The organism is Delftia sp. WSY_16, assembly GCF_043104415.1.
Classification (GTDB): Bacteria; Pseudomonadota; Gammaproteobacteria; order Burkholderiales; family Burkholderiaceae_C; genus Comamonas; species Comamonas tsuruhatensis.
On sequence record NZ_JBICKS010000034.1, the window covers coordinates 1 to 45,990 of the forward strand.

A 45,990-nucleotide genomic window follows, 5' to 3' on the forward strand; every position below is an offset into this window, starting at 1 on the left:
TCCATCCCCTGGCGCTGCATCTCCTCCACGATCACCTGCATGTAGCTGGGCGTGACCATGATGATGTCGGGCCGGAAATCCTGGATCAGCTGCACCTGCTTTTCGGTCTGCCCGCCCGACATGGGCACCACGGTGCAGCCCGCGCGCTCGGCACCGTAGTGCGCGCCCAGGCCGCCCGTGAACAGGCCGTAGCCGTAGGCCACATGCACCATGTCGCCGGGCCGCCCGCCCGCCGCGCGGATGGAGCGCGCCACCAGGTTCGCCCAGTTGTCGATGTCATTCAACGTGTAGCCCACGACCGTGGGCTTGCCCGTGGTGCCCGAGGAGGCATGCACGCGCGCCACCTTCTGGCGCGGCACGGCGAACATGCCGAACGGATAGTTCTCGCGCAAGTCCTTCTTGGTGGTGAAGGGAAAGCGGGCCAGGTCGGACAGCGTGCGCAGATCGGAGGGGTGCACGCCCTTCTCGTCGAACGCGCGGCGGTAATGCGGCACATGGTCGTAGGCATGCTGCAGCGACCAGCGCAGGCGCAGCAGCTGCAGCGAGGCGATCTCGTCGCGGCTGGCGGTTTCGATGGGATCGAGTTCGCCGGGGGCGGGGCGCTGGACAGGCATGGCTGGGCCTTTTCAGACGGGCTGGTTCAGGCCGGGCACGGTGGGCCGGCCCTTGAAGCTGTGCGAGCGGCCACGGAACAGCGCGATCACTTCCTGGCGCTGGTTGGTGACCTGCACGTCATAGACGCCGGTGCGGCCTGCACGCGAGACTTCGCGGGCCTGCGCGGTGAGCACGTCGCCGGGCCGCCCGGGCGCGACGAAGTCCACGCTCAGGCCCGAGGCCACCGTCATCTCGTTGCGCGCATTGCAGGCATAGGCAAAGGCCGTGTCGGCCAGCGCCGTGATGAAGCCGCCGTGGCAGATGTCGAAGCCGTTGAGCATGTCGTCGCGCACGGCCATCTCCATGCGCGCCGTGCCGGGCGCGATCTCGGTGATGCGCAGGCCCAGTCCTTGCGCGGCGCGGTCGCGCGCCAGCATGCCGTCGCGCACCTGCTCGGCCAGTCGCTGGGCGGCCTCGTCCGGGGTGTGGTTGTCTTGCATGGCGCCGCTCCTCAGCGGTCCGAGAACACGGCAGCCCGCTTGCCCAGAAAGGCGGCCACGCCCTCCTGGTAGTCGTGGGCTGCGCCCAGCTGGCCCTGCTGGCGCGCCTCGCGCGTGAGCGCATGTTCGTAGTCCAGCAGCTGGGCCGAGTCCATGGCCTCCCGCGTGCGCGCCAGGGCCCGCACCGGCATGGCGGCCAGGCGCTGCGCCAGGGTCTGGGCCTCGCTGCGCAAATCGGCATCTTCCACGCAGCGCCAGATCAGGCCGATGCGTTCGGCCTCGGCCGCAGGCAGCTTGTCGCCCAGCAGGGCCAGCCCCAGGGCGCGCGCACGGCCCACCAGGCGCGGCAGCAGCCAGGTGCCGCCGCAGTCGGGCACCAGGCCGATCTTGGCAAAGGCCTGGATGAAGCTGGCCGAGCGTGCGGCCAGCACCAGGTCGCAGGCCAGCGCGATATTGGCGCCCGCGCCGGCAGCCACGCCGTTGACGGCAGCCACCACGGGCACGGGCATGGACTTGAGACGCAGGCACAGCGGCTGGTAGCGGCGCTCGATCAGGTCGCCCAGGTTCTGGTCGGGCGCGGCCTCGGGGTCGGAGAGATCCTGGCCCGCGCAAAAGCCGCGCCCCGCGCCCGTGAGCACCACGCAGCGCACCGAGGCATCGCCGGCAGCCTGTTCCAGGGCCGAAAGCAGCTGCTCGTGCAGCTGCGCGTTGAAGCTGTTGAGCGCGTCGGGGCGATTGAGCACCAGGGTGCGGACGGCGTCTTGCTGCTCAACCAGAACCAGCGATGGGGGCATGGAAGTCTCCGAGGCCTGTCTGCCGTCTTTATGCGGCAGATCAAACATAATTTACCGAATGGTCGGTAAATGTTAGTCGCCAGACCCTTTCCACGACAAGCGCCCAGGCACCGAGGAAACCCTAGGCCCCATGAAAAAAGGCCCTCACGGGCCGATTTGTCGAAGGTTCAGGGCTTGAAACCCGAGCGCTGCACCACCGGCGTCCACTGGGCGCGGTAGGCCTTGAGCATCTCGGCCGTCTGCGCGCTGCTGCTGGCGACCGGGGTCAGCCGGCTGGCCTCGAATTTCTGGCGCGTGTCGGGCTCCTTCATGATCTCCTGCACCATGCGCGACAGGCGCTCGGCAATGTCGGGCGCCATGCTCTGGGGCGCGAACAAGGTGTTCCAGCCCATGCCCGACAGGTTCAGGCCCGATTCCTTGAGCGTGGGGATGTCCGGCGCCATGGTGCTGCGGCGCTCGCCCGACACGGCCAGCACGCGGATCTTGCCGGCCTCATGCTGGGGCAGCAGCACGTCGAAGGTGTCGATGGCCAGCGGCACCTGGCCGCCCACCAGGTCGGTCAGCAGCGGGGCCGAGCCCTTGTAGCCCACGGTTTCGGTCCGGACCTTGGCGGCCTCGCCCAGCATCAGCGAGAAGAAGTGCGGCAGGCTGCCCGTGGCCGGCACGCCCACGTTGGCCTGCTGCGGATTGGCACGCAGCCAGGCCAGCAGGTGCGACAGCTGCCTGACGGGCACGGCACTGGCCACGGCCACGCCGAATTCATAGCGGTTGACCTCGCTGACCGGGCGGAAGTCCTTGTCGGGGTCGTAGCCCGAGTCGGGGAACACCAGGGGCGCCACCAGCATCACGGCCGGATTGGCCAGCAGCAGCGCAGGCTGGGAGGCCGGCGCGTTCTTCACATACTGGGCCGACAGGCGGCCGCCCGCGCCGGGCTTGTTCTCCACCACCACGGGCGAGCCCACGCGCGCCTGCAGCTTGTCGGCCACGATGCGCGCCACGCGGTCGGTGGCGCCACCGGGCGGGTAGCCCACGACGATGCGCAGCGGCGCCTTGCCCGGAAACAGCGGCTCGGCCGCCGTGGCACTTCCAGCCAGCCCGCTGGCAGCCCAAACGGCCGAGGCCGGTGCCAGGGCCAGGATCTGGGTCAGGGTTCTTCGCTGCATCGCAAACTCTCTCCTTGCATGGACGGATTCCCGTGCGGAACGCACGCCGCACAATGTAGCGGCCTCAAAAAGCCCGTTGCCGCCGATATTGACCAGGGTTAACCCGGGGCAAGACGCCCTGCGCTGCTCGGGCATCGCGGCAACCTGGCGAAGCCGACTCGGCGACAATCGCCCACCATGAGCTTCGCCCCCCTGACCAACGACACCTTCCTGCGCGCCTGCCGGCGCCAGGCCACCGACTACACGCCGCTGTGGCTGATGCGCCAGGCGGGCCGCTACCTTCCCGAATACAAGGCCACGCGCGCCCGGGCAGGCAGCTTCATGGGCCTGGCCACCAACGTGGACTACGCCACCGAGGTCACGCTGCAGCCTCTGGAGCGCTTCCCGCTGGACGCGGCCATCCTGTTCTCCGACATCCTGACCGTGCCCGACGCCATGGGCCTGGGCCTGTCCTTTGCCGAAGGCGAAGGCCCGCGCTTTGCCAAGGTGGTGCGCGACGAGGCCGCCGTGGCCGAGCTGGCCGTGCCCGACATGGACAAGCTGCGCTATGTGTTCGATGCCGTGACCAGCATCCGCCGCGCGCTCGATGGCCGCGTGCCGCTGATCGGTTTCTCGGGCAGTCCCTGGACCCTGGCCTGCTACATGGTCGAGGGCAAGGGCAGCGACGACTACCGCCTGGTCAAGAGCCTGATGTATGCGCGCCCCGACCTGATGCACCGCATCCTGGCCATCAACGCCGACAGCGTGGCCGCCTACCTCAACGCCCAGATCGATGCGGGCGCCCAGGCCGTGATGGTGTTCGACAGCTGGGGCGGCGTGCTGGCCGATGGCGCCTTCCAGGAATTCAGCCTGGCCTACACGAAGCGCGTGCTGGCCGGACTCAAGCGCACGGGCGTCGATGGGCAGGACGTGCCGCGCATCGTCTTCACCAAGGGCGGCGGCATCTGGCTGCCCGACATGAAGGACCTGGACTGCGAGGTGCTGGGCCTGGACTGGACGGCCAACCTGGCCCGCGCCCGCGCCATCGTCGGCGGCGAGGTGGGCGGACCCGGCAAGGCGCTGCAGGGCAACATCGACCCCAATGTGCTGTTCGCGCCGCCCGAGCGCGTGGCCGAGCAGGCGCGCGCCGTGCTCGACAGCTTCGGCGCCCCGCACACCGACAGGACCACCACGGGCCCCACGCACATCTTCAACCTGGGCCACGGCATCAGCCAGTTCACGCCGCCCGAGCATGTGGCCGCCCTGGTCGAGGCCGTCCACGGCCATTCGCGCGCCATGCGCCAGCGCTGAGCGCCCGCCCTGCTCCTCATCACACGCAGGACCGGATGCCAGCGCAGCGCCGGCCCCCTGCCGTGACAGCCACCGGCCCGGCTGGGCCGCGCTGTCCACAGTCCGCGCGCCCGGCCGGCGCTTGCTGCACAAGATGGCCACAGACCATCTTATGCACAGAAAAATCTGAGCGAGGTCTTAGGACTCACAGTTGTCACCCGCGCCTGCACGCGGGCGACATATCGATATAAGCCGTTGTTTTTGAAGATTTTTTTTGATAGCACCGTTTTCAGAATGCACCACTCGGAAAGGTCAGACAAATGGGGGGATGGCCATAGATCCGAATAATCCCCACAAAGTTATCCACAGAAATTGACGATATACCCAGAAACCCGTAGCCACCGCCCGGGATGTCTGGTGTAGAACGCCGCTTCCCACGCCTCGGACGCTGCCCAAGGCTTATGCTTGGCGGCTTTGTTGCCGCTGTTCGTGCCCTGCGGCGCCAGCGTTTTCAGGCCCCGCTTTCTTCCCATGCCCCTTCCCGCCCATACCGTCCATGTCGCCGTCCAGACGCCGGCGCACAGCGCCGTGGGTGATCTGCTGAGCTACACCTGCGAGCAGCCGCTGGAGCCGGGCACCCTGGTGCGCGTGCCGCTGGGACGCCGGGAACTGCTGGGCGTGGTCTGGGACGCGCCGGCCCAGCCGCCCGCCGTGCCCGAAGGCGTGGAGCTGCGCGCCATCTGCGCCGTGCTGGAGGGCATCGCGCCGCTGCCGGCGGCCTGGCGGCGGCTGGTGGCCTTCGCCGCCTACTACTACCAGCGCAGCGTGGGCGAGATCGCCGTGACGGCCCTGCCGCCGCAGCTGCGCGACATGACGGCCGAGCAACTGGCGCGCCGGCTCAGGCCGACCAAGGCCGCGGCGAAGAGAGCGGCCAAGGCTGCAAAGGCGGAACAGGCGCAACAGGCGCCTGGCGCTGCGCCTGCATCAGCGCTCGCACCGGCCGCCGCAGACATTCCCCCCATCGTCCTCAGCGCCGAGCAGGCCGACGTCTTCACGCAGATCGCCGCCCACCCCGGCCCCTTCCTGCTCTACGGCAGCACGGGCAGCGGCAAGACCGAGGTCTACCTGAGGACCACCCAGGCCGCGCTGGATGCCGACCCCGGCGCCCAGGTACTGGTGATGGTGCCCGAGATCAATCTCACGCCCCAGCTGGAGCAGCGCTTCCTGGCGCGCTTTGCGCCGCAGTATGGCGCGGCCTGCGTGGTCAGCATGCACAGCGGCATGACCAACCCGCAGCGGCTCAAGAGCTGGCTGGCGGCACACACGGGCACGGCGCGCATCGTGCTGGGCACGCGCATGTCGGTGTTCGCCAGCCTGCCGGGGCTGTCGCTGATCGTGGTGGACGAGGAGCACGACGCCAGCTACAAGCAGCAGGAAGGCGCGCGCTACTCGGCGCGCGACCTGGCCATCTGGCGCGGGCGCGATACCGGCGCCAAGGTCATCCTGGGCAGCGCCACGCCCTCGCTGGAGAGCTGGCACGCCAGCCGCCCGCCCAATGCCGACGAGCCGCAGGGCGGCCGCTACCTGCGCCTGCACATGCCCAGCCGCATCGGCGCGGCCGCCCTGCCGCGCGTGCGCCTGGTGGACATGGGCCAGCAGCCGCGCAAGGCCGTGTTCTCGCCGCCGCTGATCGATGCCATCACCGAGCGTGTGCAGCGCGGCGAGCAAAGTCTGGTGCTGCTCAACCGCCGCGGCTTCGCGCCCGTGCTGTTCTGCGCCGACTGCGGCTGGAAAAGCGACTGCCCGCACTGCAGTGCCCACCAGGTCTTCCACAAGGCCGACCGCACGCTGCGCTGCCACCACTGCGGCTACACCCAGCGCGTGCCCATGGCCTGCCCCGGCTGCGGCAATCCCGACATCCTGCCGCTGGGCAAGGGCACGGAGCAGTTGGAGGAAGAACTGGCCCGCCTGCTGCGCAATGTGCAGCGCCCCGACCGCGAGCCCGCCCGCGTGGCGCGCATCGACGCCGACACCACGCGCGCCAAGGGCGCGCTGGAGGAGCAGCTGGCCCAGGTGCATGCCGGCGACATCGACGTGCTGGTCGGCACCCAGATGGTGGCCAAGGGCCATGACTTCCGGCGTATCACCCTGGTGGCCGCCGTCCAGCCCGACAGCGCGCTGTTTTCCAGCGACTACCGCGCGCCCGAACGCCTGTTCAGCCTGCTGATGCAGGCGGCCGGCCGCGCAGGGCGCGACGCGCACTACGTGGCCGCCCAGGGCAGCCATCCGGAGATGTGGATACAGACGCACGACCCGTCCCATCCCGTCTACACCGCGCTGCGCTCGCACGACTACCCTGCCTTTGCGGCGCGCCAGCTGCGCGAGCGGCGCGATGCGGGCATGCCGCCGTTTGCCTTCCAGGCCATCGTGCGGGCCGATGCGCGCAGCCAGGAGGCCGCCCAGGCCTTTCTGGCCGCCGCCGCCCAAGCCGCGCGCCAGGCCGGCCTGCCCCATGTGGACGATGTGTTTCTCTACCCGCCCATTCCCATGTCCGTCCAGCGCGTGGCCAATGTGGAGCGGGCGCAGATGCTGATCGAGTCGGCCCAGCGGCCCGCCCTGCTGCGCTTTCTCTGGGCCTGGCAGGCGCATCTGCACTGGATCAGAGCACAGCCCGAGCACCGCGCCCTGGTGCGCTGGCTGGTAGACGTGGACCCGCTGGCCATCTGAGCGTGGTACGGCCTTTGGAACGGCCCCAAAAAACCCCAAGCCTTTCAGGCCTTGGGCGCAATCCCGCAAAGCGTTCACCGCTCCTTTTTCGGAAGCGCTTTTAGCGCATTCGCTGCGTGGCTCCCATCGGGATTTGCGCTGATGCAGGCGGGGCATGTTTATTGCATCGTGCCGCATTCAGCCCACAAGGCTGGATCATTCAATGCCTTTCCAGGAGCGATACATGCCGTTCACCCCCTTCCGTATGACCTTGATGGCCGTCGCGCTTGCGCTGGCAGGCTGCGCGTCCCAGCCCGGCGCCAGCCAGGCCCCCGCAGCCGCAGCGCCCGCCACGGCGACCGCCCCTGCACCCGCTCCCGCCGCACAGGTCGGCAAGCCCAACGTGGTCGTCCTGGCCACGGGCGGCACCATTGCCGGCGCGGGCGCCAGCGCCGTCAACAGCGCCACCTACACGGCCGCCAAGGTCCCCGTGGACAAGCTGCTTGCCGGCCTGCCCGAGCTGAGCAACATCGCCAACGTCTCTGGCGAGCAGGTCTTCCAGATCGCCTCCGAAAGCTTCACCAACAAGGAACTGCTGACGCTGGCACGCCGCGTCAACGAGCTGGCCAAGCAGCCCGGCGTGGACGGCATCGTCGTCACCCACGGCACGGACACGCTGGAGGAGACCGGCTACTTCCTGAACCTGGTGGTGCCCACCGACAAGCCCATCGTCATGGTCGGCTCCATGCGCCCCGGCACGGCCATCTCGGCCGACGGCGCGCTGAACCTGCTGGGCGCCGTGGCCACGGCCGCCTCCAAGGACTCGGCGGGCAAGGGCGTGCTGGTCAGCATGAACGACAACATCGACTCCGCGCGCGATGTGGCCAAGCTCACCAACATCAAGACCAATGCCTTCTCCAGCCAGTGGGGCCCGCTGGGCATGGTGGTCGAGGGCAAGACCTACTGGTTCCGCGCCCCCGTCAAGCGCCACACCAGGGGCAGCGAGTTCAACATCGAGCAGATCACCGACCTGCCCGCCGTGGACATCGTCTATGGCTACGGCAACGTGCCCGCCACGGCCATCGACGCGCTGGGCAAGGCCGGCGTCAAGGCCATCGTGCACGCCGGCACGGGCAACGGCTCGGTGGCCGACCGCATCGTGCCCAAGCTCAATGAACTGCGCCAAAAGGGCGTGATCGTGGTGCGCAGCTCGCGCGTGCCGGCCGGCTTCGTGCTGCGCAACGCCGAGCAGCCCGACGACAAGTACGACTGGGTCGTCGCCCATGACCTGAACCCGCAGAAGGCCCGCCTGCTGGCCGCCGTGGCCCTGACCAAGACGCAGGACACGAAGCAGCTGCAGCGCATCTTCTGGGAATATTGATAGGCACCCCCTGAGGCGCTGGCGCGCCTTCCCCCCGTGGCACGGCGCCTCTCTACCCGCTTCGCGGGGGAGGGGGACGACAGCCTCGCTGCGGGGCGGCCCTTGCTTGCTGTCCCTTGCTTTGGGCTTCGTCGGTTTTTTGCGCTGCGCCCACATGGCCCGGTCCATTTTTGGCCGGGCCTTTTCTATTGCCGCTTCTTAGTTCGTTGTGAACAGCGGGGTGAGGGGGCCTTGGGCGATGTGGCAGTGCGCTTGTTCGAGGGCCTGGGCGAAGGCGTCGGAGCGCAGGTAGGCGTATTCGACGGCGCGCTGGGCGCCTATGGCGTCGCCCTGGACGGGGGCGGTGGCGGGGTGGCACATCATGAGGCTGCCGGGCTGCAGCTGGGCCAGCCATTGGGCCATGTGGCGGCCATAGCCTTCGGGCGTGGGCTGGTCGAAGGCGTAGACGCCGCCGAAGCCGTGGTTGAGCGGCACGCCCTGGCGGCGCAGGCGGCGGGTGGTGGTCCAGCCGCCGAGCAGGGCGATGATGGCGGCCTTGGGGTCGCGCCAGAGCTGGCCGGCCGGGGTGGTGGAGCGGACCCAGGGCAGGTCGTCGGCGTTGTCGCCATAGCGCTGGCGCAATTCCTGCACCAGCGCGGCGCGCACGCCGGGGAGCTGGTGCACGTGCTGGTGGCCGTCGATGAAGTCGGGGGCCATGCCCAGCGCGTCCTCGAAGGCGTCGAGCTGGCGGCGCCAGGCGTCGCGCATGGCGGCGCTGCCCAGCCGTCCTGCGTAGGCGCGCGCAATCACCGCCCCTATGCCGGAGGAGGGCTGCAGGCCATGGCCTTCGGTCAGGTTGAAGTGCAGGCCCAGCGACAGGCGCGGGCGCAGCGCGGGCAGGCGCCTGGCCGCCTGCCTCCAGTGCGGCGAGGTGGTCATGCAGCTGGTGGCCGACAGCCGGCCCTGCAGCGTGAGCTGCTCCACGGCCTCGTCGACCAGGGGGTGCAGCGCATAGTCGTCGGCGCACAGGACGACGGTTCTGGCCGGGGACTTCTCCCCGTTTATGGCAGGCATGGTGTTCATGGGGATTCCTTGCGTCCGGGGGCCGCAAAGGCCCAGAACTTGGCCAGGACGAAGGTGCCCACCGCCACCAGCACCAGCACCAGGGCCAGGCTCCAGAAATAGTGCCAGTGCAGCCAGTGCAGGGCCGCCCAGTACAGCAGCTCATTGGCCACGAAGGAGACGCAGGCCACGGCGAAGTATTTGGCCACCACGGCCCGGCCACGCGCCTGGGTCTGCACGAAGGTGAACAGCGCATGGCCGTTGTAGCTGACCACGAAGGCCACGAGAAAGGCCAGCACATTCGCATGCAGCGGCGCCATGCCCGCCAGCTGCACCAGCAGGGCGACCACGGCCAGGTGCGTGGCGGCCGCGCAGCCGCCCACCAGCACGAACTGCAGCGCCTGCGGCAGGCGGCGCAGCTGCGCGATCACATCGTGCATGGCTACTCCCGCGGCGCCAGCGGGCTGCGGTCCTCGTCGCGCGCCAGCAGATAGGTGGGACGGCGCTTGACCTCGTCATAGATCCGGCCGATGTACTCGCCCAGGATGCCGATGGACATCAGCTGCACGCCCGAGAACAGCATGATGCTGGCCGCCAGCGTAGGCCAGCCGTCCAGCGGGTTGCCGAAGATCAGCGTCTCCATGGTGATCCACAGCCCGTAGAGCAGGGCCGCCAGCGAGATCATCCCGCCCACGATGCTCCACACGCGCAGCGGCAAGGTGGTGAACGAGGTCAGCCCCAGCAGGGCCAGCGAGCCCAGGCGCCGGAAATTGAAGCTGGACGCCCCGGCCGTGCGGTCGGCCGGCACGAACGGCAGTGCCGCCGCCTTGAAGCCCACCCAGGCGTACAGGCCCTTCATGAACCGGTGGCTCTCGGGCAGTGCCTTGAGCGCGTCGGCCACGCAGCGGTCCAGCCAGCGGAAGTCGCCGGCATTGGGCGGGATCTTCACCAGGTTGCCGGCATTCATGAGCCGGTAGAACAGATTGGTGCCCACGCGCTTGGCGCCGCTTTCGGCGCCCCGGTCGGCGATCACGCCATAGACCATGTCGTAGCCGGACTGCCACAGCTCGCACATCTGGGGCAGCATCTGCAGCGGATGCTGGAAGTCGGCGTCGATCAGCACCACGGCATTGCCGCGCGCATGGTCTATGCCGGCCGACAGGGCCGCCTCCTTGCCGAAGTTGCGAGACAGCGCCAGGTAGCGCACGGGCAGCTCCTGCGCCATGCGCAGCGCGATCTCGTGCGTGGCGTCGCGGCTGCCATCGTTGACGACGATCAGCTCGTAGTCGGGCGTCAGCGTGCGCACGGTCGCGTCCAGGGCGCGCAGGAACGCCTCCAGGTTGCCCTCTTCATTGTGGGCCGGCACCACGCAGCTCAGCCGCAGCGGCGCGCGCGGCAGCATTCCCTTGGGAGCGGCCGGAGCAATGTCAGCATGCAATTCGGTCATAGGCCAGCATTGTCAGCGGGCTGGCTGCCCGCGCGCGGCAACACATCAAAAACCGCATACGCATAAGGTGTGGGCACAGGAAAACGCCAGCCCGAGCGTTGCAGCGTGAGCACACGCGGCTCCTGCGGCAGGCCCAGCTTCGCCAGCCAGGCCTGCGCCTGCCGCTCGCAATCGCGCGATTTCGCGGTCGTCCCGGGCTCGCCGGCCACGGGGCCGCGCGGGCACAGCAGCAGGCCGGGCTGGCGGCGCCAGTCCGGCAGCGCCAGCACACGCGCATATTCGCTGTCGGGCAGGCCGGGGATGGTGCGCAGATGCGGCTGTGCATAGAAGGAGAGCATGGCGTTTTCCGCCCAGTCGCCGCCCACCCACTGCAGCGGCTGCTCCGGGTGGCGCTGGTTCCAGGACAGCACGATGGCCTGGGCCGCATCGGCCGCGGGCCGGTAGTAGTCGGAACTGCTCTTGCGCGCATTGCCCCAACCCGCGGCCACGCCAATCACCAGCACCACGGCCAGGCTCGGCCACCAGGCGCGGCGCAGCGCGGCCAGGGCGGCCTGCGTCGCGGCAGGCGCCTCGGCGTCCAGGTTGCGCAGCCACAGCAGCACGAAGGCATAGCCGATGGGAATGGCCCAGGGCGTGGACAGCTCCACCACGCCGGTGGCGCCAAAGCCCAGCGTCGCCAGCCAGGGCATGAGGGCCAGCCAGAACAAGGTGTCGCCCCGCCCCTGCCAGGCCCAGCTGCGGCGCAGAAAGCGCGCGCTCCAGCGCAGCCAGCCACCGCCTTGCTGGCGGGCCTGCATGAAGCCATACACCAGGCACACGGCCAGCCAGGCCGGCAGCCAGTAGAAGATGGGCGCCAGCGCAAAGCGCAGCACATAGCTCCACACCACCTGCCCGCCGCCCTGGTCCATGGCATAGCCCAGCGTCACCCACTGGTGGTGGGCAATCCAGGCCACATGCGGCGCCAGCGCCAGGCCAAAGGCTGCCAGCGCCACATAGGGCCTGGGAGTGAGCAGCCACTGGCGACCTTCGCGAACCAGGAGGATGGGCAGCAGAAAACCGGCCAGGAACACGCCGCTGTAGTACTTGCTGAGCATGCAGGCGGCCGAGACCACGCCCAGGGCCACGCTGAAGGCCAGGCCCCGCACACCCTTTTCCTGCCAGCTGGCCAGCAGCAGGGCCGCCGCCCAGGGCCACAGGGACAGCAGCTGGCTGTTGGCGTTGAACTTGCCGGCCAGCGTCGTATACGGGAAGCACCACAGCAGCAGCAGCGCCCCCAGCGGCGCCAGGCGCGCCAGCCCCAGGCGCCGGCCCAGCACATAGACACCCCACAGGCCCACGCCCACATTGGCATAGGACAGCAGGCGGTAGAAGGCGTCGTTCTGCGGAAACACCATGAACCACAGGCCGACCACCCAGGCGAAGAACGGCGGGTGCTTGTGCGTGCCCAGCTGCAGCGGCTGGGACCAGGCATAGTTCTCCAGCATGTCGTGGTAGCCGTCCAGGTTGCCATTGGCCAGCCAGGACACCAGGGCCCAGAGCAGGCAGGCCAGCGTCACCATCCAGAGCAGGCCCGCGCCCGTGGGGGCGCCGGCCGGGGCAGAGGGGGAGGGTTTCATGCAATCCCGTCGAGGTGGTGAAAAAACATGGGCGCGATTGTAGAGAGCGCCAGCCTGCCGACAGGCCTGGACTGACCGGGCCTGCCCAGGCCTGCCGCTCGGACCGGCTCAGGTCATCAACGCCACGGCACCCGAGAAACTCAGGAAGGCCAGCACCGTGGACACCAGGATGATGCGGGCCACCCGCCCGCCATGCGCACCGAAGCGCTCGGTCAGCAGCGAGACATTGCTGGCGCTGGGCAGTGCGGCCAGCAGCACCAGGGCCACGAAGGCCTCCTCACCCAGCGGCAGGCCCAGCGCCATGGCTGCGCGGGCCACGGCCCAGACCAGCAGCGGATGGACCAGCAGCTTGGCCAGCGCGATGGGCACGTAGTCGCGCGCGGCCACGCGCTCATGGCTGTTCATCTGCGAGCGCGCCAGCACGGCGCCTATGGTGAACAGCGCCACGGGCGAGGCCGCGCCCGCCAGCATGGCCACGGTGCGGTCGATGGGGCCGGGCAGCGTCCAGCCCGCCGCCGACGCCACTGCGCCCAGCACGATGGACCAGGGCATGGGGTTGGAGGCCATGCCCGCCAGCGCGCGGCGCAATGCCACCGTCACACCGTGCCCGCCCGGCATTCCAAGGCGCGACAGCGCAATACACAGCGAGGTGGTCACCACCATGTCGATGGCCATGGTGACGATGACCGGGCCCGCCGCACGCTCACCCAGCAGCGCCACCAGCATGGGCACGCCCATGAAGCCGGTATTGGGGAAGGCGGCCACCAGCGCGCCGAAGGCCGCATCGTTCCAGCCCACGCGCCGCAGCGTGAGCGCCACGGTGGCGCCCACCATCAGCAGCGCGCACAGCAGGTAGACCACGGAGACGCCCACATCCAGCAGTTGCGCGATCGGCGTCTGCGCGCCAAAGCGAAACAGCATGCAGGGCAGCGCGAAATACAGCACGAAGGCGTTGAGCCCCGGTATCGCCGCCTGCGGCAGCACGCCACGCCAGGTGGCTGCGAAGCCGCAGGCCACGAGAGCGAAGAAGGGGAAGGTGATCAGCAGGACGGACAGCACGCGGCGATTCTGGCAGCAAGCCGGCGCGTACGCTGCGCGCCCGTGGCGCACCGGTGACGGCGGGCGAAAAAAAACCTGCCGGAATCCGTCTCCGGCAGGTCTGGCGGCAAGAGCGCGGGCGCTCTCAGAGTGCCAGGTCCTTTTCGATCTCCTGCACCTTGCGGCGGGCCAGCGCCAGGTTGGAGCGGCTCTTGTCCAGCACCAGGTAGAAGAACACGCCTTCATGGGCGGCCACGGGCCGGATGACGTGGTACTGGTGGGTCAGGGTGATCAGGATGTCGTCGATGGCATCGTCCAGCTTGAGCATGCGCATGGTCTTGAGCTTGGCGCGCACCACCTCCGTGTTGCCGGCGGCGGCCAGCTCCATGTCGAGGCCGGAGCCCGCGCTGCCCATCAGCATGCCGCTGGTGCTGTCCACCAGGGCTGCGCACAGGGCGCCATCGATGCCCAGCAGGCCGTTCAGAGAATCATGTATCGAAGCCATATGCCACCTCTTTCAAATAGCAAGGGCAGGCGATGCGATGGACTCATCGCGCCCGCTCCTCGGGGGAGAAAACTCTTGAATCGGATACGGGGGTCAGAGACGGGACAGATCGCCGGCCACTTCGCCCGCGGCCCACAGCGCACGTCCCAGCAGGGCGCTTTGATCGACCACCATGCACAGGATGGCCGGGTGGCTGCCGCCGACGGCCTGGAAAAGGACGGTACCCAGTTCGGTCTCGAAGGTCAGGCGGTGGCAGGACTTGTGGCCTATTTCGGCGGCCACGGCCTTTGCCATGGCCATCAGCGAGCCCGCCATGGCAGACAGGCGCTCCGTCGGCAGCTCGCTCTTGACCCGCAGGGCCGTGATCTCGAAACCATCGGGCGTGCACAGCAAGGCGATATGCACGCCCTCGAGAGGCGCCACCACGCGATTGAGTGCAACTTGGCCAGCTTCGATCACGGTGGAGGAAATCTGGGGATGCGTTGGTGTCTTCATGCCTGACTTTGCAAGGAAAGCAAGGAAACGAGCACCCCCAGCGCATCCAGCAACTGCTGCCGGTCACGGGGGTCCGCCTGGATGACAGGCACTATACCGCGACCTCGATCGGCCAAGGCGGTGCTGAACGCCTCCTGCTGTTGTTCGCTGGCGTCACGGCAACTGAGCAGCAGCACCTGGGGTTCGACCTCCAGGGTGGCGATCTCGGACAGGAGCTGCGCGGCATAGTCCGGCGCCGAGGCATCGCCCACATCCACCATCAGCAGCACGCCCACCGAAGCATTGAGCACCCAGCGGCGCACGAAGTCGAAGCGGTCCTGGCCCGGGCTGCCCACCAGTTGCAACCGCATTCCCTCGCCCAGATCGATCTCGCCGAACTCCGCGCCCACGGTGGTGAACTCCTTGGAATGGGCGGCCCGGTCGAGATTGGGCACATCCGTTGCGGCCATCAGCGCTCCGCACAGGCTGCGCAGCGCCGTGGTCTTGCCGATGCCCATGGGTCCGATCAGGCTCACCCGCACCAATCCCGCACCGGGCTGGTCGCTCATCCACATGCTCATGCCTGCCCTCCGCGGCGTATCCAGCCGGTCAGCCGCTGCACCCACTGGCGCGACAGGCCTGGCGCCACGGCAGTGGCAGCCCCGTGCGCCTGCGCGCGGTGGCCGCCCAGCGGCGTCGGATCGTCCGCACGGGCCGGCCTCAGGCTGCAATCGAGCGTGCCGCGCAGCCGGGGGTGGCGCAGCAGCTCGGCCACGGCGGCAGGCGCCATGCCGCTGTGCTCGCACAGTGTGGCCACATCCATCGGGCCACGGCACAGCATGGCCAGGGCCCGCAGGGATTCGGCACTGTTCCAGGGCGCGGGCAGCGCCACCCAGGCCTTGAGCCGGAATTGGTAGCGGCAGCCCTCAGCCTGCTGCCGAAGATCATCCAGCGCGCGCACCAGGGTCTGCGAGGACGCCACCTGCTGGCGCACCGTCCAGTCCATGAGGAAGACGGCGGCCCGGTCCAGCATGTCGATCAGGTCGGAGAGCGTGAAATCCAGATCCAGATAGGTGGCCAGGCGCTGGGGCGTGCGTTCCAGGTGCTGCCCCTGGGGCACACCGCCCACATAGACCACGCAAGGCAGCCATCCGGCCGCCTCGGGCACGGGCAGGCTGCCGTCCACCACCAGCACCTGGGCGCTGACCAGGGGCACCTGCCGCCAGCCGCGCAGCGACTTGCGGGACGCCACGGCAAACAATGTCTCAAAACGCTGCTTGAGCAGCGGCGACCACAGCTCGGCAGCCAGGCCAATCTCATCGGTAGTGCGAGCCAACTTCAACGCCTCCCCGGATAGCAGCGGGAAATGAACAGATCGAGGTCGCCTGGAGCAAATATAGGCGAGCACTGATATTTTCGATAGTTTTCGCTCAACGATCACACCCATCAATGTGAACTTTTCTATCGGTGGCTGTACAGCCACAGACAGCTCCCAGCGGGTCGCGAGATTTGTCGCCGAATTCCAAGGGTGCTTACACCTGCCCGGACGGCCCCGACCCCCGAAGCGGTATGCTCCCGCTTCCCTCACTTTCACGCCTTTCCCCGCGCAACGCACCCATGTCCGCAGGACTCAATCTGGCCCAGCTCCAGGCCGTCCACTACACCGAAGGCCCCTGCCTGGTCCTGGCCGGCGCGGGCTCGGGCAAGACACGCGTGATCACGCACAAGATCGGACGCCTGATCGAGACGGGCATGGCGCCACGGCGCATCGCAGCCATCACCTTCACCAACAAGGCAGCGGCCGAAATGCGCGAGCGCGCGGCCGGCCTCATCGGCCGACAGGCCAAGGATGTGCTGGTCTGCACCTTCCACGCCCTGGGCGTGCGCATGGTGCGCGAGGACGGCCATGTGCTGGGCCTCAAGCCCCAGTTCAGCATCCTGGATGCCGACGACGTGACGGGCATCCTCAAGGACTGCTCGGGCGGCACCACCGACCTGGCCACGGCGCGCCAGTGGCAATGGACCATCAGCAACTGGAAGAACGCCGGCTGGGACAGCCGCAAGGCCCTGGCCATGGCCCAGGACGACAACGAACGCAGCACGGCGCTGATCATGCAGCGCTACGAAGAGCGCCTGACCGCCTACCAGAGCGTGGACTTCGACGACCTGATCGGCATGCCCATGCGCCTGCTCAAGAACCACGCCGAGGTGCGCGAGAAATGGCAGCGCCTGCTGGGCCATGTGCTGGTGGACGAATACCAGGACACCAACGCCACGCAGTACGAGCTGCTCAAGCTGCTGGTGGGCAGCCGGGCCCACTTCACGGCCGTGGGCGACGACGACCAGAGCATCTACGGCTGGCGCGGCGCCACGCTGGACAACCTCAAGAAGCTGCCGGTGGAGTTCCCGCAGCTCAAGGTGATCAAGCTGGAGCAGAACTACCGCTCCACCTCGGCCATCCTGCGTGCGGCCAACAACGTGATCCAGCCCAACCCCAAGCTCTATCCGAAGACGCTGTTCTCGGAGCTGGGCGAAGGCGAGCCCGTGCGCATCGTGGACTGCGACACCGAGGAGCACGAGGCCGAGCGCGCCGTGGCCCGCATCCAGAGCCTGCGCGCGGCCAGCAACCCGCCGCCGGACTGGAAGGATTTCGCCATCCTCTACCGCGCCAACCACCAGGCCAAGCCCTTCGAGAAGGCCTTGCGCAAGGCCAACATTCCCTACAAGGTCTCGGGCGGCACCAGCTTCTTCGACCGCGCCGAGATCAAGGACCTGTGCGCCTGGTTCCGGCTGTGGATCAACAACGACGACGACCCCGCCTTCCTGCGCGCCATCGGCACGCCCAGGCGCGGCATAGGCCACACCACGCTGGGCAAGCTGGGCGAGTTTTCCTCGCAGCACAAGCTCAGCATGTTCGGCGCCCTGTTCGCGCACATGCTGGAAGCGGCCCTGCCCAAGAAGGCGCATGACAGCCTGCTGGAGTTCGGCCGCTACATCAACGACCTCGAATACCGCGCCCGCCACACGCTGGGCGCCGAGCAGTCGCGCGGCTTCATGCTCGACTGGCTCAAGGAGATCGGCTACGAGCAGTACCTCTATGACAGCGAGGACAGCGAATCGGTGGCCGCCGCGCGCTGGAGCAACGTGCTGGAGTTCTGCGACTGGATGGCCCAGCGCGCCGGCGGCCAGATCGAGGATGCGGCGGGAACGACCACGCACACCGAGGTCAAGAGCCTGCTGGAGGTGGCGCGCAACATCGCCCTGCTGTCCACCATCAGCGAGCGCGAGAAGGAGCAGGACATGGTCATCCTGTCCACGCTGCACGCCTCCAAGGGCCTGGAGTGGCCGCATGTGATGCTGGTCGGCGTGACCGAGGGCATGCTGCCCTTCAAGCTCGACGACGACGATGGCCGCCAGCAAAAGGTCAGCGACGAGACCGCCCAGCGCCTGCAGGAAGAGCGCCGCCTCATGTACGTGGGCATCACGCGCGCCCGGCGATCGCTGGCCGTGAGCTGGACCAAGCGCCGCAAGAAGGGCCGCGAGATGGTCTCCACCCTGCCCAGCCGCTTCATCAAGGAAATGGGCCTGGACGCCGCCACCTCGCGCGAAGACCCGCGCGAGAAGCTGCGCCAGCTGCGCGCCGAGTTCGCGCTCAAGGCACAGCAGTCCACGCCCGCCGACTCCTGATTCCCCGAAAGACACCGCATGCGTTTTTACCGCCCCGTTCTCAGCCTGGCGCTGGTGGCCGTGACCGCCGCCTGCTCCAGCACCGCCTTGCAGCCCACCGCACAGTCCACCGCCCAGGCCAAGGCCGCACCCAAGGCCGCCCGCACAGCCTCCGCACAGCCCCCTCTCTCATGCCCCGAGGGCGAGGAAATGAAGGACAGCCAGCTGCAGGGCGAATGGACCGGCACGGTCGAAGGCCAGGCCCAGCCCGTGCGCCTGCAGCTGGGACCGCACCCCCAGTGGAAGGGCAACGTCAAGGGCACGATCGCGCGCGGCGCAGACACCCGGCCCATGGTCGGCGACGTGGCCGATGACCACATCACGCTGGAAGAAAGCGCCGACGGCAAGCGCATCACCGCCACCTGGCTGGGCGATGTCGTCGAAGGCAGCTGCGCCCGCGAGATCCGCGGCAACTACCTCGAAGGCGAGGATGCCGCGCCCCGGCCCTTCGTGCTGCGCAAGCTCGCGCCCTGACCGGCCCCCGAGCCTGCACACGAGCCCCCTGCTGCCTCTTCACTCATTACCCCTTACTCTTCGCTCCTTCCATCACCGGACCCCTGCCATGACGAATCCTCCACACCTGGATCGCCGCAAGCGCCCAAGCCGCACGCCGACACCCCTGCAGTGGGCCCTGGCCATGGGCCTGGGCGCCACGCCCTGGCTCGGCGCCCAGGCGCAGACAGCGCCCCGCCCCCTGTCCGAGGACGCCTGGCGCCAGTGCGCCGCCACCACGGACAACCAGTCTCGCCTGGCCTGCTTCGACACCTGGGCACAGCAGCAGCAACCGCTGACCGCGCCGCCAGCCACCGGCTGGAGTGCTCCGGCCGCCAGCGCCGCAGCCGATCCTGGCGCCCTGCCCACGCCCGCCCCCGTGGTGACGGCCGACAGCGGCCAGGGCCTGGCGCTGCCCACCACCCCCACCAACGGCGGCTGCCGCGACCCGCGCTACAGCGAGCTGTCGCGCTACTTCGAGCTGGAACCGGGCAGCGACTGCGGTACCTTCAGCTTCCGCGGCTACCGGCCCATGTCCGTGTCCGTGGTGACGGCCGACCATGTCAACCGGCAGCCCACCACGCCCGGCAAGGACCCTGCGCAGTCGCAGCCCTACAAGACCGAGGAAATGCGCGTGCAGCTGTCGGTGCGCACCAAGGTCGCCCAGGGCCTGCTGACCGGCAGCACCTCGGCGGGCAAGGACTCGCTGTGGGTCGGCTACACCCAGCAGTCGTACTGGCAGCTGTTCAGCCCCGCCATCTCGCGGCCCTTCCGCAACACGGACCACGAGCCCGAGATCTTCTACGTCTACCCCACCGATGCCCGGCTGCCCTTCGGCTGGCGCTGGCGCTACAGCGGCGTGGGACTGGTGCACCAGTCCAACGGCCAGAGCGATCCGCTGTCGCGCAGCTGGAACCGCTGGTATCTGATGACCGGCTTCGAGCTGGACAACCGCTGGCAGCTGCACGCCAAAGCCTGGCAGCGCATCCGCGAAAGCGCCGAGCACGACGACAACCCGCGCATCCAGGACTACATAGGCCGGGGCGAAGTGAAACTGGGCTGGAACGTCAATGCGCAGAACTATCTGGGCTTCACTGCGCGCGGCTCGCTGGGCCAGGGCCGCGGCTCCGGCCGCGTCGAATGGCTGCGCACCCTAGGCGAAGGATGGAACGGTGGCAAGAGCAATTTGCGCCTGCATGTCCAGCTTTTCAGCGGATACGGTGACAGCCTGATCGATTACAACTACAAGCGCACCGTGCTCAGCGTGGGTTTCAGTCTTCTGGACTTCTAGAAGACTGGCCCTCGCGGGCACGCTTTGCCGCTTGCCCTTCGCGGGGAAGCCCCGTCCCGCTGGCTGCATTGCCAGCGGCCGGGGCCATGCGTCAGAATGCGCCGATGCCCCGGGCCTTTGCAGGCAGGCCCGGAACCCGCCCCAGAACGAACCGCGGAGGTCCGCCATGGATTTGCAATACCAGCTCAAGGCCGGCAGTTACTGCCTGTACGACATGCGCGAGACGCCCAGTGCCATCACGGGCGAGCGCCGCTGCCGGCTCAGGACCGAGCTGGTGGCCATTGCCTTCGACCGGATCACGGGCCAGGTCCACGAGCATGGCTCGCCCACGCGCATCCATGCCTGGGCGCTGTGCACGCGCAGACGGCTGCGCGCGGCCGGTGACTGGGACCAGGCCGACAGCATCGTCGTGGTCTCCGGCCCCCTGCCTGTGGACGAGATCAACAAATGCCTGGGCATACGCGGCTACTGCCGCCGCATGTTCCAGCGCCTGGCCAGCCTGCCGCACGGCAAGCTGCAGCCCCACGCGCATTCGCACGCTCATGGTGCCCACGGCGCCTACGGAGCTTACGGCGCCCATGCAGGCCGGCACCAGAGCCATCAGGGCCAGCAGCGGCGGGCTGCCTGAAGGCCCGCGCGCCTGCCCGGCGCGGCCTCACTCGGGACTCAGGTCCTGCTCCTCATCTTCATCGCGCGGCTCGGCATGCTTGACGATGGTCACCGGCAGCCGGCTGTTGCGAGCCACCTCGCGCGAGACCGAGCCGATCAGCACGCGCCGCAGGCCGCCCTGGCCCAGCGCGCCGATGATGATCTGCTCGCAGCCCGTGCTCTCGGCAATGTCGGCCAGCGCGGCGGCGGGCTCGCCCAGGCCGATCTCCACCTCGTAGGAAATGCCGGCCGCCCGCACCAGGGCCACGGCCGGCGCCACCAGGTGCATGCCGGCGTCCACGCTGGCGGCGGCGATCATGTCCGAGTCCTGCGTGGCCAGCTCGAACAGCGAGGCCTCCTGCTGCACATGGGCCAGCACGAAATGCGCCTGAAGGCCCTGGCGCACCAGGGAGATGGCGTGGTGCACGGCATCCAGCGAGGGCTCGGACCCGTCGACGGCAATCATGATCTTCAGCATGCAGACCTCCTTTTTTGTAGCTGGCGAATCGCAACCACCCCAGTGTAGACGCGGGCCGGCTAAGCCGGACGGGCTCCGGGGACAGTCGCGGCGCGTCCGACACGCGCATGCGGCCATCTGGGACAATGGAGGGCTATGCTGCAATTCGACCTGCTCAAGACCGATCCCTCCAGCCACGCGCGCCGCGGCCAGCTCACGCTCAACCACGGCGTGGTGCAGACACCCATCTTCATGCCCGTGGGCACCTATGGCACCGTCAAGGGCGTGATGCCGCGCAGCCTGCAGGAGATGGGCGCGCAGATCATCCTGGGCAACACCTTCCACCTGTGGATGCGCCCGGGGCTGGACATCATGCAGAGCTTCGGCGGCCTGCACGGCTTCGAGAAGTGGGACAAGCCCATCCTCACCGACTCGGGGGGCTTTCAGGTCTGGAGCCTGGGCGCCATGCGCAAGATCACCGAGGAAGGCGTGCACTTCGCCAGCCCCGTCAATGGCGACAAGCTGTTCATGTCGCCCGAAGTCAGCATGCAGATCCAGACGATCCTGAACTCGGACATCGTCATGCAGCTGGACGAATGCACGCCCTACGAGACCAACGGCCACAAGACCACCGAGGCCGAGGCACGCAAGAGCATGGAGATGAGCCGCCGCTGGGCCAAGCGCTCCAGCGACGAATTCCAGCGCCTGGGCAACCCCAACGCGCTGTTCGGCATCGTGCAGGGCGGCATGTACGAGAACCTGCGCGAGGAATCGCTGCAGGCCCTGGTCGAGATGGACTTCCCCGGCTACGCCGTGGGCGGCGTCTCGGTGGGCGAGCCCAAGGACGAGATGCTGGCCATCATGGCCCACACGCCCCACCGCCTGCCGGCCCACAAGCCGCGCTACCTGATGGGCGTGGGCACGCCCGAGGACCTGGTGCAGGGCGTGGCCGACGGCGTGGACATGTTCGACTGCGTCATGCCCACGCGCAATGCGCGCAACGGCACCATCTTCACGCGCTATGGCGACCTGAAGATCCGCAATGCCCGCCACAAGACCGACCACCAGCCGCTGGACCCCAGCTGCACCTGCCACGCCTGCGCCGGTGCCAGCGGCGTGAGCTGGGAGCAAGGCGGACGCGACGGCTTCTCGCGCGCCTACCTGCACCATCTGGACCGCTGCGGCGAGATGCTGGGCCCCATGCTCACCACCATCCACAACCTGCACTACTACCTGAACCTGATGCAGGAAGTGCGCAATGCGCTGGAGGCGGGCAACTTCACTGAAATGCGCGCACGCTTCAAGGCCGAGCGCGCCCGGGGCGTCTGACGCCCCGCAGCCGATCGTTCAGGTCACTCAGGTGGTCAGGGTCGCTCAGGTCGCCATATCCTTGAGCGACCAGGACACGCCGGTCTCGAAGCCGGCACGCATCTCGTCGGCCACGCGCTCCAGCTCGTCCAGAAACAGGCGCATGGCGGCCGCCCTGGTGTAGCCGATGCGCTGGTACAGACAGCTTGGCAGCTGTGCTCCTGCATCGTGCAGGGGCCGCCAGAGCAGGCGGCCGGCCGCCACATCCTCGGCCACGTTGTCGGGCACCAGGAATCCCAGGGCCGTGCTGCCGGCCACAAGGCGCCGCACCATGGGCACGGAGCTGGTCTCCACCAGCGGCCGCTGCTGGTGCAGGGCTGCGCTGTCCATCTGCTCCAGCATGCTGCGCAGCTCCATGCCCGGCGCCATCAGGATCAGCGGATAGGCCACGCAATCGCGCAGGCGCAGCAGGCGCGGCTCGGTGGCCAGCGGATGGCCGGGGGCCATCACCGCGCCCAGCGGCTGGGGCCAGGCCCGCACCTCCTGCACGCCGGGCGGCGGCGGGCGGCGCAGGCAATAGGCCACATCGATCTCGCCCTGCGCAACGCCGCGCAGCAGCTCCTCGCCCGTGCCCGAGCGCACGCTGAAGGTGATGCCCGGATAGCGCCCGTGCAGGCTGGCGATCACCAGGGGCAGCAGGTACTCGGCCGTGGCATGGGACACGCCCACGCGCACATGGCCCCGGCGCAGGGCGCGCAGGTCCTCCACCTGGGCCAGCGCGTTGTCGAAGTCACGCTGGCTGCGCCGCACGGCCGCCAGCATCAGCTCCCCGGCGGTTGTCAGCTGCATGCCGCGCGGCAGGCGGTCGAACAGCGGCACGCCGACCTGGGCCTCCAGATTGAGGATTTGCTGGTTCACGGCGGCCGCCGTCAGGTGCAGTGTGACGGCGGCCTTGCGCACCGAGCCACGGCGAGCCACCTCGTCGAAACAGCGAAAGGCCTGGGAGATTGCGGGCATGGCGCGGAGTGTAAATTTTTATCTGACACCTCATCCAAAATAAACAGCTATTCCTGACGCTTGCGACTGCCTACAGTGGCGCTCATTCCCCGCCCTCCTTTGAAAGCAGCCCATGGCAAGCACCGTAGACCAAGTCACCCAGCGCCGCCGCGGCGTCGGACTCATCGCCCACGACCCCGCCCTTTCGGCCGGCGGCTACACCCTGATCGCGCCGCAGACGGCCGACGGCCATGTCTACCTGGTGGACATCGAGGGCCGCGTGGCCCATGAATGGAAGCTGCCCGTGCGAGCGGGCCGCCATGCCGTGATCCTGCCCAACGGCAACCTGGGCTACAACGGCAACCATCCCCGCTCGCCCGACCGCTATGCGCCGTGGTCCATGTGGCACGGCGGCGATTTCTACGAGGTCACGCCGCAGGGCGAGATCGTCTGGCGCCACGAGGACCCGGACCACCACCATGACGCGCAATGGCTGCCCAACGGCCACCTGCTCTATGCCGCCTGCGCGCCCGTGCCCGAGGGCTTTGCCGAGCGCGTGCCCGGCGGCACCGCGCACGGAACCGGCGAGGTGATGTACGGCGACGTGATCCGCGAGGTGGACCGCAGCGGCCGCCTGGTCTGGGAATGGAAGGCCTGGGAGCACCTGGAGCCCGAGGACTTCCCCATCCACCCGGGCTTTGGCCGCTACCACTGGCCGCTGGTCAACGGCCTGGGCGTGAGGGCCGACGGCAGCGTGCTCATGAGCCTGCGCACCACCTCCGGCATCATCGCCGTGGACAAGGCCAGCGGCGCGGTGACGCTGCACATTCCGCCTTCCGTGGTCTCGCACCAGCACGCGCCCGTGGCGCTGGCCAACGGCCACATCCTGGCCTTCGACAACGGCAACTTCCGCGAAGGCGCCCACGTGGCCTTCTCGCGCGTGGTGGAGATCGATCCGGCCGACCACCGCGTGGTCTGGAGCTACCAGGACGAGATGGTCAACGCCTTCTACACAGCCTTCATGGGCAATGCCCAGCGCCTGTGGAACGGCAACACCCACATCACCGAATCGGCCACGGGCCGGCTCTTCGAGGTCACGCCTGCGGGGGAAGTGGTCTGGGAATACATCCTGCCCTGGTTCGCCGAGTATCCCGATGCCGCAGCGCGCCGCACCGGCCCCGGCCGGCTCAACAGCGTGTTCCAGACCTGGCGCTACCACGCGGACCAGCTGCCCTGGCTGGGCGCTGCCGGGAGGCTGGCATGAGCCTCAACCGCAGGCAACTGGCGGCCTGGATGCTGGGCGCGCCCTGGCTTTCGCCGGCAGCCCGCGCCTCCACGGCTGGGGCCGACGCCTGGCCCAGCCAGCCGCTGACCGTGGTGGTGCCCTTTTCGCCAGGCGGCAGCGTGGACGTGGCCGCACGCCTGGTCATGCCGAGGCTGGCCGAGCGGCTGCACCAGCCCGTGGTCATAGAGAACACGGTGGGCGCCTCGGGCACCATCGCCACCCAGCGTGTCATCAAGGCCCGGCCCGACGGGCACACCGTGCTGTTTGGCGTGGCCAGCTGCGTGCTGATCGCGCCGCTGGTCTCGCCAGAACGCTTTCGCTATGACGGCCTCAGGGAGCTGCTGCCCGTGGCGCCCGTGGCCTCTTCGGCCTTCGTGCTGGCAGGCCGCCCCGACCTGCCGGCCGCCACGGCGGCCGAGCTGGTGCAGCTGTCACGCCAGCAACCGGGCCGGCTGACCGTGGGCACCGACGGCGTGGGCACCAGCCTGCACCTGACGGCCGAAATGCTCCAGCAGCAGGCCGGCCTGTCATGGACGCATGTGCCCTACAAATCCGGCCCGCAGGCGCTGACCGAGCTGGCAGGCGGGCAGATCGACCTGGCCGTGCTGCCCGTGGCCCTGGTCCAGTCCTTCGTGCGCGAGGGCAAGCTGCGCGGCCTGGGGGTGACATCGCGCCAGCGGGCCGCCACCTTGCCGCAGACACCCAGCCTGTCGGACACGGCGGTCTGGCAGGCGTTCGATGTCGAAGCCTGGCAAGGCCTGCTGCTGCCAGCCCGCACCGATGCCCGCATTGCAGAGCGCCTGGCCCGGGAGACCGCCGCCGTGCTGGCCGAGCCGGAACTGGTGCGCAAGCTGGCCGAGGCCGGCTTCAAGCCCATGGTCATGGAGCAAGCCCAGTTCACCGCCCACCTGCAAAGGGAGAGAAAGCTGCTGGAGGCCACCGTGCAGGCCGCCCGCCTGCAAGGCACAGGCTGACCCGGCCAGGCCTGGCCAGGCGCTGCTTGCGGTGCTACTGCAGGGCGCCGGGCGAGACAAACGAGAGGCCCGCCATCTGCACCAGGGTCCGGCCCCGGGTCAACGGGTAGGAGGGCGAAGGAGACAACGCGCGCGGCTGCAGCCGGAAAAAGGCCTTGCCGCCACAGCGCTGGCCCAGCATCTCGAACTCGGCGCCTTCCAGGCGGCAATCCACCTGCAGGCCCGGTGCGGGCACATGGGCGATGCCAGACAGCTGCGACAGGCGCTGCAGCGCATCGGGCTCGGGCAGCACGGTGGTTTCGGCGCTGCCATCGACATGCTGGACATGCACGGGCCGGCCAGCCAGGACCTTGAGCGGATACACGAGCTCCAGGCCCGCCCGCCCGGCGCGCAGGCCCCGCTGCAGGCCGCCGTCGACATCCCCCTGGGCTCGCGCCCAGCACGTGAAGCTCAGTCCGCGCGCCGAACCCACGATGCGCACGCGCCAGGCCAGGCTCAGCTCCTCGCAGTCCACCACCGTTTCGTAGAAGGCCTCGAAGCGGCCGGCCCGCTCGCGCAGGCTCAGTTCGCCCGCGCCATACACACAGCGGTCACCCTGTCCGTCGCGCGCCACAAAGGCCATGGAGCGCAGGATGTCGACGCCGCCATAGCGGACATTGCGCAGGCCGCCGTCGGCCAGTTCGGCGCGGAGCGGGCCGGCCTGCAACTGGCGGGGGCCGGACTGCAGATGCCTATCCCAGCCTTGCGCAGACACCACGATGCCAGCGCCCTCGGGCCCGTTGCCGGCGATTTCAGCGAACCATTGGTTCATATTTGCACCCTTGTCCATTCCGAGCATGGATGCCGATGCTATGGATGATCGGTGCGCATGAATAACGATGTTTTCTGTCACTCGTCGTGAGCTGCACTCACAAGCGGTCAGGCATTCCGGCATCAGTCCGGGGGGCCGGGGCGCCGCTCAAGGCCTGCGGGGTCTGTTGCGGCTCCAGCACCGTGCAGTTGCGGCCCTGGGCCTTGCCTCGGTACAGCGCCGCATCGGCGCGCGCGATGGTGGCCTCCACCGATTCGCCCGTGCGGTACTGCGCCGCGCCCAGCGTGCAGGTGACGCGGGCGCCCTCGCCCAGGGTGTGCGTCCACGGAGCCTCGGCAATGCGCAGGCGCAGGCGCTCCAGCAATTCGCCGGCCTGGGCAAGGCCGGTGTCCGGCAACACCAGCAGGAATTCCTCGCCGCCATAGCGGCCCACGCCATCTGTACTGCGCAGCTGCGACTTCAGCAGCGCGCCGAAAGCGCGCAACACGCGGTCGCCGCCTTCATGGCCAAAGCTGTCGTTGATGCGCTTGAAGTGGTCTATGTCCAGCAACGCGACGCACAGCACCTCGCCACGCTCCTGGGCGGCAGTGCGCACTTCGTGCAGCCGCTCCATCACGCCGCGCCGATTGCTGACGCCGGTCAGGTCGTCATGGCGCAGCAAGGCCTCGATCTGCGCCAGCGCAGCGGCCAGCTTGTCATTGGCGATGCCCAGCCGGTACTGCATGCTGCGAAAGAAGGTCGCCTGCACGCTGCAGCGCACCACGGCCCCCAGCACCACGCCGAAGGCCAGCAGCTGGCCCGCAGCCGTGTCCGTGGTCATGCGCATCAGCGGACCCCGCCAGCAGATGATGGCGGCCACGGCAACAAGGGTACCTATCCACGTCAGCCAGAAGCTGGTGCGGCTGCGTGCGAGAAAACCGTCGGCGCTGAAGGCGATCAGCATCACCATCGACTGGAACGCCAGCGCGGGTGCCGCCATGACCATGCCCAGCACGCCGATGATGGACACCAGCTGGTGCGTGAGGAACATGCCCGGATCGCGCAGCTTGTGGCACCAGTCGCTGGCATAGGCCCAGGTGATGAAGCCCATGCCGGCCGCCACCCACAGTCCATAGCCCAGCACCACGGGCCAGGGCGCGTAGCCGGCCCATGCATGGCCCAGGAACAGCAGCAGCGCATAGAGATGGCTGAGCAGCACGGAGATGTGCAGCTGCCAGGTGCGGCGTTTCCAGCGCTCCAGGTGCAGCGCCTCGTCCACCAGCGGTGACGCCGGCTTCGGCCCCCAAAGGAGGCGGTCGGGAAGATTCCGGGAAATGGAGGAAAGCACGGGCATGCAATGAAGCGCGGCGGGCCGGCGGCCCCGATGGGCGCCCATTGTGACCGCATCCGGGAAATCCCGAGGAGCGCGCTCCCCCGCAGGGGATGAACAGGCCCTATCGCAGGCTGTGCGTCTAGGACGCGCGCGGCGGCCGCACATCCTCGGCCACCACGATCTGGTTGCGCCCGCAGGCACGGCCATGCAACAGGGCTGCCTCGGCCCGCTGCACCAGCCGCTCCGAGGTCTCGCCCGCCTGGAACTCCGCCACGGCCAGGGTCAGGGTTAGCGGGTCCTTGTCGGGATCGGGGATGGGCGTTTCGCTCCAGCGCTGCTGGCGCACACCCTCGCGCACGCGCTGCAGGGCCCAGACGGCCTGGACCGAGGCGGTATCGGGCATCACCAGCATGAAGGTGTCGTCGCGGTAGCGGCCTATGCCGTCCACGGTGCGCAGATGCGTGACCAGCAGGCCGCTGAGCATGAGCAGCACGCGGTCCTGCAGCGAGGGGCCCTTGTAGGCCTGGTGAACACCCACGCGCTCCACCCACGGGTCCAGCTCCAGCAGCACCACGCAAAACGGCTCGGGCTTGCGGGCATGGCGTTCGCGCAGGCCATCGACGACATCCATCAATCGCGCGTAATTGGCCACGCCGGTGAGTGTGTCGCGCCCCGTGGGCAATTGCAGCGAGCCCACGCGTTTTTGCAACTGCTGCACATCGTCGGCCAGTTGGCCGCAATAGCTCGACAGCTGCGCCAGCTCCTCGGTGTACTGGCGCTGCATGCGGCTCAGCGCCTGCCACAGCGCCAGCGCATGCACGGCCAGCGGCAGCAGCACGCTGGCCAGCCACAGGATGCGCACGGCGACCGGGCCCGGCGCCATCTGCGGCATGGGCCTGGCCACCACCACGGCGCAGAGCATGGCCAGCATGGCGCACAGCACCACCACCTGGCCCGTGGGCAGATGCAGCGCCTGCTCGCGCTCGCCATCCCAGGGCAGCCAGGCGACGGCCGCCAGCCACAGCAGGGCACAAGCCCAGGCCAGGGTCGGCTGCCATGCCGCCAGCAGCAAGGCCATCGTGGCCTGTATCCAGCCATGGCCGCGCAGCGTCCGGGTCAGCGGCAAGCCGGCTGCATGGCAGCGCCAGATCCAGGCCATGCCGGCCAATGCCGACAGCGCGGCGTAGGCCGCCCATGCTTTCCATGAAGAAGGGCCCGCCAGCACATGACCTGCCAGAAGGGCCGCCCCCACGGCCCAGGCCGCAAGGGGAAGGACATGGGCGGACCCGCCGGCCGGTGGGTGGGCGGGTTGCGCTGGCGTGTGTTGTGGGGGATACGGCAGCTGGCGTGACATGGCATCCTCGCTGAAGACATCTGCGCCCCGGCCGAGCGCGCAAGCCATGGTGTACCACAACCCCGTGCAGCTTCAAGGGGCTTGGAGCCCCTGACGGCCAGGCCGGCTCAGCCTGGCGCCGGCCCGGGCTCCTGCGCCCGGGGCAGCACCGCGCCCGCCTTTCTGCTGTGGCCATCGGCCTGGGCGCCGCAGCTGTGGCAAAAGCGTACAAAGGCGCTCTTGCGGGTGCTGCAGCTGCCGCAGCGGTCGAACAGGCCGATGCCGCAGTGGGGACAGAAGTCGATGGCGCCGTCCTTCAGATCCACGGGGCGCTCGCAGCCCGGGCACACGCCCTTGGCCAGGCGGGCCAGGGCCACGTCGTAGCCCAGTTCCTGGCGCCGCTGCGTCTCCGGCAGCGATTCCTGCTGCTTTTGCCTTTCAAGATAGCGGTTCAGGCCCAGGATGGCCGCGCGCCCCAGCAGCACCGTCACCACGATACCGACCACATAGCGCACGTAGCCGCCGTAGTCGGGCAGGTACGGCACAAGTTCAACGAAGAAAGCGAACAGTGCAAAGAAGATGAATCCCCAGACGAAGGGCCACCAGGTGCTCTTGCGCTGTTTGGCGAACAGCCAGCCGGCCGCCAGCAGCAGCGGCAGGGTCAGCGCCAGGCGGTAGAGAAAGACACGCAGCTCGACGGCGCGCATCTCCTTGCGCCAGGATTCCATGGCACCGTCGCGCAGATCGTCCCATTGGCGGTTGGCCGCGTCCAGGCGCTGCCGCGCCCGCAGGCTCGTATCCTGCAGCCGCTCCACGGAGGCGCGGGCGGTGTTCTCTTCCTGCTTGATGGCATCGAGCGCCTGGGTGCGCGACAGCAGTTCGCTGTCCTGCTCGGGCCGGGCGGTGGCACGGCGCGTGGCCACCCAGTTGTCGAAGGTCTCGCGCGCCGAGCGGTAGCGCGACTGCGCGGCCTGGTACTTGAGCCGTGCGTTCTCCAGCGCCGTTTCCGCCTTGTCGTGGTCGGCATCGGCGGCCTTGATCTCGGCCTTCACGGGCTCGGCCGCCTCGGGCGCGATGAAGTCCTCCACCGTGCGCGGCGACTCGACCTGGGGCAGGTCGCCCACCACCAGGCCGCCCAGGCCGATGAGGAAGGACGCGAACACCACCGCCACCAGCCACAGGCCTCGGCGGAACCATTTCTCGGGCAGACGCAGGGCCTTGCTCATGGGGAAACTCCTGTTTCAGTGGCCTGCGGCCGAGGAAGACCGCAGGCGGAGGAAGAGCCGGTCCGGCTCAGGGCAGCACGCGCACCGGACCCGCCAGCTGGCTGCGCTGCAGCCACTGCGTCACCGACTCCACGGTCACGGTCTCTATGCGGCTGGCATAGCGCTTGTCGTTGGGATGGTCGTCGAAGGCGATGTTGGCGGCCGTCACGCGCCCGCCCAGCCGCGACAGCGCGCGGATGACCAGCACGCCCGGCTCGTAGCCCTTGAACTGCAGCCAGGCCTGGGCCTGCTGGCGCCGCTGCACCGTGGCCGGCTCCATGGCGGCGGCCAGGGTTTCGGTGGCCCACTGGTTGGACTGCTGGTAGCGCTGGCCCCAGGCATAGCTGACCATGCTGTAGGGCTCGTGCTGCAGGCGCAGCACGGTCTGGGGCTGGGTCAGAAAGGTCCACAGCGCCTGCTGCACGGCGGGCGTGGGCACCTGAACGCCGGCCTCGTAGCGCCACAGGTCGTCCAGAAAGAATTCGCCCAGGCCCTGGCGGTAGACATGGCCGCCGGCCGTGCCGCATTCGTTGAGCTTGTGCGCCACGCGCCAGGGGCCTTCGGGGGTCCTGTAGGCCCAGCCGTAGTGCGAGTAGTGCAGGTCGTACTTGCTCAGGTCCTGGCCCACGCGCGCCAGCAGCACGACACGGGTGCCGTTCTTCGCATATTCGGCATCCAGCGCCTGGGATGTGCGCTGGGCCAGGTCCAGGCCCTTTTGCAGGGACTGGGGCGTGAGGGGCTTGTCCTCGCAGCTGCGCCCTGCATGGGCCGTGCCCAGCGCGGCGGCCAGCAGCAGGCCCAGGCAGGCGGCACGGGCTGCAGGGGAAGGAGAAAGCAGCGGTTTCATGGCGGGTATCACAGGCGTTCGTTGTGCAGCAGGGCCTTGCCCATCTCGTTGGGGATGAAGGCCAGCACCTTGCCGGCCGCCGAGATGATGACGCCCGTGCCGATCACGCTGCAGGTCAGCACCGTGCCCACGGCGTAAGCCGAGGCGGAGGCGCCTCGCCCCACCACTTCCACGCTGGCCTGGGCGCCGTCGGAGGCACGCTCCAGCAGATAGACCGTGCCCGTGGCCGAGGCCTGCACCGCCTTCACGGTCAGCACCGCGCCGCCCACCGACAGCGCGGCCGGCACGGCCACCACGGCGCCAGCGGCCGCCGAAGCCACCGAAGCCGTGCCCACCACGGAGGCCACGGGCAGCATGGACAGCGCCACCGAGGCCTCGCTTTGCGCATGGGCTGGCGCCATGGCCAGGGCTGCGCACAGCGCACCAGCGGCCAGCAGGGCACGCGGCAGGCGCGCGAAAACGGATTGGTTGACCATCATTGCTTGGACTCCTGGAAATGCGGGGAAGGGGCGGACATCACTCGGCGTCGGCCGGTTGCGCGGCCTCGCGGCGGCCATGCAGGCGGGCCTGCGCCAGGTCGGCCTCGTGGCGGTCACGCAGCATCTTGGCCAGCGTGAAGGCGGTGGTGATGAGATAGAGCCAGCTCACGCCCAGGAAGGCCTTGTAGGTCACGTTGATGTCCATGCTCACCAGCCCCCAGCCGGTCAGCGCCATGGACACGGCAAAGCCGCCCCAGACCACCAGCTTCCACATGGGCGTGTCGCCTGCGCCGCTGCGGCCGCCCTCGTTGTCCCGCACGAACTTGGCCAGCACGAAGGCGGCCGAGAGGCAGAACACATAGCCCATCACCATGAAGGCCTGCTCCAGCTGCTCGCCGGGCAGCCATGCCAGGCCGATGGCGCACAGCGAGACCGCAATGCCGAACGACACCCACACCTGGAGTTGCCAGGCCCGGGTATCACGCTGAACGACGATGGGAGAAGAGGACATTTGCCGAGGTGCCCCTCAAGGGCATTGGTTGAACACGGGACGCATGGTGCCCAGACGTAACTTGCGTGTCTGCATTCAACCGTAACAGTGGCCAGACACAGGCCATCGAGTATCTAAAAACGGTACTTTTCAAGTTTTTGACTGTTGTTTACACCCCAAAAAGTTCCTGCATGTGACACCAGCACACAGGACATCGGGCACGGCACCTGGGCGACAGGAACCCTGCGGCGCGCCACAGACAATGCGCCCACCCCGGCTGCAGTGCAGCGGGCAATCGCACGTTCGCCACGCTGATTGATGGAGATCTCCCATGACCAAACCCTTTGACCTCGTCGTCCACGGCGCCACCGGCTTCACGGGCCGGCTGGTGGTGGAGTACCTGCTCAGGCGCTACCCCGCAGGCAGCGGCCTGCGCTGGGCCATGGGCGGGCGCAATGCCGCCAAGCTCGCGGCCGTGCGCGACGAGCTGGGCGCGCCCGCCGATACCCCGCTGGTGGTGACCGACACCGGCAATCCCGCAAGCCTGCAGGCGCTGATGGAGCAGGCCCGCCTGGTGCTGACCACGGTGGGCCCCTACCAGCTCTACGGCAACGAACTCGTGGCCGCCTGCGCCCGCGCCGGCGTGGACTATGTGGACCTGTGCGGCGAGCCAGCGTGGATGCGCCAGATGATCGATGCCCACGAGGCCGCAGCCCGGGCCAGCGGCGCGCGCATCGTGTTCTCCTGCGGCTTCGATTCCATTCCCTTCGACCTGGGCGTGTTCATGCTGCAGCGAGAGATGCAGGCCCGCTTCGGCCAGCCCGCCCAGCGCGTGCGGGGCCGGGTGCGCAAGATGAAGGGCACCTTCTCGGGCGGCACGGCCGCCAGCCTCAAGGCCACCATGGCGGCGGCCGCCGCCCAGCCGGGCGTGCTGGATCTGCTGCGCAATCCGTTCTCGCTCACGCCGGGCTTCGAGGGCCCGCGCCAGCCCTCGGGCAGCAAGCCCATGGTGGACGAGGTGCTGGGCCTGTGGGTGGCGCCCTTCGTGATGGCGGCCATCAACACGCGCAACGTGCACCGCTCCAACTTTCTGCTGGGCCATGCCTATGGCGCCGACTTTGTCTACGACGAGATGATGGTCACAGGCGCAGGCGAAAAGGGCGAGGCCCTGGCCAACGCCGTGGCGGCCGACAAGTCGCTGGGCGCGGACGACGGCCCCAAGCCTGGCGAGGGGCCATCGCGCGAAGAGCGTGAATCGGGCTTCTACGACGTGCTGTTCATCGGCACCGACACGGCCGGCCACAGCCTGCGCGTGGGCGTCAAGGGCGACCGCGATCCGGGCTACGGCTCCACGTCCAAGATGATCACCGAGGCCGCCGTCTGCCTGCTGCAGGACGCCCCGGACACGCCCGGCGGCATCTGGACCACGGCGCCTGCCATGGGCGACGCGCTCATCGCCAGGCTCAAGGCCAATGCCGGCCTGAGCTTCACGGTGGAGGAACAGAACCCCTCTTAGGCCGCCAGCAGCCGCTGCACGCGCTCGCGCAGCAGCGCGGGCTGCACCTCGGTCTGGGCCATGGGCTGGCCCACGTTCAGGCCCACACGGTTGAACAGGCCACGGCGGAAGGGCCGCACCATGGCGCCGCCCTGCTCGATGCGGCTGAAGTACGAGCCCCAGAGATTGGTCAGCGCCATGGGGACCACGGGCACCTGCAGGCCATCGGCCTGGGCGCGCTCGACGATCTTCATGATGCCGCCACGGAACTCCTGCAGCTGCCCGTCGCGCGTGATGCCGCCCTCGGGGAAGATGGCCAGCAGGTCGCCCTCGCGCAGCACCTGGGCGGCGCGCTCGAACGCAGCCTCGTAGGTGGCGGGATCTTCCTTCTGGGGCGCAACGGGGATGGCCTTGGCCAGGCGGAACAGCCAGCCCAGCAGGGGCACGCGGAAGATGCGGTGGTCCATCAGGAAGTAGATGGGCCGGGGGCTGGCGGCCATGAGCAGCACGGCATCGACAAAGCTCACATGGTTGCAGGCCAGGATGGCCGCGCCGGTGGCCGGGATGTGCTCGTCGCCCTGCACCTTGAAGCGGTACACGAAGCGCGAGACCACCCAGGCCACGAAGCGCAGCAGGTACTCGGGCACCAGCAAGAAGATGTAGGCCGCCACCACGGCATTGGCAATGCCCGTGATCAGGAAAACCTGGGGAATGCTGAAGCCCGCCGCCAGCAGCGCGCCGGCCAGCACGCTGGAGGCGATCATGAACAGCGCGTTGAGGATGTTGTTGGCCGCGATGATGCGCGCGCGGTGCGTGGGCTGGCTGCGCATCTGGATCAGCGCGTACATGGGCACGCTGTAGATGCCGGCCGACAGGGCCAGCATGCCCAGGTCGGCCATCACGCGCCAGTGCGCGGGCTGGGCAAAGAAGGCACCCACGCCCATCAGCTCGGAGGCCGGCAGTGCGCGCGAAGCAAAGAACAGGTCCACGGCGAACACGCTCATGCCGATGGCGCCCAGCGGCACCAGGCCGATCTCCACATGGCGGCGGCTGAACACCTCGCACAGCAGCGAGCCCGTGCCGATGCCCACGGAAAACACCACCAGCAGCAGCGAGGCCACATGCTCGTCGCCATGCAGCACCTCCTTGGCAAAGCTGGGGAACTGGGCCAGGAACACGGCGCCGAAGAACCACATCCAGCTGATGCCCAGCAGCGAGCGGAACACGGCGGGCTGCTCGCGGGCCAGCTGCAGGTTGCGCCAGGTCTCGGTGAAGGGGTTCCAGTTGATGACCAGGTGCGGATCGGTGGCCGGCGCATTGGGGATGAACTGCGCAAAGATCCGCCCGATCACCGCCAGCGCCAGGCAAGCCACGGCCACCTGCAGATGGCCGACCTCGGGCACGGCCACCAGCAGGCCGCCGGCCACGTTGCCCAGCAAGATGGCCACGAAGGTGCCCATCTCCACCATGCCGTTGCCGCCCGTCAGCTCGCGCTCGCTGAGCACCTGGGGCAGGTAGGCGAACTTCACGGGGCCGAACAGCGTGGAGTGCAGGCCCATCAGGAAGACGCAGCCCAGCAGCAAGGGCACATTGGCCTGGATGAAGCCCCAGGCGGCCAGCGCCATGATGGCGATCTCCAGGTTCTTGACCAGGCGGAACATGCGCGTCTTGTCCCACTTGTCCGTCAGCTGGCCCGAGGTGGCCGAGAACAGCAGGAACGGCAGGATGAACAGCGCCCCGATCACCAGCCCCGCCATGGCCGAAGGCAGCCAGGAGACGCTGAGCTGGTAGGTCACCATCACGGTGAGCGCGAACTTGAACAGGTTGTCGTTGGCCGCCCCGGAAAACTGCGTCCAGAAGAACGGCGCAAAGCGCCGCTGGCCCAGCAGGGCGAACTGGTTGGGGTGCTCGTGCGCGGCCGATGGCACGGCGCCGGCCGTTGCGGTGGGGGCAGACGGGCTGCCGGTCTCTTGCTGGAACATCTTGTCTTCCCTCAACGGTTGGTGGCGCCGCCGTGGCCGCACGCATCGGCGCACATTGTGCCCGTACTGGCCATGCGCGCCGTGCCGGCCGCACGCAGCGCGGTGATCACGGGCAGGGCGGCGGCCGCCGCCACCACATGCTTGAGGCTGTGGCCGGACACCAGCCCGCCGGTGGCCTCGAAGACGGCCGCATCGCCCCACTCCAGCAGCTTGGCCGCGCCATACCAGGCGATCACCATGCCCAGGCGCAGCGCCAGCGCGCCATGGCGCGGCGCCACGCAGGCCAGGCCCAGCACCGCCAGCATGCCGCCGCCCTGCACCAGCGCCCAGGGCAGCAGGTTGCCGCCATGCAGCCAGACCAGCACCGAGGCCACGGCGGCGACCAGCATGGCCACCGCGGCGCGCACGGCCACGCGGTCGGCAATGCGCGATTGCAGCGCCAGTCCCAGCATGCCGGCAAAGGCCATGGACATGCCCAGCCGGTCGCCGGCCAGGGTGGCATCGTGGGGGGCCCAGTGGTAGACGGACGAACCTATGGCCGAACACGCCAGCCCCGTGAAGAACAGCGCGGCCAGCCAGCGCAGGGCCGGCGCCAGCGCCTGGCTACGCCGGTCCAGCAGCAGGCGCGCCCCCGTCACGGCAGCCCAGGCAAAGCCCAGGTTGCTGAGCACATCCAGCGCATGGGGCAGCGGCCCCCAGGCGCGCTGGTCGGCAAACGCGTGAAAGTCCTGGGGCTGCGGCACTGCAGGGCCAATCAAGGCGGCCAGCAGCAGCAAGGCGGCGCCCCAGTACAGCGCGCGCAGGGCGGCGGCCGGTGAAATCGATACGGATGGCATGTGTTGCTCCTCGTGGAAAGTGGGGCGGAGTGTGGCGAGCCACCGGCCCTTCCAGCATCGTTTTTCTGCACCCGCCGCGCAAACCAGCACCTCGGGTATCGATAATCGCTACCCATGAGCACCACTGCCGACCTCGTCATCGCCCTCAAGAAGGAACTCAAGGCCGCCCAGATGACCTATGCCGACCTGGCGCGCGCCCTGGGCATGGCCGAGTCCAGCGTCAAGCGCATGCTGGCCAAGGGCGACATGCCGCTGTCGCGCATCGATGCCATCTGCCGCGCGCTGAGCCTGGACTTCGCCGACCTGGCGCGCCGCGTGGCCGACAGCCAGCCGCTGCTGCAGGAGATGACGCCGGAGCAGGAGAACGCCGTGGTCGCCGACCGCAAGCTGCTGCTGATGGCCATCTGCGTGCTCAGCCAGTGGACGCTGGAGCAGATCGTGGCCACCTACCGCATGACCGAGGCCGAAGGCATCCGCTACCTGGCCCAGCTGGACCGCATCGGCATCATCGAGCTGCGCCCCGGCAACCGCTACCGGCTGCGCCTGGCCAAGACCTTCCGCTGGCGCGCGCGCGGGCCGGTGATGGAGTACTTCCGCGAGAACGCCGTGCTCGACTATTTCGGCGGCGGCTTCGACCAGCCGGGCGAGGGCATGCTGATGGTGCACGGCTCCATCGGCCGGCATCTGGCGCCCAGCTTCGTGGAACGCATACAGCGGCTGGCCCATGATTTTTCCCAGCAGCACCTGCAGGACCAGCGCCTGCCGCCCGGCCAGCGCGAGGGCTACACCCTGGTGCTGGCCATGCGCAGCTGGGAATTCACGGCGTTCACGGCCCTGAGAAGAGGCACTGTCTGACGGCGGCTGCAGGACGGCAGCCTGCGCTGCAGCGCCTGGCAACAAGGCTTCACCAAGGCGATACACAAGATTGCAAGACTTCGCGTCGCGGCAACCCGGGCTTGACGCAGCACTCGCACCATGCAGTCATGGATTCCCGTCACAGGGACTCCAGCCCGATGAACCAAGGACAAGGAGCCGCCATGATTTCCCTTCGCACACCGCTGATCGCCGCGACCGTGGCCCTGGCCGGATGGGCCGGGACCGCGCAGGCCCAGGCCAACGTGACCTACGCGGCGCCGGGTGCCGCCATCTCTGTGCAGTTCGGCGCGCCGCCCCCCATGCGCTACGAGGCCGTTCCGGCACCGCGCCGCGGCTATGTGTGGGCGCCGGGCTACTGGCGCCCGCAGGGCCACCGCCATGCCTGGGTGGCCGGCCACTGGGTCAAGGCGCGCCCCGGCTATGTGTACCGCCAGCCCGTGTGGTCGCAGCACGGTGGCCGCTGGGGCTACGCACCCGGCCGCTGGGACCGTGACCGCGACGGCGTGCCGGACCGCCATGACCGCCGGCCCAACAACCCCTACCGCCATTGAGAGGCGCCTGCGCCCGGCATGAAGCCCGCCCCATCGGCGGGCTTTTTGCTGGCAGCCCCGGGCATGCCCACACTGGCTTCATACCAACATATGCATATAAAAGTGGCTCATTAAGTTCTCAGGAAAATATGGGAATTGATTCACCGGATTTCCCTGCACACCATGCGCCCCTCGCTTTTCCGCTCCTGGATTCCCGCCGCCGCCGCGGCCCTGGCCGTCCTCGGCTCCACCGCAGCGGTGGCAGCCGATTCGGCGGCTTCGTGGCCGCACCAGCCCGTGACCATGATCCTGGGCTTCCCGGCAGGCTCGGGCGTGGACGTGATCGCGCGCGGCGTGCAGGAGCCGCTGTCCCAGCGCCTGGGCCAGCCGCTGATCATTGACTACAAGTCGGGAGCGGCCGGCAACATCGCCAGCGAGATCGTGGCGCGCGCCAAGCCGGACGGCTACACGCTGGCCTTCGGCACGGCGGCCACGCACGGCAGCAATGCGGCGCTTTACAAGAAGCTGCCGTTTGACGTGGAAACCGACTTCGTGCCGGTGGCGCCGCTGATCGATGTGTCCAACGTGCTGACCATCAATCCCAACGTGATCAACGTCAGGAACCTCAAGGAGTTCGTGGACGAGATCAAGGCCAACCCCGGCAAGTACAACTACGCCTCCACGGGCAACGGCGCGGGCACGCACATGGCCTTTGCAGAGTTCAATGCGCGCCTGGGGCTGAACATGGTCCACGTGCCCTACAAGGGCGGCCCCGAGGCCATCACCTCGGTGCTGCGCGGCGAGACCTGCTGCATCATGAACCAGGTCCAGACCGTGCTGCCGCACTACAAGAGCGGCAAGGTGCGCCTGCTGGGCGTGACCACGGCCAAGCCCGTGGAAGTGATCAAGGAAGTGCCCACCATCGCCTCCAGCGGCCTGACGGGCACCAAGGGCTTCGACAGCTCGATCTGGTTCGGCATCTTCGCGCCCAAGGGCACGGACCCCGCCATCGTGGCCAAGCTCGGCCAGGCCGTGCGCGAGGTGCTGGAGCTGCCCGAGGTGCGTGCGCGCTTCGAGTCCCAGGGCAATGCCATCCGCATAGAGACGCCCGAGCAGTTCAAGAAAACCGTGCACAACGACCGCCTGAAGTGGGCACAGGTGGTCAAAGACGCGAAAATCAGCATCGATTGATGCCGCGCGCGCCCGCAGGCCCTGCACCGCTGGCGCGCCTTTCCTCGTGAGTTCCTGGTGAGTCTATGTCCCTGACCGAACCGGCTGCCCCGGCCCCTGCGGGCCTGGCTGCCCTTGAAGAACGCCTGCGCGACGACCTCGTCGCCCTGGGCTGGCCTGCCAAGGCCTGGATCCCTCCCTCCACCCGCGACGGCCAGCCCGTGCACGATGTCCTGGTCATCGGCGCCGGCCAGGCCGGCCTGGCCCTGTCGGCCGCGCTGTCCCAGCTGGGCATCGCGGCCGTTTTGCTGGACAAGGCCCCGCTGGACTTCGAAGGCCCCTGGGCCACGACGGCGCGCATGGAAACCCTGCGCTCGCCCAAGGAGCTGACCGGCCCCGCGCTGGGCCTGCCCTCGCTGACCTTCCGCGCCTGGTTCATCGCCCAATGGGGCCGCGAAGCCTGGGCCGCGCTGGACAAGATCCCGCGCCTGCAGTGGATGGACTACCTGCGCTGGTACCGCCGCGTGATGCGCTGCGACGTGCGCAACGGCCACCAGGTCACGGCCATCCGCCCGCAGGCCGACGGCACGGTCGAGGTCGATGTGACGGCCGATGGCGCCTCGCGCACCTGGCTGGCGCGCCGCGTGGTGCTGGCCACGGGCCGCGACGGCCTGGGCGGCCCGCAGATCCCCGCCTTCATGCAGGGCGTGGACCGCAGCCGCTGGGCACACTCCTCCGACGTGCTCGACTACGGCCGCCTGGCCGGCCTGCACGTGGGCGTGGTGGGCGCGGGCTCGTCGGCCATGGACAGCGCGGCCACCGCGCTGGAGAACGGCGCCGCCAGCGTGGACCTGCTGGTGCGCCGCAGCGACCTGCCGCGCATCAACAAATCCAAGGGCTCGGGCACGCCCGGCCTCACGCACGGCCAGTTCCTGCTGCCCGACGCCTGGAAATGGCGCATACGCCACTACATCAACGTGCAGCAGGTGCCACCGCCGCACGGCAGCACGCTGCGCGTCTCGCGCCACGCCAACGCCCACTTCAACCTGGGCTGCGCCGTGCAGAAGGTGGAGCAGGACGGAGACCGGCTGCGCGTGGACACGCCGCGCGGCGTGTTCGTGCTGGACTTCCTGATCGTCTCCACCGGCTTTGCCATCGACTGGCGCCAGCGCCCCGAGTTCGCCGACCTGGCGCCCCATGTGCGCATCTGGAGCGACCGCTTCGTGCCCGAGGCGGGTGCCGAGGACCAGGAACTGTCGGACTCGCCCGACCTGGGCCCGCTGTTCGAGTTCCAGGAAAAGACGCCCGGCGCCCTGCCCGGCCTGGACCATGTGCACTGCTTTTGCTATCCGGCCGCGCTGTCGCACGGCACGGTGTCGGGCGATATCCCCGCCATCAGCGACGGCGCGCGCAAGCTGGCCCAGGGCCTGGCCTCGCTGTTCTACCGCGAGGACCTGGAACACCACTACGCCCAGCTGCAGTCCTATTCCGAGCCCGAGCTCGACGGCAGCGAATGGACGCCCGCCGACCCCGAAGCCCGCGTGCGGGCCCTGGCAGACAAGACCTGAGATACCCATGACCACCGCCAACGACACCATCGACCGCCTGGCCGGCCTGACCGACCAGTCCCCTGTTTTCGCCACGCGCCGCCAGCGCGACAAGGTGGCCATCGCCACCCAGGCCTGCGAGGACCTGCTGCTGGGCGACGGCCTGGCCGACAGCCTGTCGCGCGCCGAGCGTCTGGTGCTGGCCAGCGAGCAATGCCGCGTCAGCGGCGTCCAGGCCCTGGCCGATGAATACCGCCAGCGTGCCGAGTCCCTGGGCGACGCCCTGACGCCCGCGCTGCGCACCGTGCTGGCCCAGCCCGGCGCCCAGACCGGCAACGCCCGCCTGGATGCGGCCCTGCACTTTGTGCGCACCCTGGCCCTGCACCCGGCCGAGAGCGACCGCGCGGCCCTGCTGGCCATGCCCGAGTCCGGCCTGTCCATCGACGACACCGTACTGGTGGCCCAGCTGGTGGGTTTCATCGCCTACCAGTTGCGCCTGTTCGCGGGCGTGCAGGCCATGGTCGCGCTGGGCGGCCAGGCCAGCACGCCGGCTGCCGAAGCCGCCGCCGCACCCTTCGTGCACCCCGCCAACCTGCCGCCACCGGGCGAGCCGCTGCGCCGCAACGGCTACACCAGCGAAACGCTGGACTGGACGTCCTGGCTGCCCGTGCTCGACCCCGCCACGGCCACGGCCGAGCAGCAGGCCGTGCTGGACCTGAGCCACCCCAAGGCGCGCACGTCGGACTTCTACCTGCTGCTGGCCCGCCAGCCGCGCGTGCTGTCGGAGCGCTCGCAGGCCTTCAACGCCATCATGTACGCGCCCGGCGGCCTGTCGCGCGCCGAGCGCGAGGTGGCGGCCACGGCCGTGTCGCGCTCCAACGGCTGCGTGTACTGCGCATCGGTCCACGCCCAGCGTTTCGAGCAACTGGCCAAGCGCAACGATGTCATGGCACAGATGTTCGACGACCCCGACACGGCCGGCACCAATGCGCGCGAACGCGCCATCATCCAGTCCTCGCTGGCCCTGACGCGCGCACCGGGCAGCTTTGGCGCAGCCCAGCTGCAGCCGCTGCGCGATGCCGGCCTCACCGACCAGGAAATCCTGGACATGCTGCATTCGGCCGCGCTGTTCGGCTGGGCGAACCGGTTGATGCTCAATCTCGGGAAGGAGAAGTACATCACCCCCTGAGGCGCTTACGCGCCTTCCCCCTCTCTACCCGCTTCGCGGGGAGGGGGACGACACCCTCGGTGCGGGGCGGCGCGGCCGGCGTAGGCCCTTCCTCGGTGTCCCTGACTTGGGCCGCGCCGGTTTTTATGCGCTGTGCCTTGAGACGCGGCGCTTCACCTCAGTACACATCCCTGCGGTAACGGCCTTCGACGATCAGGTCTTCGACGGCGGTAGCGCCCAGGATGTCGGCCAGCGCGGCATCGACGCCTGCGGCCATGCCGTCGGCGCTGCCGCAGACGTAGAGCACGGCGCCATCGGCGATCCAGTCGCGCAGGGGGTCGGCGGCTTCGCGCAGGGCGTCCTGCACGTAGCGGCGCCGGGCCTGGTCGCGGGAGTAGATGAAGTCGGCGCGCTGCAGCTTGCCTGCGGCCAGCCAGCCGGAGACCTCGGCCTCGCAGTACCCGTCATGGGCCCGCTGGCGTTCGCCGAACAGCAGCCAGTTGCGGTGGCGGCCTGCGTGCATGCGCGCCAGCAGGTGGCCGCGCAGGCCGGCATAGCCGGAGCCGTTGCCGATGAAGATGGCCGGCGCATCGGGCTCGGCATCTACCTCTTCACGCGGCTCGAAGGCGCGGTTTTCCACCAGTCTCATGGCCACGGAGGTGCCCCGGGCCGCATGTGCCGTCAACCAGCCCGACGCCACGCCCAGGCCGCCGTCATGGCGGGCCTGGCGCACCAGCAGCCGCACATGGCCGTCCTGCGGCAGCGAGGCGACCGAGTAGCTGCGCGGCAGCAGGGGCCGCAGCGCATCGGCCACGGCCTGGGGCGCGGTGCCGGGGGCGATGTCGCCCGGGGCCGGCAGTACGCTGGCGGCCAGCGCCTCGGCCAGCGTGCAGGTCTGCTGGCGCCATTGCACGGGGGCCGAGCCGTCACATTCCTGGGCGGCCAGCCAGGCCTGCACGGTGGCTGCGCCATGGCGTGGCAGCACCTCGGCCAGCGCACCAGCCCGCCACAGCGGGGCCACGCCTTCGGGCGGTGCCAAGTCCAGCACATAAAGCCCTGCGCCCTGGCTGCCCGCGTTGCACAGGCTGCGCGCCTGCAGCTGCCATGCGGCAAAGGCCGTGGCATCGGCAAGCGGTTCCGCCGAAGACGCAGGCAGGGCATCGCACACGGGCAGCACAGCGCCAAAATGCCCTGCCAGCGCCTGCTGCCAGGCATGCCAGGCCTGGGCGTCCTCGCCATCCATCTCGATCAGCGGAAACACGGGCTGTGCGCCCAGGCGGCGCAGCTGGTGGTCCAGTGCATGGCCAAAGCCGCAGAAGGCCGCGTACTGCCGATCGCCCAACGCCAGCAGGCCGTATTGCAGGTGCGGCAGGGCCGAGCCCGAGGCCGCGCCCAGCAGGCGGGCAAAGCGGCGCGCGGCATCGGGCGGGTCGCCTTCGCCAAAGGTGCTGGCCACGAAGAGCACGCGCCGATGGTGGCGCAGTTGCTCGGCATCCAGCGCCGCCACGGATTGCAGGCTGGCCGCCATGCCCGCCCCCCGCAGCACGGCCACGGTGGCCACGGCCAGGCGCTCGGCGCGGCCGGCCTGGCTGGCGAAGGCGACCAGCACGGTGTCCTGGCCTGCAGGCGCGGACGGTGGCGGGTCCGCCATCAGCGCCTGGCGCTCCTTGGCCAGGGCGCGCGCCTTGCGCCGGCGGTCCAGGTAGAGCATCCAGCCCGTGATGGCGAACAGGGGCATGATCAGCGAGGCCAGCGTCATGAAGATGCGCCCCGGCATGCCGAAATAGGTGCCCATGTGCAGCGGGTAGATGGCACCCACGGCGCGGCGGCCCGTGGGCAGGTCGGCATAGCGCTCGTCGCGCTGCACGGCGCCGTCGGGCAGCAGGGCCATCTGGTTGCGCGCGCGCTCATGGGAGGCTTCGGCATCCAGCCAGCTGATCTGCAGGGGCTGGCCCGCGCGCTCGGGCAGGCGCAGCTGGGCGAACTGCCAGCCATGGGCGATGCGCTCGAAGGCGGCCCAGCCAGGCGCGATGTCGATGGGCTGCTGCGCGCCAGCCGGCTCAGGCCGGCCGCCACCGGGTTTCGAGGACGGCGCCGCGGGAGCGGCCACGCGCGGCGGCACGCCGGCCCAGCCATCCACCGTGCTGCGCACCACGCCAAAGGCCCAGTACATGCCGGTGCAGGTGAACACCACATAGGCCACCAGGGCCCAGGTGCCCGCCACCGAGTGCAGGCCCCAGAGAAAGGAGCGGCCCTTGAGCGCCGGGTCGAAGGTCAGCCAGGTGCGCCAGGACAGCGGCCGGCGCGGCCAGCGCAGGTACAGGCCCGACAGCGACAGCATCAGCAACAGGCCGGCCAGGGTGCCCGTGATCGGCTTGCCGTCATCGCGCGGCAGCAGCAGCCAGCGATGCAGGCGCTCCACCCATTCGAAGAACTCCGTGCCGTGTTGCTCGGGCAGCTGCGCGCCCGTGTAGGGATCGACAAAGACCGTCTGGCCCCGGCGCTGGCCGGCCGGTGGCTTAAAGGCCACCTGGGCCGAGCGGCCGGGCTCGGCAAAGACGGTAATGCGCTGGACCACGCGCTGCTCGCCGGCCTCGCGCAGCGCCTGCGCAATCTGCGGCGGCCCCAGCGGTGGGTCATCGCGCGCAGGCACGGAGACAGTGCCGGGATTCAGCCAGCCCAGGATCTCCTCATGGAACGAGAACACCGCGCCCGACAGCCCGATGACGATGAGCACCATGCCGGCCGTAATGCCGACGAACCAGTGCAACTGGAACCAGATTTTCTTGAAAGTCATGGGGAGCAGGCGGCGGCGTTCAGCGGTCCATCACGGTGCGCAACGGAACATCAGGACAGAACGGTGCATGGAAGGCAGGCGTGCAGGAATGAAGGGGCCAGGCGCCTGTGCGTCGGCCGGGACCCAGGGATGCAAGGCACCCATCAGCGCGAAATTCTAAATTGTTCTCATTTACGGCGTGTTGCACGCGCGATAGGCCCGCAAGGCGGCCTGGGGTTTCGTGCAGGCTTGAGCCGCCGGGATGCAGCGCCTCTACCCAATGGAAATCGCCTGCCGAAACAGGTTCGGCAGGCGATGGTTCAGCGCCTCTTCAACCGTGTGTCAACCGCGTCTACGGCGCAGATTCCACAGGCCTGCAGCCAGCATCAGCAGCATGGCCATGGCGAGCATGCGCGGTTCGAGGGCAGGGATCGGCCGGGCACCCGGTGCCGCCCCCACACGCGCCGGACCGCTGGGATCCACGATCACGCCATTGGCTGCGCGATCGTCATCACCCTGGCCGCCATCGGTGACCACCACCGAGGTCGTATTGCCCGACACCACCGCACCCGCAGGCTGATACCAGGAGTCGGCCGCCCCTGCGGACGCTGGACCGAACTTCCAGTACGCCATGCCGGTCACCGGCCCCGGCCAGGTGACGCTGACCGTGATCGAGCTGCTGGCCGTACAGCCCCGGGCCACGAAGTGCACATTGCCGTACGGGAAGCTCAACTGGCCCGGCGCACCCGCCGCAGCCGCGACGAAGGACGACTGCGACACATCGAACCCGCAGCCCGCGCCACCACCGCTCAAGGTCGCCGTGGCATTGCCTGCCCCGGTGGCTGTCGGGCCCGTGAAGGTCGTTCCGAGCACGTTGAGCGAAGTCGTTGTGGCAGGTCCGGTGTTGCCATTGCCAGGATTGGTCTGGGTCGCGCTGATCGTGTGCAGACCCGGCGTCGGCAAGCCGCCGCCTGGCGTGCAGCTCCACGTCTGATCGGCCGCGACGATTGCCGTACACAGCGTCGTCGAGCCATCCTTCACCGTGATCGTGTAGCCCGGCGTGCCGGTGCCGGATATCTGCGGATAACCTCCCACCGTGGTCGGCGAAACCGTCAGCGTCGGAGCCACCGGCACCTGCGTGCTGGGAGTGACCGGCGTTGCTGGTGTCGATGCACAGTTCACAGTGCAACCTGCCGTCGGATTGACCGGGCTGATGCCGCCCGACGGATCGTAGGAGGCCGTGTTCGTGCTCGAACCCACAGCCGTCGGAACAGCCGGCAGGTTGAAGCTGGTGCTGCCACCGGCCGCCACCGGCGTGGTGAAGCTCACCGTGCAAGACAGGATCGCCGTGCCATTGCCCGCAAACGG

Annotated in this window: 42 protein-coding genes; 16 read left to right on the forward strand and 26 right to left on the reverse strand. The window is 69.1% G+C overall.

The genetic code is table 11. The annotated features are described in order from the left end of the window. The 4 genes from ACF8O7_RS17750 to ACF8O7_RS17765 all read right to left on the reverse strand — a co-directional run. Positions 1–614, reverse strand: a 614-nt coding sequence (locus tag ACF8O7_RS17750) for an AMP-binding protein (RefSeq protein WP_392443937.1), incomplete at its 3' end; no start/stop codon positions are given. A 12-nt stretch (positions 615–626) separates the two neighbouring features. After that, positions 627–1,094 carry a hydroxyphenylacetyl-CoA thioesterase PaaI gene (gene paaI, locus ACF8O7_RS17755; RefSeq protein WP_203400321.1) on the reverse strand — a complete coding sequence of 156 codons (468 nt, stop codon included), beginning with the start codon at positions 1,092–1,094 and terminating at the stop codon, positions 627–629. An 11-nt stretch (positions 1,095–1,105) separates the two neighbouring features. Beyond that, on the reverse strand, positions 1,106–1,888 hold the full coding sequence (locus ACF8O7_RS17760) for an enoyl-CoA hydratase-related protein (RefSeq protein ID WP_046987044.1): 783 nt from the start codon (positions 1,886–1,888) through the stop codon (positions 1,106–1,108). 167 nt (positions 1,889–2,055) lie between these two features. Next, complete coding sequence (locus tag ACF8O7_RS17765) at positions 2,056–3,051, reverse strand: tripartite tricarboxylate transporter substrate-binding protein (RefSeq protein WP_126313022.1); 996 nt, start codon at positions 3,049–3,051, stop codon at positions 2,056–2,058. Positions 3,052–3,228: 177 nt separating this feature from the next. On the opposite strand from ACF8O7_RS17765, the gene hemE reads away from it, so the two are divergent. From hemE to ACF8O7_RS17780, 3 genes are all read left to right on the forward strand, one after another. Then, complete coding sequence (hemE, locus tag ACF8O7_RS17770; RefSeq protein ID WP_016450383.1) at positions 3,229–4,341, forward strand: uroporphyrinogen decarboxylase; 1,113 nt, start codon at positions 3,229–3,231, stop codon at positions 4,339–4,341. Positions 4,342–4,851: 510 nt separating this feature from the next. Beyond that, positions 4,852–7,047 carry a primosomal protein N' gene (gene priA, locus ACF8O7_RS17775; RefSeq protein WP_016450382.1) on the forward strand — a complete coding sequence of 732 codons (2,196 nt, stop codon included), beginning with the start codon at positions 4,852–4,854 and terminating at the stop codon, positions 7,045–7,047. A 223-nt stretch (positions 7,048–7,270) separates the two neighbouring features. Continuing rightward, positions 7,271–8,407, forward strand: coding sequence for an asparaginase (locus tag ACF8O7_RS17780; RefSeq protein ID WP_392443940.1), 1,137 nt, complete (start codon positions 7,271–7,273; stop codon positions 8,405–8,407). A gap of 198 nt (positions 8,408–8,605) precedes the next feature. On the opposite strand, the gene ACF8O7_RS17785 is transcribed toward ACF8O7_RS17780, so the two are convergent. The 9 genes from ACF8O7_RS17785 to ACF8O7_RS17825 all read right to left on the reverse strand — a co-directional run bounded on the left by ACF8O7_RS17785 (position 8,606) and on the right by ACF8O7_RS17825 (position 15,864). Next, entirely contained in the window at positions 8,606–9,469 is an 864-nt protein-coding gene (locus ACF8O7_RS17785) for a ChbG/HpnK family deacetylase (protein ID WP_047219275.1), read from the reverse strand. Continuing rightward, the gene (locus ACF8O7_RS17790) at positions 9,466–9,888 is read right to left on the reverse strand and encodes a GtrA family protein (RefSeq protein WP_017406517.1); all 423 of its coding nucleotides are present in this window, start codon (positions 9,886–9,888) and stop codon (positions 9,466–9,468) included. Before ACF8O7_RS17790 ends, ACF8O7_RS17785 begins: the two co-directional genes overlap by 4 nt. A 2-nt stretch (positions 9,889–9,890) precedes the next feature. Continuing rightward, entirely contained in the window at positions 9,891–10,895 is a 1,005-nt protein-coding gene (locus ACF8O7_RS17795; protein ID WP_016454509.1) for a glycosyltransferase family 2 protein, read from the reverse strand. Further along, the gene (locus ACF8O7_RS17800; protein ID WP_392443942.1) at positions 10,892–12,511 is read right to left on the reverse strand and encodes a glycosyltransferase family 39 protein; all 1,620 of its coding nucleotides are present in this window, start codon (positions 12,509–12,511) and stop codon (positions 10,892–10,894) included. Before ACF8O7_RS17800 ends, ACF8O7_RS17795 begins: the two co-directional genes overlap by 4 nt. A 108-nt stretch (positions 12,512–12,619) precedes the next feature. Next, on the reverse strand, positions 12,620–13,570 hold the full coding sequence (locus tag ACF8O7_RS17805; protein ID WP_016450376.1) for an AEC family transporter: 951 nt from the start codon (positions 13,568–13,570) through the stop codon (positions 12,620–12,622). A gap of 124 nt (positions 13,571–13,694) precedes the next feature. After that, a complete protein-coding gene (locus ACF8O7_RS17810) occupies positions 13,695–14,054 on the reverse strand; it encodes a hypothetical protein (RefSeq protein ID WP_016450375.1) in 360 nt (119 codons plus the stop codon). 93 nt (positions 14,055–14,147) lie between these two features. Next, positions 14,148–14,549: a hypothetical protein gene (locus tag ACF8O7_RS17815; RefSeq protein ID WP_016450374.1), complete on the reverse strand. Its 402-nt coding sequence runs from the start codon at positions 14,547–14,549 to the stop codon at positions 14,148–14,150. Continuing rightward, entirely contained in the window at positions 14,546–15,109 is a 564-nt protein-coding gene (locus ACF8O7_RS17820; RefSeq protein WP_016450373.1) for an ATP/GTP-binding protein, read from the reverse strand. Before ACF8O7_RS17820 ends, ACF8O7_RS17815 begins: the two co-directional genes overlap by 4 nt. Then, complete coding sequence (locus ACF8O7_RS17825; RefSeq protein ID WP_016450372.1) at positions 15,106–15,864, reverse strand: hypothetical protein; 759 nt, start codon at positions 15,862–15,864, stop codon at positions 15,106–15,108. Before ACF8O7_RS17825 ends, ACF8O7_RS17820 begins: the two co-directional genes overlap by 4 nt. Before the next feature lie 281 nt (positions 15,865–16,145). Here ACF8O7_RS17825 and ACF8O7_RS17830 point away from each other — a divergent pair, with 281 nt between their 5' ends. The 4 genes from ACF8O7_RS17830 (at position 16,146) to ACF8O7_RS17845 (ending at position 20,665) form a co-directional block, all read left to right on the forward strand. After that, positions 16,146–18,215 (forward strand): ATP-dependent helicase, encoded by a 2,070-nt coding sequence (locus tag ACF8O7_RS17830; protein ID WP_212646623.1) that lies wholly within the window; start codon positions 16,146–16,148, stop codon positions 18,213–18,215. Positions 18,216–18,233: 18 nt separating this feature from the next. After that, positions 18,234–18,728 carry a hypothetical protein gene (locus tag ACF8O7_RS17835; RefSeq protein ID WP_126313127.1) on the forward strand — a complete coding sequence of 165 codons (495 nt, stop codon included), beginning with the start codon at positions 18,234–18,236 and terminating at the stop codon, positions 18,726–18,728. Between the two features lie 88 nt (positions 18,729–18,816). Beyond that, positions 18,817–20,037 carry a phospholipase A gene (locus tag ACF8O7_RS17840; RefSeq protein ID WP_047219272.1) on the forward strand — a complete coding sequence of 407 codons (1,221 nt, stop codon included), beginning with the start codon at positions 18,817–18,819 and terminating at the stop codon, positions 20,035–20,037. A 166-nt stretch (positions 20,038–20,203) separates the two neighbouring features. Next, on the forward strand, positions 20,204–20,665 hold the full coding sequence (locus ACF8O7_RS17845; protein ID WP_126313128.1) for a hypothetical protein: 462 nt from the start codon (positions 20,204–20,206) through the stop codon (positions 20,663–20,665). Between the two features lie 27 nt (positions 20,666–20,692). Here ACF8O7_RS17845 and ACF8O7_RS17850 read toward each other — a convergent pair whose 3' ends face one another. After that, entirely contained in the window at positions 20,693–21,163 is a 471-nt protein-coding gene (locus ACF8O7_RS17850; protein WP_016450367.1) for a universal stress protein, read from the reverse strand. Positions 21,164–21,298: 135 nt separating this feature from the next. Here ACF8O7_RS17850 and tgt point away from each other — a divergent pair, with 135 nt between their 5' ends. After that, complete coding sequence (gene tgt, locus ACF8O7_RS17855) at positions 21,299–22,471, forward strand: tRNA guanosine(34) transglycosylase Tgt (RefSeq protein WP_016450366.1); 1,173 nt, start codon at positions 21,299–21,301, stop codon at positions 22,469–22,471. A gap of 45 nt (positions 22,472–22,516) precedes the next feature. Here the strand turns inward: tgt and ACF8O7_RS17860 are convergent, their stop codons facing one another. After that, positions 22,517–23,467 carry a LysR family transcriptional regulator gene (locus tag ACF8O7_RS17860; protein ID WP_017406524.1) on the reverse strand — a complete coding sequence of 317 codons (951 nt, stop codon included), beginning with the start codon at positions 23,465–23,467 and terminating at the stop codon, positions 22,517–22,519. A gap of 112 nt (positions 23,468–23,579) precedes the next feature. Here ACF8O7_RS17860 and ACF8O7_RS17865 point away from each other — a divergent pair, with 112 nt between their 5' ends. Both ACF8O7_RS17865 and ACF8O7_RS17870 read left to right on the forward strand, forming a co-directional pair. Further along, a complete protein-coding gene (locus ACF8O7_RS17865; RefSeq protein WP_126313129.1) occupies positions 23,580–24,710 on the forward strand; it encodes an aryl-sulfate sulfotransferase in 1,131 nt (376 codons plus the stop codon). Beyond that, positions 24,707–25,705, forward strand: coding sequence for a tripartite tricarboxylate transporter substrate binding protein (locus tag ACF8O7_RS17870; protein ID WP_016454503.1), 999 nt, complete (start codon positions 24,707–24,709; stop codon positions 25,703–25,705). The genes ACF8O7_RS17865 and ACF8O7_RS17870 overlap by 4 nt, the downstream gene beginning before the upstream one ends. A 34-nt stretch (positions 25,706–25,739) precedes the next feature. Here ACF8O7_RS17870 and ACF8O7_RS17875 read toward each other — a convergent pair whose 3' ends face one another. The 7 genes from ACF8O7_RS17875 to ACF8O7_RS17905 all read right to left on the reverse strand — a co-directional run bounded on the left by ACF8O7_RS17875 (position 25,740) and on the right by ACF8O7_RS17905 (position 32,263). Next, positions 25,740–26,516, reverse strand: coding sequence for a hypothetical protein (locus tag ACF8O7_RS17875; RefSeq protein WP_227472682.1), 777 nt, complete (start codon positions 26,514–26,516; stop codon positions 25,740–25,742). A 97-nt stretch (positions 26,517–26,613) separates the two neighbouring features. Then, positions 26,614–27,774 carry a diguanylate cyclase gene (locus ACF8O7_RS17880; protein ID WP_034369027.1) on the reverse strand — a complete coding sequence of 387 codons (1,161 nt, stop codon included), beginning with the start codon at positions 27,772–27,774 and terminating at the stop codon, positions 26,614–26,616. 193 nt (positions 27,775–27,967) lie between these two features. Then, a complete protein-coding gene (locus tag ACF8O7_RS17885) occupies positions 27,968–28,987 on the reverse strand; it encodes a GGDEF domain-containing protein (protein ID WP_227472683.1) in 1,020 nt (339 codons plus the stop codon). A gap of 302 nt (positions 28,988–29,289) precedes the next feature. Beyond that, positions 29,290–30,387 carry a zinc ribbon domain-containing protein gene (locus ACF8O7_RS17890; RefSeq protein WP_126313131.1) on the reverse strand — a complete coding sequence of 366 codons (1,098 nt, stop codon included), beginning with the start codon at positions 30,385–30,387 and terminating at the stop codon, positions 29,290–29,292. A gap of 67 nt (positions 30,388–30,454) precedes the next feature. Continuing rightward, a complete protein-coding gene (locus ACF8O7_RS17895; protein ID WP_016450358.1) occupies positions 30,455–31,273 on the reverse strand; it encodes a DUF2145 domain-containing protein in 819 nt (272 codons plus the stop codon). Positions 31,274–31,281: 8 nt separating this feature from the next. After that, positions 31,282–31,752: a hypothetical protein gene (locus ACF8O7_RS17900; protein ID WP_016454497.1), complete on the reverse strand. Its 471-nt coding sequence runs from the start codon at positions 31,750–31,752 to the stop codon at positions 31,282–31,284. Positions 31,753–31,789: 37 nt separating this feature from the next. Continuing rightward, entirely contained in the window at positions 31,790–32,263 is a 474-nt protein-coding gene (locus tag ACF8O7_RS17905) for a YiaA/YiaB family inner membrane protein (protein ID WP_043792912.1), read from the reverse strand. 310 nt (positions 32,264–32,573) lie between these two features. Here ACF8O7_RS17905 and ACF8O7_RS17910 point away from each other — a divergent pair, with 310 nt between their 5' ends. Beyond that, a complete protein-coding gene (locus tag ACF8O7_RS17910) occupies positions 32,574–33,758 on the forward strand; it encodes a trans-acting enoyl reductase family protein (protein ID WP_017406532.1) in 1,185 nt (394 codons plus the stop codon). Here ACF8O7_RS17910 and ACF8O7_RS17915 read toward each other — a convergent pair. Together ACF8O7_RS17915 and ACF8O7_RS17920 are read right to left on the reverse strand one after the other, a co-directional pair. Further along, on the reverse strand, positions 33,755–35,719 hold the full coding sequence (locus tag ACF8O7_RS17915) for an MFS transporter (RefSeq protein ID WP_160855424.1): 1,965 nt from the start codon (positions 35,717–35,719) through the stop codon (positions 33,755–33,757). The two genes, ACF8O7_RS17910 and ACF8O7_RS17915, sit on opposite strands and share 4 nt — an antisense overlap. A gap of 11 nt (positions 35,720–35,730) precedes the next feature. Continuing rightward, positions 35,731–36,555, reverse strand: a complete 825-nt coding sequence (locus tag ACF8O7_RS17920; RefSeq protein ID WP_126313133.1) for a hypothetical protein — start codon at positions 36,553–36,555, stop codon at positions 35,731–35,733. Positions 36,556–36,669: 114 nt separating this feature from the next. Between ACF8O7_RS17920 and ACF8O7_RS17925 the strand changes: the two genes are divergently transcribed. From ACF8O7_RS17925 to ACF8O7_RS17945, 5 genes are all read left to right on the forward strand, one after another. Then, on the forward strand, positions 36,670–37,410 hold the full coding sequence (locus ACF8O7_RS17925) for a helix-turn-helix transcriptional regulator (RefSeq protein WP_012202467.1): 741 nt from the start codon (positions 36,670–36,672) through the stop codon (positions 37,408–37,410). 182 nt (positions 37,411–37,592) lie between these two features. Continuing rightward, entirely contained in the window at positions 37,593–37,982 is a 390-nt protein-coding gene (locus ACF8O7_RS17930) for a YXWGXW repeat-containing protein (RefSeq protein WP_016450353.1), read from the forward strand. A 162-nt stretch (positions 37,983–38,144) separates the two neighbouring features. Next, a complete protein-coding gene (locus ACF8O7_RS17935) occupies positions 38,145–39,152 on the forward strand; it encodes a tripartite tricarboxylate transporter substrate binding protein (protein ID WP_017406536.1) in 1,008 nt (335 codons plus the stop codon). A 65-nt stretch (positions 39,153–39,217) separates the two neighbouring features. Beyond that, positions 39,218–40,699 (forward strand): SidA/IucD/PvdA family monooxygenase, encoded by a 1,482-nt coding sequence (locus ACF8O7_RS17940; RefSeq protein WP_126313134.1) that lies wholly within the window; start codon positions 39,218–39,220, stop codon positions 40,697–40,699. A 7-nt stretch (positions 40,700–40,706) separates the two neighbouring features. Beyond that, complete coding sequence (locus tag ACF8O7_RS17945; protein WP_016454492.1) at positions 40,707–41,867, forward strand: peroxidase-related enzyme; 1,161 nt, start codon at positions 40,707–40,709, stop codon at positions 41,865–41,867. A 157-nt stretch (positions 41,868–42,024) separates the two neighbouring features. Here the strand turns inward: ACF8O7_RS17945 and ACF8O7_RS17950 are convergent, their stop codons facing one another. Together ACF8O7_RS17950 and ACF8O7_RS17955 are read right to left on the reverse strand one after the other, a co-directional pair. Next, positions 42,025–44,643, reverse strand: coding sequence for a sulfite reductase flavoprotein subunit alpha (locus ACF8O7_RS17950; protein ID WP_275824395.1), 2,619 nt, complete (start codon positions 44,641–44,643; stop codon positions 42,025–42,027). Between the two features lie 321 nt (positions 44,644–44,964). Further along, positions 44,965–45,990: choice-of-anchor U domain-containing protein (locus tag ACF8O7_RS17955; RefSeq protein ID WP_392443948.1), on the reverse strand; the 1,026-nt coding region annotated here is incomplete at its 5' end.

Excerpts from the sequence above, each read along its gene's own strand:
- ACF8O7_RS17845 (WP_126313128.1), top strand. The coding sequence starts at position 20,204 with ATGGATTTGCAATACCAGCTCAAGGCCGGCAGTTACTGCCTGTACGAC.
- paaI (WP_203400321.1), bottom strand. The coding sequence starts at position 1,094 with ATGCAAGACAACCACACCCCGGACGAGGCCGCCCAGCGACTGGCCGAG.
- ACF8O7_RS17820 (WP_016450373.1), bottom strand. The coding sequence starts at position 15,109 with ATGAGCATGTGGATGAGCGACCAGCCCGGTGCGGGATTGGTGCGGGTG.
- ACF8O7_RS17915 (WP_160855424.1), bottom strand. The coding sequence starts at position 35,719 with ATGTTCCAGCAAGAGACCGGCAGCCCGTCTGCCCCCACCGCAACGGCC.
- ACF8O7_RS17950 (WP_275824395.1), bottom strand. The coding sequence starts at position 44,643 with ATGACTTTCAAGAAAATCTGGTTCCAGTTGCACTGGTTCGTCGGCATT.
- ACF8O7_RS17810 (WP_016450375.1), bottom strand. The coding sequence starts at position 14,054 with ATGGCTTCGATACATGATTCTCTGAACGGCCTGCTGGGCATCGATGGC.
- ACF8O7_RS17860 (WP_017406524.1), bottom strand. The coding sequence starts at position 23,467 with ATGCCCGCAATCTCCCAGGCCTTTCGCTGTTTCGACGAGGTGGCTCGC.
- ACF8O7_RS17930 (WP_016450353.1), top strand. The coding sequence starts at position 37,593 with ATGATTTCCCTTCGCACACCGCTGATCGCCGCGACCGTGGCCCTGGCC.
- ACF8O7_RS17895 (WP_016450358.1), bottom strand. The coding sequence starts at position 31,273 with ATGAAACCGCTGCTTTCTCCTTCCCCTGCAGCCCGTGCCGCCTGCCTG.
- ACF8O7_RS17785 (WP_047219275.1), bottom strand. The coding sequence starts at position 9,469 with ATGAACACCATGCCTGCCATAAACGGGGAGAAGTCCCCGGCCAGAACC.
- ACF8O7_RS17920 (WP_126313133.1), bottom strand. The coding sequence starts at position 36,555 with ATGCCATCCGTATCGATTTCACCGGCCGCCGCCCTGCGCGCGCTGTAC.
- ACF8O7_RS17795 (WP_016454509.1), bottom strand. The coding sequence starts at position 10,895 with ATGACCGAATTGCATGCTGACATTGCTCCGGCCGCTCCCAAGGGAATG.
- ACF8O7_RS17940 (WP_126313134.1), top strand. The coding sequence starts at position 39,218 with ATGTCCCTGACCGAACCGGCTGCCCCGGCCCCTGCGGGCCTGGCTGCC.
- tgt (WP_016450366.1), top strand. The coding sequence starts at position 21,299 with ATGCTGCAATTCGACCTGCTCAAGACCGATCCCTCCAGCCACGCGCGC.
- hemE (WP_016450383.1), top strand. The coding sequence starts at position 3,229 with ATGAGCTTCGCCCCCCTGACCAACGACACCTTCCTGCGCGCCTGCCGG.
- ACF8O7_RS17910 (WP_017406532.1), top strand. The coding sequence starts at position 32,574 with ATGACCAAACCCTTTGACCTCGTCGTCCACGGCGCCACCGGCTTCACG.
- ACF8O7_RS17885 (WP_227472683.1), bottom strand. The coding sequence starts at position 28,987 with ATGGCCTGGATCTGGCGCTGCCATGCAGCCGGCTTGCCGCTGACCCGG.
- ACF8O7_RS17925 (WP_012202467.1), top strand. The coding sequence starts at position 36,670 with ATGAGCACCACTGCCGACCTCGTCATCGCCCTCAAGAAGGAACTCAAG.
- ACF8O7_RS17835 (WP_126313127.1), top strand. The coding sequence starts at position 18,234 with ATGCGTTTTTACCGCCCCGTTCTCAGCCTGGCGCTGGTGGCCGTGACC.
- ACF8O7_RS17765 (WP_126313022.1), bottom strand. The coding sequence starts at position 3,051 with ATGCAGCGAAGAACCCTGACCCAGATCCTGGCCCTGGCACCGGCCTCG.
- ACF8O7_RS17870 (WP_016454503.1), top strand. The coding sequence starts at position 24,707 with ATGAGCCTCAACCGCAGGCAACTGGCGGCCTGGATGCTGGGCGCGCCC.
- priA (WP_016450382.1), top strand. The coding sequence starts at position 4,852 with ATGCCCCTTCCCGCCCATACCGTCCATGTCGCCGTCCAGACGCCGGCG.
- ACF8O7_RS17935 (WP_017406536.1), top strand. The coding sequence starts at position 38,145 with ATGCGCCCCTCGCTTTTCCGCTCCTGGATTCCCGCCGCCGCCGCGGCC.
- ACF8O7_RS17850 (WP_016450367.1), bottom strand. The coding sequence starts at position 21,163 with ATGCTGAAGATCATGATTGCCGTCGACGGGTCCGAGCCCTCGCTGGAT.
- ACF8O7_RS17790 (WP_017406517.1), bottom strand. The coding sequence starts at position 9,888 with ATGCACGATGTGATCGCGCAGCTGCGCCGCCTGCCGCAGGCGCTGCAG.
- ACF8O7_RS17760 (WP_046987044.1), bottom strand. The coding sequence starts at position 1,888 with ATGCCCCCATCGCTGGTTCTGGTTGAGCAGCAAGACGCCGTCCGCACC.
- ACF8O7_RS17815 (WP_016450374.1), bottom strand. The coding sequence starts at position 14,549 with ATGAAGACACCAACGCATCCCCAGATTTCCTCCACCGTGATCGAAGCT.
- ACF8O7_RS17780 (WP_392443940.1), top strand. The coding sequence starts at position 7,271 with ATGCCGTTCACCCCCTTCCGTATGACCTTGATGGCCGTCGCGCTTGCG.
- ACF8O7_RS17830 (WP_212646623.1), top strand. The coding sequence starts at position 16,146 with ATGTCCGCAGGACTCAATCTGGCCCAGCTCCAGGCCGTCCACTACACC.
- ACF8O7_RS17875 (WP_227472682.1), bottom strand. The coding sequence starts at position 26,516 with ATGAACCAATGGTTCGCTGAAATCGCCGGCAACGGGCCCGAGGGCGCT.
- ACF8O7_RS17900 (WP_016454497.1), bottom strand. The coding sequence starts at position 31,752 with ATGATGGTCAACCAATCCGTTTTCGCGCGCCTGCCGCGTGCCCTGCTG.
- ACF8O7_RS17890 (WP_126313131.1), bottom strand. The coding sequence starts at position 30,387 with ATGAGCAAGGCCCTGCGTCTGCCCGAGAAATGGTTCCGCCGAGGCCTG.
- ACF8O7_RS17945 (WP_016454492.1), top strand. The coding sequence starts at position 40,707 with ATGACCACCGCCAACGACACCATCGACCGCCTGGCCGGCCTGACCGAC.
- ACF8O7_RS17800 (WP_392443942.1), bottom strand. The coding sequence starts at position 12,511 with ATGAAACCCTCCCCCTCTGCCCCGGCCGGCGCCCCCACGGGCGCGGGC.
- ACF8O7_RS17905 (WP_043792912.1), bottom strand. The coding sequence starts at position 32,263 with ATGTCCTCTTCTCCCATCGTCGTTCAGCGTGATACCCGGGCCTGGCAA.
- ACF8O7_RS17865 (WP_126313129.1), top strand. The coding sequence starts at position 23,580 with ATGGCAAGCACCGTAGACCAAGTCACCCAGCGCCGCCGCGGCGTCGGA.
- ACF8O7_RS17840 (WP_047219272.1), top strand. The coding sequence starts at position 18,817 with ATGACGAATCCTCCACACCTGGATCGCCGCAAGCGCCCAAGCCGCACG.